The organism is Arthrobacter globiformis NBRC 12137, from assembly GCF_000238915.1.
Lineage (GTDB): Bacteria > Actinomycetota > Actinomycetes > Actinomycetales > Micrococcaceae > Arthrobacter > Arthrobacter globiformis.
In genome coordinates, this window is sequence record NZ_BAEG01000096.1 from 1 (window position 1) to 49,031 (window position 49,031).

Here is a 49,031-nt window from a genome sequence, read left to right on the forward strand (position 1 = left end):
ACCCTCACCGGACTGCACGGCGTCGAACGCGAAAAGGTTGTGCATGCCCAGGATCCAGCCGCAGAACCCCACGGCCATGAACAGCCCGATCTTGGTCCTGGTCACCGGCACACCCACCGCGCGGGCGGCGTTCGCGTCGCCGCCGGCCGCGAAGATCCAGTTGCCCATCCGGGTGCGCAGCAGCACCCACGAGGCCACCGCCACCAGCGCGATCCAGATGAACACCGTGATTTTGACCTCCACCCCGCCCAGCGTCACCGAGGAGGCGAAAATGGCCTGGGCCGAAGAGAAGCCGTCCATGTTGGAGATCGACGGCGAGGATACGGACCCGCCGATAAGCCGGGTCAGGCCCAGATTCAGGCCGGTCAGCATCAGGAACGTGGCAAGGGTGACGATGAAGCTGGGCAGCTTGGTCTTGATCAGGATCCAGCCGTTAATGAAGCCGATGCCCAGCGAAACGACCAGGGCCAGGCCGACGCCGACCCACACATTGGTGCTGAAGTACCAGCTGAACAGGGACGCCGTCAGGGCAGAACTGATCACCGCGACACCGGTGGACAGGTCAAACTCGCCGCCGATCATCAGCAGTGACACGCCCACCGCCATGATGCCGATGGTCGAGGAACCATACAGCACCGTGGCGAACGCATTCGGCTGGATGAAAGTCTGGGACACGGATGCGAAAAACACGAACAGCACGATCGCGCCGACAAGGGCGCCCACTTCGGGACGGCCAAGCAGCTTCTGCAGCGGATTGCGCCGGCCGACACGTTCGTCGGTCACCGCCGGCTTGGTAATGGTCGGGGTCATGGTCATTGGAATGCTCCTTGCTGCCCGGTCCGGCGTCTCCGCCGGACCGGGCTGGCGGGCTGCTAGCGGATACCCTGCTGGGCGAAAGTGAGGGCGTTGGCTGCTCCGGCCTTGTCCACGATGGTGGGGCCGGTCAGGACGGGCTGGCCGCCGCCGAGTTTGAAGCCGCCGCGCTTGGCCTGCCACAGCGCGTCCACCGAGCCGTACCCCTGCAGCCATGGCTGCTGGTCGACGGTGAACTCGACGGCGCCGTCGGCAATCTTCTGGGCCAGCTCGGCGTTCATGTCAAAGGAGGCCACCTTGGCCTTGCTGCCGGCCGTGGTCACCGCCTTGAGGATGGTCAGGGTGTACGGCGCACCCAGCCCGATGATGACGTCTGCATCGGCGGTGGCCTGCAGTTTGGCCGTCACGGTGGAGGACACCTGGGTCATGTCCGTACCCTGCACGTACAGGATCTCGGTTGCCGGAACCTTCGACTTCACACCTGCGCAGCGGGCTTCAAGACCGACGTGGCCCTGTTCCTGGATGACGCAGACGGGGTGCTTGAGTCCGAGGGAGTTGAGTTTGTCGCCCACCGCTTCACCGGCGAGTTTCTCATTGGAACCAAAGTGCGTGAAGGCGCCCAGCTGCGCGAAGACAGACTCGCCGGCATTGAGGCTCACCACAGGAATGCCGGCATCTGTAGCTTTCCTCAGGGCGTCCTTCAGGGCGTCCGGCTTGGCCAGGGTCACTGCGATGCCGTCCACCTTCTGGTCCACGGCCTGCTGGATCAGCTGGGCCTGACGGCCGCCTTCAGGGTCCGAGGTGTACAGCAGCTCAACGTTATCTTTGGCCGCGGCTTCCTCAGCGCCCTTGCGGACAATGTCCCAGAAGGTGTCTCCGGGAGCGGCGTGCGTGATGAGGGCGACCTTGATACGCGGCGTCGACGCGGCCTGGCCGCCGGCCCCGGCATCTGCGTTCTCCGCTGGCCTGCCTCCGCTGCTTGAGCAAGCGCTGAGAGCCATCATCGGCACGACGGCGGCAACCAGCGCCGCCTTCCGCCATGAAAATTTCTTCACCGAAAATCTCCTTTGATCCGGACTCCGGCCGCGCCACGTCGCAGCGGCCGAAATGTTGATATCTCCGATCATCGTGACTCGGATCACTCTTGTCAATGTTTGTCCTAACATTAGGACGATAATAGTTTTATCCCCTGGCTATCCCACCAGGAAGGCCTCCCGGAACGCCGACAGCGACTGATCCCCCGCCGCCAGTCCCGGCCCACCCGAGGCACCCGCTTCCAGTCCAATGACGCCCGCGTAGCCGACGTCGGCGAGCGCCCCTGCTACGGCGCTGTAGTTGATCTCCCCCGTTCCAGGCTCGAACCGGCCCGGGACGTCGGCTACCTGGATTTCCCCGATCCACGGCAGAGCTGCACGGACCAGCTCAATCAGGTTTCCTTCGCCAATCTGGGCATGATAGAGATCCAGCATCATCCGTACGTGCGGGTGGCCGACGGCGGACACCAGCGCCAGGGTGTCCTTGGCGCGGGCCAGCGGTATGCCCGGGTGATCCAGGGCCGTATTGAGGTTTTCCAGCGCAAAGACGACGCCGTGCCGTTCACCGAGCCGGCCCAGCCTCTCCAGGGTGCGGAGGCCGGTTAGCCACATTTGCCCGGTGGAGCGGTGGAGCGGCCGCACGGCGGCCCCGCCGTCGCCAAGTTCCGCCGGATGCACCACCATTCGCTCGATACCCAGCTCCAGCGCCGCCGGGATGAGGTTCTCCGCCGATTCAACAACCCGGTCCGCGTTGGCCGGATCAATGAGGCTGCCGCCAAAGTAGCCGCTCATGGAGGAAAAACGGGCGCCTGTTGCGGCCAGTGCTGCAATGTCCCGGTTCCGCGTGTCCCAGAGTTCCACCTCGAACCCCTGCTCATGAATGCGCCGCACCCGCTCGATGAGGGGCAACTCGCCGTAGATCATCTCGGCGCATGCTGCCAGCCGGAAGCTCATGCGCCCTGACCCGTGAAGTGCTGTCCCGCCAGCTGCAGCTCCGGCTCGGCCGCCTGCAGATGTGCCACAGCCGAAACGTCCACCGGCAGGCCGGTCTCGTGCGACCGGATGGCCGCTAGAGCCACGGCGAGCGCGTTGCGGGCATCGACGCCGCCCGGAACCGCCTTTCCGCCCGGTGCGCGTCCGGCCCGCCGGGCCGCAATGCCGTCGACGAACCGGGCGAGCTCCGCGGTATATGCGTCATGGAAGAGATCGATGTTCAGCCGCACGGTGTCCGAGGCAATGCCCGCGGCTGTGTAGCTCACGGCGTTTGATGCCCGCGGCCCGCCTGCACTGACCATGCCGGCCGATCCGAAGACTTCGCCCCGCACGTCGTAGCCATACAGGGCATTAAAGTTGGCTTCGGCCACCGCGATGGCCCCGTTGCTGTAGGTGACCGTGACCACCGCCGTATCCAGCAGGCCTCCGGCTTTCGCTTCGGGGGCGACGAGGGCGTCAGCCACTGCATGCACCTTCAGCGGAACCGCGCCCGGGTTCAGCCAGTTCAGGGTGTCGAAATCATGGATCAGCGTTTCCAGGAAGATCGTTCCGGGCGCAATCCGCTCCGGGACGGCGATTCCGGCCGCGGTGCCCGGGTCCCGGGTGAGGGACCGCAGGAGCTGCGGAGTACCTACTGCGCCCTCGTCGATAAGTTTCCTCGCGGCGGCGAAGTCTGCAGCGAAGCGCCGGTTGAAGCCAAACTGGACATTAACCCCGGCGGCCTCTGCAGCGGCCAGCGCCTCGTCCAGTTCTTCAACAGTGCGGCCGCCCGGCTTTTCGCAGAATACGTCTTTCCCGGCCCGGGCCGCAGCCGCGATCAGGCCGGAATGGAATCTTGCCGGCGATGCCACCAGGACCCCATCAATGTCGGGGTCGTTGATCACGTCCGCTGGATCTGCCGTGATTCTGGCGACGCCGAGCTTGCCCGCCAACGCCTTGGCGGCGGGAAGCGCGGGGTCAGCGACGGCATCCAGCCGCGCATGCGGAATTCGGAGGGCCACTGACTCGGCGTGGAAGGCACCGATCCAGCCGGCTCCGATCAGGCCGAGCCGGACGGGGCGGCTGCCGGCGGCGGGCTGCTGAATATAGGTCATGAATCATCCTTCTTCTCAGGCTTCTAGATCGTTCTAGTGAACTGATCGTGGCACAGCTTTTAGCTTCTGTCTAGATCGTTCTATAGACTGCTGGCAGGAGGGAGGAACATGACTGAACAGCAACGGCGCCCCACCCTGATGGACGTCGCCGAAGCGGCCGGCGTTTCACGGGCACTGGTTTCCATCGTGATGCGTGGCGCGCCCGGCGCGGCAGAAGCCACGAGACAGAAAGTGCTCGACGCCGCACGCGAACTCGGCTACCGGCCGGACAGCCGTGCGCGGCTGCTGCGCAGTACCCGGACCAAACTCCTGGGCCTCAGTTTCTCCACAGCCCACGCGTTCCACGCCGAAATTGTGGACGCGGCATACGCTGAGGCCGGCGCTAAAGGCTACGAACTCGCACTGGGCGGCGTCACCAGTGGCAGGCCCGAGGCCCGGACCATCGAGGCCCTGTTGGATTTCGGGTCCGAGGCGCTGATCCTGATCTCGCCAACACTCAGCAGCGACGAACTGGCACGGTATGCCAGTCAGGTGCCGGTGGTGAGCCTCCTCCGGAACGACGTCGGCGACGCCACCGATTCCGTGAGCAGTGATGATTACGCGGGCATCCGGATGGCGGTGGAGCACCTGGTGTCCCTGGGGCACCGGAGGATCGTCCATATCGACGGCGGTTCCGCGGTCTCCGCCGAACCGCGCCGGTCTGCCTTCCGGGCGGAGATGGAACGCCGTGGCCTGGAGCCGGCCATCATTGCCGGGGGCGCGATGGAGGAAGACGGGATGACCGCTGGCAATTCCCTGGGCCCGGTCATGCCGACCGCCGTCATCGCCTTCAACGACAGGTCAGCCCTCGGGGTCATCGAGAGCCTCCGGGCACAGGGGCAACGGGTCCCGGCAGATGTGTCAGTGCTGGGCTACGACGACAGCCAGTTCGCACGGCTCAGCTATGTCCAGCTGTCCTCGATCAGCCAGGACGCGCCACAGCTTGCCGCCGCGGCCGTGGACCGCGCCGTGGCGCGGATTGAAGGAACCCAGTCGGCCGGGCATGTCGTGCGGACCCCGCATCTGGTGGCACGCAGGACCACTGCAGCTCCCCCTGCCGGCGGGTAGCCGCCGATACCGGGAATGGGCCTCGGGCTAGGAATTGGCCTCGACGGCCAGCCCGGTGTCGGCGCTGGCAACGATGGCGTTGGTCTCCGGCGACGCGAAGCGCTTAGCCAGCTCCCGGACCACAGCCTGAAGTTCCTGGCGGAGCAGATCCGGGTCAATGGACGCTGCGGCGAGGACCGACCGTTCCATGTCTGCTGCAGCCATGACGGCTTCAGTGCCCCGCTCCGTGAGCGATACGACGTGGCTGCGCCGGTCCGACGTGCTGCGCTGGCGCACAATATGCCCGTGCGACTCGAGGCGGCTCAGCGTTTTGCCCATGGTCTGGGCCTGCACCCGGACAAGCTGGGCCAGCTGCGCCTGCGTCATGGGGCCACTGTTGTAGAGCACCTCGATGGCGATAACGCCGGCATGGGTCAGGCCGATGGCGCCCAGCTTCTCGTTCCATGAGTGCTCAACAAGGCGGGCCGCCGTGGACAAGAGACGCCCTGTGGGCCAGCGATCCATATCAGGCATAGCACCAAGTATAACTAAGCCTGATTAGTACCCGACACGAAGCCTTACTAAGCTGTCATGTCCCGCACCAAAACAAGGAGACAACGTTGGCTGAAAAACTTACGCCCGGCGACACCGCCCCCGCCTTCACACTGAAGGACGCTACGGGAGCGGACGTGAGCCTCAGCGATTACCGCGGCCGGAACACCATAGTTTATTTCTATCCGGCCGCCGCCACGCCCGGATGCACCAAGCAGGCCTGCGACTTCCGGGACAGCCTGGCATCCCTTCAGGCTGCCGGCTACGAAGTGCTGGGGATTTCGCCTGACCCGGTGGGCAAGCTGGCCAGTTTCGCCGACGCCCAGGGCCTCACCTTCCCGCTCCTGTCGGACGAGGACCATGCAGTTGCCGAGGCCTACGCCGCGTGGGGCGAGAAGAAGAACTATGGCCGGACCTACGAGGGCCTCATCCGTTCCACCGTGGTGGTGGACCCGGACGGCAAAGTTGCCGTAGCCCAGTACAACGTCCGGGCTACCGGGCATGTCGCCAAGCTGCGCAAGGACCTCAAGCTCGAAGAGGTTGGATAACCCTGCGCCTGACAGACTGGCCGCACCTGCCGCAAGGACCGCACAGGTGACGGTACAATTGAGGCTGGCATCCGCCGTCGTACGTTTCCTGCTGCTGACAGCACGCAGGGCGCACCAGGCGGGGCCGGGCGCGAGTGGTGAAATTGGCAGACACGCAGGATTTAGGTTCCTGTGCCTTCGGGCGTGGGGGTTCAAGTCCCCCCTTGCGCACAACAGCAAATGAATGGGGAAATCCCGGGCTACGGCCCGGGATTTCCCCATTTAACCGGCCACTGCCAACGGGCGCCCACGAGGCCGCCGAAAAATCTTTCCAGGTTCACCCATCCGCTGCCGCCGACCAGGCGAATACCCAGTGAGACACCGGCCACCTGTCCAACAACCCGGCCGGTGCCCCACAGTCGGAAAGGATCGCCGGGAGACGCCATACCCCCTGCGGTCCCGTTCATCGGCACAACTAAGGAGAACCGAAATGCAGTCTTTCAAGCGCTCAACCTTCACCGTCGCAGGCGTTGCAGCCGCCGCTCTGCTGAGCCTCACCGCCTGCGGCGGCTCCGCCGGCACGTCCAGCAGTTCGTCGGCCGCCGCCGAGCCGTCCGCCTCCAGCATGGCGCCATCACCGTCTGAGACATCGGCGGCGGCTATGGATCCGGCCGCCAACCTTGCCGGGCCCGGCTGTGCCGACTACGCCAAGCAGGTTCCCAGCGGCAAGGGTTCCGTCGCAGGCATGGCCCTGGATCCCGTGGCCGTCGCCGCCTCGAACAACCCGTTGCTGAAGACGCTGACCGCCGCGGTCTCCGGCAAGCTGAACCCGAAAGTCGATCTCGTTGACACGCTGAACGGCAGCGAGTTCACGGTGTTCGCGCCGGTTGACGACGCTTTCGCCAAGGTCGATGCGGCAACGATCGAGACCCTCAAGAAGGACGACGCCCTGTTGAGCAAGATCCTCACCTACCACGTGGTCCCGGGCCAGGTCACTCCGGACAAGATCGTTGGCACGCACAAGACCGTGCAGGGCGGATCGGTAACCGTGACCGGCACCAAGGATGCCCTCAAGGTGGACGGCGCCAACGTGATCTGCGGCGGCGTCCAGACGGCGAATGCCACCGTTTACCTCGTGGACTCGGTGCTGATGCCGAAGTAGATACTGACCCTGGCCCGGGACCCGTCCCGGGCCAAGACCGCGGTCCGCACCCGAGGGTGCGGACCGCGGTCCTTTGCTGTGCGGGCCTCCTGCGCCGCCCGGTGCCGCCCCGCGCTCCGTCCGGACGCCAACCGCGCCGGCGTGTCCTGGCTCACGCATAAGCCAAGGGTCCGCAATCCGTCAATTAGACTGGGTGGCGGGCAAGCAGCCGCCCACGCGCACCCCAGCAGTCCAGAGGTGGTAATCGAGTGCCCAGCAGCAGTATCCCGCGCCGTACGGCCCTCAAGACCGGCGCCGTCCTTCTGGGCCTGTCCCTCACTTCCTGTACGAGCGAAGCCGAGCCCACGCCGTCGTCCGCTGCGGCGAGCACCACAACGGCCGCCGCAGCCCCTTCCGAGACCTTTACGTTCGGCACGGCCTCGCAGCCTCTGAGCCTGGATCCCGCCCTGGCCAACGACGTCGAGTCGCAGCGGGTCACCCGGCAGGTGCTGGAGGGCCTGGTGGGCGTCGACCAGACAACGGGCGAGCCCACGCCGCTGCTGGCAACGGCATGGGCGGAAGCAGCCGACGGCCTGTCCTACACATTCACCCTTCGCCCCGGCGTCAGGTTTCACGATGGCTCCCCGTTCAACGCCGACGCCGTCTGCACCAATTTCGACCGCTGGTTCAACTTTTCCGAGGCGCTGCGGAAGCAGGCTCCGGGAGCCACCTTCAAGGGAGTGTTCAAGGAACACGCCGACCATGCCGAGCTGTCCGTCTTCAAATCCTGCACCGCCCTGTCGGCCCTGCGGGTGCGGATCCGCCTCACCGAGCGCTTCACAGGCTTCCTCCAGGCCCTGACACTTCCCGCGTTTGCCATGTCCTCCCCCAAGGCACTCGCCGCGGGTAAGGCCGACCAGCTCAGCCTTAGGCGCGGGAGCCAGGCACTTTCCGCCTACGCCACCCACCCTGTGGGCACCGGCCCCTTCCGCTTCTCCGCGTGGAACAGCGCGGGCGTCACCCTTACGGACAACAAGGACTACTGGGGCACCCGGGGACAGATTGCCACCCTCCAGTTCGTGACCTACGACCACCCGCAGACGCGGCTGCAGGCCCTGCTGGACGGCAGGATCGACGGCTATGACGCCGTGACGGTGGGGAACTTCGACCAGCTCGTCAAACGCGGCAAGCAGATCATCCAGCGGGACCCCTTCTCTGTGATGTATCTGGGCATGAACCAGGAAATTCCCGTGCTGAAGGACCTCAAGGTCCGCCAGGCCATCGAACTGGCCATCGACAAAGACACGCTGATCAGGCGCTTCTTCATCGACAACACGGCCCAGGCCTCACAGTTCGTTCCGCCCAAGCTGAGCGGCTTCAACAACAACGCACCCGCGCTGGGCCACGATCCAAGCAAAGCGAAGGAACTCCTGGCAGAGGCCGGCTACAAGGGCCAGGCCCTGAAGTTCTACTACCCCATGAATGTCACGCGGCCCTACCTGCCCACGCCGGAGAAGGTCTACGCGGAGCTCAGCCGCCAGCTCACGGCAGTCGGACTGAACATCCAGCCCGTCCCCGTGGACTGGACGGACGGCTACCTGCAGAAGGTTAAGAACCCCGGCGACCATGCCCTGCACCTGCTCGGCTGGAACGGCTCCTACGCCGACGCGGACAACTTCCTGGCGCCGCTCTTCGGCGAGAAGAACGGCGAGTTCGGCTACCAGGACCCGCAGGTGTTCTCCAAGATCGACCGCGCCCGCGGACTCCCGGACGGCCAGGAGCGCACGCAGCAGTACCAGACAATCAACGCCCAGATCGCGGAGTCGCTGCCCGCCGTGCCCATTGCTTTCCCGATCTCCGCCCTGGCCCTGTCCGACCGGGTGATCAGCTATCCCGCCTCGCCGGTATTAAATGAAGTTTTCACGAAGGTCCAGCTGAGGCCTTGACGCCGGGGCGCAATTTCAGTTAGAGGGCGGTGCAGGGATATTCTGTGACAGCCAGAGCCGCCTACGGGAGACTGATTGTGACCTTCATTTCCAAGACCCAACATGCCGACGTCGTCCTCATTGGCGGCGGCATCATGAGCGCCACGCTGGGTGCTTTCATCAAGCAGCTCGAACCCAACTGGACCATTTCCCTGTTCGAGCGGCTCGACGAGGCCGGCCTGGAGAGCTCAGGACCGTGGAACAACGCCGGCACCGGACACGCCGCGCTGTGTGAGCTTAACTACTCCCCCGCAGCCAAAGACGGCTCGGTCAATCCTGCCAAGGCACTGCACATCAACGAGCAGTACCAGCTGTCCCGCCAGTTCTGGTCCCATCTGGTGGACAACTCCCTGATCGGCTCCCCCAAGGGTTTCATCAACACCGTTCCGCACATGAGCTTCGTCATCGGCGATGACAACTCGAACTTCCTCAAGACCCGGTACAACGCGCTCAAGGAGCACACCCTGTTCCGGAGCATGGAGTACTCCGAGGACTTCGCGCAGATCGCCAAGTGGGCGCCGCTGATCGTCAAGGGCCGCGACACCAAGCAGCGCGTCGCCGCCACCCGCGCCGCCGAAGGTACCGACGTCGACTTCGGTGCCCTGACCCGTGAGCTCACCGGCTACCTGGCCAACAACGGCGTCGAAATCAACTACGGCCACAACGTCACCGATGTCCGCAGGGCGTCCGACGGCGGCTGGGACCTTTCGCTCAAGCACCCCGCTTCCGGTGAGCGCGGCAGCATCCGGGCCAAGTTCGTCTTCGTCGGCGCGGGCGGCGGAGCGCTGCACCTGCTGCAGGCTTCCGGCATCCCGGAGAGCAAGGGCTTCGGCGGGTTCCCGGTCTCCGGCCAGTTCTTCCGCTGCACGGATCCGTCCCTCGCATCCCAGCACAACGCCAAGGTCTACGGCCAGGCTTCCGTCGGCGCGCCGCCCATGTCGGTGCCGCACCTGGACACCCGCTACGTCAACGGCAAGCGCTCCCTGCTGTTCGGCCCGTACGCCGGCTTCTCCACGAACTTCCTGAAGAACGGCAGCTACCTGGATCTCCCGCTGTCCATCCGGCCGAGCAACATCATCCCGATGCTCGCCGTGGCCAAGGACAACATGGACCTGACCGCCTACCTGGTCAAAGAGGTGGCCAAGCGCCACGGTGACAAGGTGGAGGCGCTGCGCGAGTACTACCCCGAGGCCAAGGACGGCGACTGGGAACTCATCACCGCCGGCCAGCGTGTGCAGATCATCAAGAAGGATCCGAAGAAGGGCGGTGTGCTGCAGTTCGGAACCGAGGTGATTGCCGCCCGCGACGGTTCCATCGGCGCGCTCCTCGGCGCTTCACCGGGAGCCTCCACGGCCGTGCCCATCATGATCGAGCTCCTGCAGAAGTCCTTCCCCAAGAACTTCAAGGGCTGGCAGTCCAAGCTCAAGGAAATGATGCCGGGCTACGGCGTCAAGCTCAACGAAAATCCGGAGCTGGCGGCGGAACTCGAGAAGGCCACCGCCAAGAGCCTCCAGCTGGAAGCATCGCCCGCAGTCCAGCGATGACCGTCCAGCGCTGACCCGGCGCGGGTTGCGGCAGGCACCACCGAAGGCACACAGTCCGTCGACCCAGGAGATCAAGCGATGTTCCGGCTGGCCCACCTATCCCTCGGGAACCGCGCACTCATCGCGCTGATCACCATCTTCGCCTCGGTGTTCGGCGTGATCACCATGTCCTCGCTGAAGCAGGAACTCATTCCCTCGATTGAGTTCCCGCGGATCACGGTGATCACGTCGATGCCCGGGGCGTCGCCCGAGGTGGTGGACAAGCAGGTCAGCCGGCCGCTGGAGACCGCGCTGAACGGCGTCGAAGGCCTGGAGTCGACGTCGTCCACGTCCCGCAATGGGGTCTCGCAGATCAGCCTGGTGTTCACCTACGGTTCCAACCTGGACCGGGCCCGGAACCAGATCGACCGGGCGATCTCCAACGCCAAGCGCACGCTGCCCGACGAAGTCCAGCCCCAGGCCATGGCGGGCAGCATCAGCGACTTCCCGATCGTCTTCCTCGCCGTCTCCTCCGACAAGCCGCTCAGTGAGCTGAACACGGACCTCCAGCGCCTGTCGGTACCGAGGCTGCAAAAGCTCGACGGCGTCCGCGGCGCCGACGTGACGGGCGGCGCCAGCCGGCACATCCTCATCCAGCCGAAGGCGGCCAGGATGGCCGCCGGCGGTGCCAGCGTCCAGTCCCTGCGGAACGCCCTGACCAACAACGGTGATCTTGTCCCGGCGGGCACCATCGAGGAAAAGGGCCAGAGCCTCTCCCTGCAGATCGGCAGCCCGGTCGACTCTGTAGCCGCCGTCAAGGCGCTGCCGCTCAGCGGGGCCAACGCCGGCACCACCATCGGCTCCGTGGCCGACGTCAGCATCAAGGATGACGCCCGGACGTCCATCACCAGGACAAACGGCCGCGAAACGCTTGCCATTTCCGTGACGAAGAAGCCCGAGGGCGACACCGTCGCGATCTCGCACGCGGTGAAGGAATTGCTTCCGCAGCTCGAGGCGGAGCTCGGCTCGGACGCCAAGTTCACCGCCGTCTTCGACCAGGCACCCTTCATCGAGAAGTCCATCAAGGACCTCACCACGGAAGGCCTCCTGGGACTCGGTTTCGCGGTGGCCGTCATTCTCCTCTTCCTCATGTCCGTCCGCTCCACCCTGGTCACCGCCGTCTCCATTCCGCTGTCGCTGCTCATCACCTTCATCGGCCTCTCCGGTACGGGATATTCGCTGAACATCCTCACACTCGGGGCGCTGACCATCGCCATCGGCCGGGTGGTGGACGACTCGATCGTGGTGATCGAGAACATCAAGCGGCATCTGAGCTACGGCGAAGCCAAGCTCACCGCCATCCTCACCTCTATCCGTGAAGTTGCGGGTGCCATCACGGCATCCACACTGACCACCGTGGCCGTCTTCCTCCCGATCGCCTTCGTGGGCGAGCTCGCAGGCGAACTGTTCCGTCCGTTCGCCCTGACGGTCACCATTGCGCTGCTCTCCTCGCTCCTGGTGTCCCTGACCATCGTTCCCGTGCTCGCGTACTGGTTCCTGAAGAGCCCCGCAACCGGAGGCGGCGCCGAGGCCCCGCTGTCCGCCGCGGAGGTCCAGGCGCAGGCGCACGAGGCCGAGCAGCGCAGCATCCTCCAGCGCGGCTACCTGCCCGTGCTGAACAAGACCCAGAAGCACCCGGTGCTCACCCTGGTCGCCGCTGTCCTGGTCCTCGGCGGGACCGCCGCCATGACGCCGCTTCTCGCCACCGACCTTCTGGGACGCTCAGGCGAGAACAGCATGACGGTGAAGCAGGAACTTCCGGCCGGCACGAGCCTTGAAGACACCAGCGCCGCGGCCCGGAAGGTCGAGGACGTGCTCCTTGGCATCGACGGAATCAGGGACGTCCAGGTGACCTCCGGCAATGCGCAGGCGGGCTTCACCGCGCTGACGTCCTCCGGTGCCTCCAATTCCTCGTTCACGGTTGTCACCGACGAAAAAACGAACCAGGGCAAGCTGCAGGAGACCGTCCGCAGCGAACTGGCGACGGCAGGTGCTGCGGGCAAAATCTCCGTCGGCTCCCAGCAGGGCGGCTTCGGGACGTCCTCCACGGTGGACATCACCCTGAAGGCAGCGACCTCCGAAGACCTGAGGAAGGCCAGCGACGCCATGGTGAAGGCCATGACGGGAGTTCCCGGAAGCAGCGAGGTGACCACAAACCTCGCCTCCAGCCAGCCTGTGGTGCAGGTCAAGGTGGACCGGGCCGAGGCCGTTGCCGCGGGCCTGACCGAAGAGCAGGTGGCCGGTGTCCTGGCCTCGACCATCAGCCCCGTCCCCGCGGGCACGGTGCGCATCGACACGGACGATTTCCCCGTCCAGATCGGTGAAGGGAAACGCTTCACCAGTATCGCCGCCGTCCGCGACATCCCGCTCCCAACCGCCTCCGGCCCGGTCCCGCTCAGCCGGATTGCCGCCGTCGAACAGGTCGATGTCCCCCTTTCCATCACCTCCAGCAACGGCCAGCGGACCGCGCAGGTGTCCGTCACGCCGTCGGGATCCAACCTGGGCGCCGTCAGCGCCGAGGTGCAGCAGCGCCTCAAAGCCGTGGACCTGCCGGCCGGGGTGACCGCGGAGATCGGCGGTGCCACCACCCAGCAGGCAGAATCGTTCCGGCAGCTCGGCCTTGCACTGCTGGCCGCCATCGCCATCGTCTATGTGATCATGGTGGCGACGTTCAAGTCCCTGGTCCAGCCGCTGATCCTCCTCGTTTCGGTGCCGTTCGCCGCCACCGGAGCGGTTGCCCTGCTTCTGGTCACGCAGGTGCCGCTGGGACTGCCGTCGCTGATCGGCATGCTGATGCTCGTGGGCATTGTGGTCACCAACGCGATCGTGCTGATCGACCTCATCAACCAGTACCGGAAACCGCGCGGCGGCAAACCGGGGATGAGCGTGGCCGACGCCATCACCCACGGTGCCCGGCAGCGGCTCCGCCCCATCCTGATGACCGCACTGGCCACGGTCTTCGCGCTGACCCCCATGGCCCTCGGCATGACGGGCGGCGGCGGGTTCATATCGCAGCCGCTGGCCATCGTGGTGATCGGCGGGCTGGTCTCGTCCACGGCGCTCACGCTGGTGCTCGTCCCGGTGCTGTACCGGCTGGTGGAGGGGCGGAAGGAGAAGAAGGAGCTCATGCGCCAGCTCAAGGAACGGCCCGACTTCTCCGCCGCCGAGGACGACGTCGATGCCGAGTTCGCTGACTGGACCACCGGCATGGTGCCCAAGCTCAGCGGCCGCCGCGCCGCCCCCGGCTCCCCCGACTGACCCCTCCTCATCCCTTCCTCCCCGACTGACCCCGCCTCATCCCTTCCTCCCCACCCAACTAGGTAGCAGCAGGGGGCCTTCCCAGCGCTGGGAACGCCCTCAGCTGCTACCTAGTTGGGGTGACTGCCGGGTTGCCTGTGGATAACTCAATTCCAGGCTCCGGTTTTTGGAACGATGGGGCCATGAAATATCCGAGCGCGTTGCCGGACCATCTCTCGGCCATTCCCTTCACCGTGAAGGAGGCACTCGACGCCGGGGTTGGCCGGGACCGGCTGAAGATCGGCGGCCTCGTGACCCCCAGCCGGGGCATCCGGATGCCTTCGCCCTCCGAAACCCAACCGTCGACGCAGCAGCTGGCGCACCTGGCCCGGCCCCACACGCTGGTCACCGGCCTTTCGGCGGCGTCGCATGCAACCGCCTTCCTGCTGTGGGAGTTTCCCGGTTTCCTCCCCGGCGCTGATCGCCCGGGCATCCACATATCCCGCCCGGACGCGGTTGCCATCGCCCGGCGGCGGAGTGTGGTGGGCCACCGCGGGCAGTTCTTTCCCGATGAGATCGTGGAACTCGGCGGGGTGTTCGTGACCAGCAGGACCAGGACGTGGCTGGACATCGCGCGGCGGATGAGTGTCGATGAGCTGACAGTGGTGGCGGACCATCTCCTGCGCCGTCCGCGTCCTGAGTTCGAGGGGAGGTCCGCAGCCCATGCCACCCGCGACGAACTCGCCGACATGCTGGACAGACACAAGGGAACACCCGGGATCAGGAAAGCGCGTTTGGCGCTGGACCAGGCGCGTGCCGGCGCAGACTCGGCGCCCGAAACACGGCTCCGGCTTGCGCTGGCGCGCCGGGGCTTTCCCGGTGCAGACGTCAACGTGCCGGTGTCGCTGGCCGGTGGCGCCGTGCGCCAGCCCGACCTTTCCTACCCGGAGTTCCGTGTTGCGGTGGAGTACGACGGAGAGGGCCATTCGGATCCGGCGCAGGTGCTAAAGGACATCAGCCGCGACGAGGATTTCGCCGCCGCGGACTGGATCCTGGTGCGGATCGGCAAGACCCACATGGAGAACGACGCGCGGGCGGCTGTCCGCAAGGTCCGCTTGGCGCTTCTGGCGCGCGGATGGTCCCCGTCTGAGTAGCAGTTCAGGGCCTTCCTAGCCGTGGGAAGGCCCTGAGCTGCGACCCAGTTGGGAGGGCGGGAATATCCTGGCGCCGGGGACGTTGAGGGCAGTACATGCAAATGCATGTAAATCGGGTACACTGTCAGTACAGGTCCGAACAACAACTTCGGCGAACGGAAGGCTCATCATGCAGATCGGCGTATTCAGCGTCAGCGACATCACCCAGGACCCCACCACGGGCCGGACCCCCACCGAGCACGAGCGCATCAAGGCATCCGTGGCGATCGCCAAGAAGGTCGAAGAGATCGGCATGGACGTCTACGCCCTCGGTGAGCACCACAACCGGCCGTTCTTCTCCTCCTCCCCCACCACGACGCTCGCGTACATCGCCGCCCAGACCGAGCGCATCACGCTGTCCACCGCGACCACGCTGATCACCACGAACGATCCGGTCAAGATCGCCGAGGACTTCGCCATGCTGCAGCACCTGTCTGACGGCCGCGTGGACCTGGTGCTGGGCCGCGGCAACACGGCCCCGGTCTACCCCTGGTTCGGCAAGAACATCCAGGACGGGATCGAGCTCGCCATCGAGAACTACAGCCTGCTGCGCAAGCTGTGGGACGAGGACACCGTCAACTGGTCCGGAAAGTTCCGCACCCCGCTGCAGAACTTCACCTCCACACCGCGCCCGCTCGACGGCGTGTCCCCCTTTGTGTGGCACGGCTCCATCCGCAGCCCGCAGATCGCGGAAGTGGCGGCCTACTACGGCGACGGGTTCTTCGCGAACAACATCTTCTGGCCCAAGGAGCACTACCAGCAGCTGATCAGCCTGTACCGCGAGCGCTACGAGCACTACGGCCACGGCAAGGCGGACCAGGCCATCGTGGGGCTGGGCGGACAGTTCTTCATGCGGAAAAACTCCCAGGATGCCGTCCGGGAATTCCGGCCGTACTTCGACAACGCCCCCGTCTACGGCCACGGCCCGTCACTGGAGGACTTCACCTCCCAGACTCCGCTGACTGTCGGCAGCCCGCAGGAGGTCATCGAGAAGACCCTCACGTTCCGCGAGTTCTTCGGCGACTACCAGCGCCAGCTGTTCCTGATCGACCACGCCGGCCTGCCGCTGAAGACCGTCCTGGAGCAGCTGGACCTGTTCGGCGAGGAGGTCCTGCCCGTCCTGCGCAAGGAGTACGCCGAACGCACGCCCGCTCACATCCCGGCTCCGCCCACGCACGCCGGACGCGTAGCCGCACGGATCGCCGCCAGCGGCGCTGCAGGTGAGGGCGCTGGTGCCGGGATCGGCCAGGACACGGCAGCCGTTCCCTCCCCGACGGAGGCGTGATGGCACCCCGGAAGGCGCCGGCGACTTCCGCCGTCCGGCTGGCCGCCGAAACCTGGGAGTCGCTGTTCCGCGCGCAGGTGGCCGTGATGCGCAGGCTGCAGTCCGGCCCCGCCTTCCGGAACCTGGCGGTGAACGAGTACGACGTATTGTTCACGCTGTCACGGTGCCCGTCCGGCTGGCTGCGGCTGAACGAACTGAACGACAACGTGCTCCTGAGCCAGTCCAGCCTGAGCAGGCTGGTGGACCGGCTGGAGAAACGCGGTCTGGTGGCGCGCATGCCGGCCCCGGACGACGGCCGGGGCGTCTTGCTCAAACTCACGGAGGAGGGCGCCGCGCTGCAGAAGGAAATCGGCCGGGAGCACGTGCGGGACATCGCCGAACTCGTTGCCCCGGCGCTGACGGCGGCGGAACAGCGGGAACTGCTGCGCCTCACCGAGAAGCTGCGCGCGTCACTGCCGTCCCGTTAGCGGGACGGCACCGGAGGGGCACCGCCGTCGGACGGCCGACGGCGGGACACCGGACCCGTCGTCGCTCGCCTCTCCCGCCCTGCAGTCAGCGGATGACGGCCAGCTTGTCCGGATCCTCCGCAGGCAGGTCCCCGTTCACCGTGGCGAAGACCCTGATCTCCCGCAGGGAGAGGCTTCCGCCCACGGTGGACAGGAAGGCCGTGTCCGAGGAGTCGCGTCCGGCGGTGATGCGCAGCATGGCATCCCTGGGCGCCAGGCCGGTGGGGTCGATCACGTGCCAGGCCCCGTTGATGTGGGCCTCGGCCACAGCATGGAAATCCATCGGGGAAAGGCCCGGCGCATAAACAGCCGCGAGCCGCGCAGGCACGTTCTTGGCACGCAGCAGCGAGATCGCCAGGTGCGCATAGTCGCGGCACACGCCCCGCCGGTTCAGGAGGGTCTCCACGGCGCCGTCCGTCCCCCGGGAGGAGCCGCTGACATAGCGCAGTTCGTTGAACACCCAGTTGCGTACGGCGTGCAGGAGTTCCCCGCCCTGGAGTCCGCCGAACTCGGCATAGGACGTTGGAAGCAGCCGGTCTGACTCGGCATAACGGCTGGGCCGGACATAGCGGATCAGCTCCATCAGAGAGGGCTCCTCAGGTTCCGCAAGGCCCGCAACACTGGCCGAGTAATCCACGATGACCTCAGTGGGGTCAGCAAACTCCATGTAATGGAATCTGCCCCCGTGGTGGTCCGACAGCTCCGTCAGAGGAACCTGTTCCCCACCGGCCGTCACGCTGAGGTTCTCGTCAAACGACGTGTACCCGGCATTCCTCGCCACGGAGATGGCCATCGCCACCTTTGTGTCGGCCACGGTCTTAAATACCAGGCGGGCAGCAACAGTTCGTTCCATTGGTCTCCGGGGTGTGAGGCGGCGTCAGTCAGTCGCGGCTGCGGGCTGGGGTGTGCCGGAGGCAGCGGGACTAGCTCTTGATCTCCAGAGACATTAGCATCCGCTGAACGTTGGCGAATTCGGAGCCCTTGTTGACATAGCCGGCTGCCTGGTCAAGGGTGTCGAAGGCCTTGGCCGGTGCCACTTTTTCATCCGGTGCGAACGACTTCAGCGAGCGCACGTCGCTGAACGAGTAGTTCCCCTTGCCCGCCAGGCCCTGTACCACGTTCTGCAGCTGGCACGCCTTGGAGTCGGCGCCGCCCACCAGATTGGTGATGCCGTAGGAGCCGAAGTAGCGGTAGCCCTGGATCACCCTGAACACCACGTGCGGGTCGATGGTCCCCTGCCCGCCGCTATGCGGCAGCTCCACCGGAACACTGCTGACGACGACGTAGGGCTTGCGGGCGGAAGCGGCGCAACTCGCCGGGCTGGACTCGGGCAGGCCCGTTTGCAGGGTGGCCAGGTAGGCGCCTTCGGCGTCCTTGACCTCGATCTTCACGGCGCCGGGGCGGGTTCCCTTATCGGGGTCAACGGACTGGGCAATCCAATCCTGCGGCAGCTCGAAACTCACGGTCTTGGCAGGGTCGGTGAAGACCTTCCAGGCAGCCGCCGTGGCCCCGGCCGTCGCGGTGGCACTGGCCGAGGCGGTTGCGGAAGGGGCCGCGGAACCCGATGCCGCACCGGTCGCCGGGCCGGTGCCCGGCTCCGCGGTCCAGGCGGGCGCCCCCTTGCCGTCGCTGCTGCAGCCGGCCATCAGTCCCGCCGTCAACAGTACGACGGCGGCGATCCCCTTACGTCCAGAAGCCGTGATCCCTGTCATGGCTCCAGCCTAACCGGGACGCTGGCCCCCATCCGGAGGCTGCGGGCCAGCGTTTCGCGGTCCCCCGGTGCCCTGGGCGGACGGGCACCACAAAGGGTCTAGGCTGAGGTCATGGCCGAACATGAACTGGACGCAGCGGAGCAGACCCTGGCGAACATGTCCGCGCTCGACATTGCAGACTGGCGGCTGCGGACCTTCGCCCTCTACGACACCGTGCGCAAGATCGCCGCCGACAGCCCTGAGGAGGCCCACGCCTACTGGCGCCAGGAGCGCGACCGCATGTTCGGAACCCATCCGGCGTCGGCCCTGACAGATGAAGCCAAGGCGTCCTTTTACGGCCTCAAGACGGCCGACTACGATCCCATCTACCGCTTCTACGTCCCCCTGACCAACCAGGGTGCCGGGCGGGAAATGAACGTCGAAACAGGGACAGACGGTGTGGTCCGGTTTGTCCGGCTGGGAACCTTCGACCTCCCGGAACTGGGACAACTGGCCGTCTGGAAGCTGATGGGCTACGGGGGCGGGATCTTCGTCCCGTTCCGGGACGCCACCGCCGGCCAGCCCGGCGGAAGCTACGGCGCGGGCCGCTACCTCCTGGACACCATCAAGGGCGCATTCCATGGCGTCGTCCGCGGCCCGGGGCCGGAAGTCCAGTATGTGCTCGACTTCAACTTTGCCTACAACCCGTCGTGCGCCTACAACGAGGCCTGGGCCTGCCCGCTCGCCGGCCCGGCCAACCGGCTGGCTGTGGAGATTCCGGTCGGCGAGCTGTACTGACGTCACGCAGTTCCGGACGGCACTGTAGTTCCGGTCAGCTCGCCGGAACCCCCTACGATGGCTGAATGACCCCAGCTCTCCCGCGGCGGATCGCCCGCGTCCGTCCCCTCGCCCCTGCCCCGGCGTATGTCTCGTCCCCAGCCGCGTCCCCGGATGCAGACACAGCACAGCTTCCTGAACAGTTCTTCGTGGCCAATGACGCCGCGGACTTCGCGAGCACCGCGGGGCGGACATGGACGGTGGTGCAGTCCCCGTTCCCCGGTTCGCGCGCCAACGCCGGAAGCGGCCACCGAGGTGGCTGGGAACCCGGCGCCGAGGTCTCCGAGGACAGCTTCGCGTTCCTGGCGCCGAGCGTGCCGGCCAATGTCCTGGGGATGGCCCACAACACCGGGCAGGCCGGCCGGGACCTTCCGGCGCAGGCCTTCCACAAGGCAGCCACCAGCGTGATCGGCCCGGGCGAGGCGATTCAACTGCCGGCCGGAATCGGGCTGGTGGAGCCGGAGGCGGAGCTGGCCGTCGTCGTCGGCAGGACCGTGAAAAACCTGACCCTCGACAATGCACGGAGCGCGGTTCTGGGCTACACCATTGGCAACGACGTCACCGCCCGCAGGCTGCAAAAGTCCGATGAGCTCTGGCTGAGCGCCAAAAGCCAAGACACCTTCACGCCGGCCGGCCCCTGGATCGTCACCGGACTGGACCATACGGACCAGACCATCGGCGTCGTCCACAACGGCGCCGAACTGCCCACGGCAAGTACCGCCAACCTGGGCTGGAAGGTGGACGAGATCCTCGTCTACCTGACCTCGATCATGACCCTGCACCCCGGCGACCTGGTGCTCACCGGGTTCCCGGCGGCGAGCACCGGCATCCAGCCGGGCGACACCGTCACCTGCCGGGTGGGCGGCATCGGAGAGCTCTCCAATCCCGTCACGGCCGCCAGCTGACCGGCACGCTACCCTGCGACCAGGCCCAGGTTCCGGACGCTTCCGACGGCGGCCGTCACCGCCGCGGCGGCAGCCTCCAGGTCGGCGGCGGTCACCGACGAATCAAAGCTGAATCTCACAGCGGTCTGTGCCACCTCCGCTTCGATGCCGAGTGCCACCAGCACCGGTGACGGAGCGTCCGATCCGGCCGCGCACGCCGAGCCGCTCGAGCACACCACGCCCTGGCGCTCGAGTTCCAGGAGGACGGATTCGCCGCTGGTGCCCGGGAAGCAGAAGGACGCTACCGAGGGCAGCCGTTCGGACGGGTGGCCGGTCAGCAGCGCTCCCGGAACGCTGTCCAGCACGGCAGCCACAAAACGGTCGCGAAGGCCCGTGACGCGCGCCGCGAGCGCGGGCCGGTCGGCATGCGCCAGGGTGAGTGCGGTGGCCAGGGCCACGGCCCCCGCAACATTTTCGGTGCCGGATCGCCGGCCGCGTTCCTGCCCGCCGCCATGCAGGAGCGGCTCGGTGCGGGTCCGGCCCCGGACGAACAGGACTCCGTTGCCTTTGGGCGCCCCGAGTTTGTGCCCGGAGATGGTCAGCGCATCCACCCCGAGCGCCTTCACGTCCAGCGGCAGCCAGCCCGCAGCCTGCACGGCGTCGGTGTGGAAGGGGATCCCCCGCCCTTTCGCCAGGGCCGCCAGTTCGGCCACCGGCTGGACGGTGCCCACCTCGTTGTTGGCGTACATGATGCTGACCAGCGCGGTTTCGTCCCGCAAAACCGCAGCGAGCGCCTCCGGTGTCACCGTCCCGTTCCCGTCGACAGGCACGACGTCCACGGTGAAGCCGTGGAAGCGTTCGAGGTACCGCGCCGACTCCTCCACGGCGGGATGCTCGACGGCGCTGATCGCCACCCGGTTCAGGGCCGGGTCCGCGGCCTGCCGCGCCAGGGCAATGCCCTTGACTGCGAGGTTGTCCGCCTCCGTGCCGCCGGACGTGAAGGTGATCTCTCCCGGCCTGCAGCCCAGCACGGCGGCCACAGTCTTGCGGGCATCCGCGAGGGCCCGCGCGGCGGAGTCACCGAGCGAGTGGCGGCTTGACGGGTTGCCGAAGTCGCCGGTGAGGTAGGGCCACATCGCCTCCAGTACTTCGCGGCGGACGGGTGTTGTGGCTGCTGCGTCCAGGAAGATCATGGTGTGTTCACCCCACTGTCAGTTCGACGTCCAGGCCGAGGTCCAGAGCCGTGACGCTGTGCGTCAGGGCACCGACGGAGATGACGTCCACGCCCGCGGCGGCGATGTCCGCCACGGTGCGGAGGTTGACGTTGCCGCTGGCCTCCACCACGGCCCGCCCGGCGACCTGCCGGACGCCGGCGCGGAGTTCTTCAAGGCTGAAGTTGTCCAGCATGATGGTGTCCACCCCGGCGGCCAGGACGGGTTCGATCTGGTCGGCACTGTCCACCTCCACCTCGAAGTGCGTGGTGTGTCCCAGCTGGGCCTTCGCGTCGGCCAGCAGCGCGGTCAGCCGTGCCGGGTCTCCCCCGGTCATGACCGCCAGGTGGTTGTCCTTGGCCAGGACGGCGTCGGAAAGGCTGTAGCGGTGGTTGGCGCCGCCGCCGCAGCGGACGGCGTACCGTTCCAGGACCCGCAGTCCGGGGGTGGTCTTCCGGGTGTCCGTGATGCGTGCCTTGGTGCCGGCGGCCAGGGCCACGAATTCCGCCGTCTTGGTGGCGATGGCGCTCATCCGCTGCGCCAGGTTCAGGCCGACCCGCTCGGCCAGCAGCACGCTGCGCGCCCGGCCGGTGACCCGCGCGAGTTTTGTTCCGGCCGCGAAGGCCTCGCCGTCGGCCACGAGCAGCTCCACCTGCGTGTCCGGGTCCACCATCAGCATGGCGTCACGGAACACGCTGCCGCCGCTGAAGACCCCCGGGACGCGGGCGTTAAGCACAGCGGCGGCGCGGGCCTCGGCCGGGATCAGCAGCTGCGAGGTGATGTCGCCGCTGGGCGCATCCTCCGCGAAGGCCCGCTCCAGGATCTCGCGGACGGGTGCTGCGGGGAGGGTCAGGCTAGTCATGGACAAGGCTCGCTTTCGGGCTCATTCTGAATTCTTCGTCTAGGTCGCGCGCCTGGTCCTCCAGGCTGATGACCGGCACCGGCAGGCCGTCGTCGCGGTAGTGTGCGCCGAGCGGTTCCTGCCGCTCCCTCGCCGCGTGGACCAGCAGCTGCGCGGCGAGCAGCAGGTTGGCGTCCTCATGGGTCCGCGGGTCCGCTGCCTGCGGCACCGCTTCAGGACGGACGACGGCGGCCCACCCGGCAAGCACGGCCCCCGCCTCCCGCAATAGCTCGCCACTGCGAAGCACTCCCGCCTTGGCAGTCATCACCCGCCGCAAGGCGCCACGTGAGAACTCCTCCCCCATTTTTCCCTCGGGGTAGGGCACAAGGGTTCGGTCACCGTCCCCGGAGTCGACTAACGGTGCCCCGGAAGCGTGCGTCAAAGGGAGGCCGTCAGCGGCCGAGCTAGCATGCGGAGGGGTGCCGTTGGGAGACGGAGCCGACGGCTCACCAAGAAACGCCTCAACAGCCCGCCGCCCGAAAACCAATCCTTCGAGGAGCGAGTTGCTGGCCAGGCGGTTGGCGCCCTGGACTCCGGTGCAGGCGACTTCGCCGGCTGCGAAGAGCCCGGGGACGCTGGTGCGGCCGTGCAGGTCGGTGGAAATGCCGCCCATCCAGTAGTGTGCGGCCGGTGCGACGGGGACGGGTTCCCGGGTCCAGTCGAGGCCGGCCTCGCGGGTGCGCCGCGTGATGGTGGGAAAGCGGCGCTCCAGGAATCCTGCTCCCCTGGCGTCCTCGATGACCCGGGCGTCGAGGTAGACGTGACCGTTGGGGTCTCCGAGTGCGGCCAGGTGCAAAGCGATGCTGCGGGACACGACATCGCGCGGGGCGAGTTCGGCGTCGGGGTGGTATCCGTGCAGGAAGCGGCGGCCGTGCGCATCAACAAGGATGGCACCCTCGCCGCGCACTGCCTCGGAGATCAGCAGCGGATCCTGGCCGTCGTCGTTGCCTGCCGACCCGGCTGCCGCTCCCCCGTCCGGGCGCACCAGGCAGGTGGGGTGGAACTGGAAGAACTCCAGGTCCGCGACCGCCGCGCCGGCGCGCCAGGCCAGGGCCAGGCCGTCCGCGGTGGCAACGGAAGGGTTGGTGGTCTGCGCAAACAGCTGCCCCGCCCCGCCGGTGGCCAGCAGCACGGCGTCGGCCTGGATCTTGCCCAGCCGGCCGGCCTGCAGGAACTCAACGCCCGTGACCCGCCGGCCCTCCTGCAATAGAGCCGTGACGCTGGCGTGGCCCAGCAGCCGGATCCTGCCCGAGGCCTGCGCGGCCAGCACGGGGCAGATCAGGGCGTTGGCGATCCCGGCGCCGGTGGCGTCGCCGCCGGCGTGCAGGATCCGCGGCGCGGAGTGGGCGGCTTCGAGCCCCAAGGCGGGGTCGCCGTCGTCGTCCAGGTCGAAGCGGACGCCGAAGCGTCCGAGCCCGGCGATGTCCCGGCGCGCCTCGGTGCAGAGCACCCGGACAGCCGCCGGGTTGCAGTGCCCGGCGCCGGCCTTCAGGGTGTCGGCGATGTGGGCGGCCACGGTGTCGCCGGGCGACGGCTCATCGAGGACGGCGGAAATGCCGCCCTGGGCGAAGTACGTGTTGCTGTCCGCGAGCGCGCCCTTGGTCAGCAGCATGACGTCGGCGCCTGCCTCAGCCGCGAGCAGCGCGGCATAGAGGCCGGCGATGCCGCTGCCGACGACGGCGAGCCGCCGGCGGCCGGCCGTTCCGTTTTCGCTGGTCATGGTGGGCTCCCTATTGGGGCTTGGCGGCGAGCATGCGCTCGAGTGCTGTCCTGGCGTCCTGCTGCACGTCATCGTCCACGGTGATGCGGTTGACCACGCGACCGGCGACGAGCTCTTCGAGAACCCAGGCCAGGTAGCCGGGGTGGATCCGGTACATGGTGCTGCAGGGGCAGATGACCGGGTCCAGGCAGAAGATGGTGTGCTGCGGGTACTGGGCCGCGAGCCGGTTCACCATGTTGATCTCGGTGCCGATGGCGAACACGGTGGGCTCGGTGGCTGCCGCGATGGCCTTCTGGATGAAGTCCGTGGACCCTGCGGAATCGGCTGCGTCCACCACTTCCATGGGGCATTCGGGGTGCACAATGACATTGACGCCCGGGAAGTCGGCGCGTGCCTTCTCGATCTGGGCCACGCTGAAGCGCTTGTGGACCGAGCAGAATCCGTGCCAGAGGATGACGCGGGAGTCCAGCAGGGCCTGTTCGTCGTTGCCGCCGAGTTCCTTGCGCGGGTTCCACATCGGCATCTGCTCGAGCGGAACGCCCAGTGCCTTGGCCGTGTTCCGTCCGAGGTGCTGGTCCGGGAAGAACAGGACGCGCTGGCCGCGCTCGAAGGCCCATTCGAGGACCGTCCTGGCGTTGGAGGACGTGCAGACGATGCCGCCGTTCCGGCCGCAGAACGCCTTCAGCGCCGCGGAGGAATTCATGTAGGTGACGGGGATGACCGGAACCCGGCCCTCGGCGTCGGGCTCGGTGCCGAAAATCTCCTCGAGCTGCTCCCAGCAGTCCTCCACGGAATCGGCGTCGGCCATGTCCGCCATCGAGCATCCGGCGGCGAGGTTGGGCAGGATGACTGCCTGTTCCGGCCGGGAGAGGGTGTCAGCGGTTTCGGCCATGAAGTGCACGCCGCAAAACACGATCGCTTCGGCGTCCGGGCGGGTCAGGGCAGCGTTGGCCAGCTGGAAGGAGTCGCCGACGAAGTCTGCGTACTGGACCACCTCGTCGCGCTGGTAGAAGTGGCCCAGGATGACGGCCCGGTCACCCAGCGCCGCCTTGGCAGCCCGGATCCGGGCATCGAGCTCCGCTTCGCCGGCCAGCTTGTACTCCTCGGGAAGCTGGCCCTGGCGCGGGGTGGAGGCAGGTGCGACGTCCGCGCTGGAGGCTCCGGGACCGTAGGCCGGAACACCGGCGAGCGTTTCCGCGAGGTCATACTCCCAGGGCCCCTTGGCAAGCGCCGGGCTGCAGGTGCCGCCGGTGCCGGCTGCCGTGGCCTTCTCGGCCTGTTCACGCGTGATCAGCTGGATGGCAGTGTTGACGCTGCTCATGGGATGCTCCTGTTATCTGGGTCGAGGCCGGGGCGGCCGGTAAATCGGTAAAGACGCGGCGGGCGGTGCTTTCCGCCCTGGAGGTATTCACCGGTTTCTTCGATTTCCGGCGTCGACTTGATCTGCCGGCGGAAGTTGGCGGGATCCAGCTGCGTGTCCAGCACGGCCTCGTAGACCTCGCGGACCTGGGCGAGGGTGAAGTACTCCCCCAGGAAGTGGTAGGCGATGGAGCCGTAGGCCAGCTTGTTCCGCAGGCGCCAGAGGGCGTAGTCCACAATCGCGTTGTGGTCGAAGGCCAGGCTTCCGAGCTTGTCGGCGCGGAACCACCTGACGTTCTCGGATTCGTCCGCGAGCGCGGCTTCGGTGGGCTGGACCAGCGCCCAGTAGACGATGGACACCACGCGCTGCGTGGGTGAGCGGTGCATGCCGCCGAAGGCGTAGAGCTGTTCGAGGTAGCTGGGTGCCAGCCCCGTGGTTTCCCGCAGGTTCCGCGAAGCGGCGTCCTGCAGGGATTCAGCGTGGGTCAGCGGACCGCCCGGAAGGGCCCACAGGCCTTTGAACGGTTCCCGGATCCGGCGGACCAGCGGGAGCCACAGCGTGGGGCGGCCGGAAGACTCGCTGGGCCGGAGCGCGAAAATCACCGTGGAAATGGCAAGCGACGGCGGCGCGGACTGCCGCTCGGCCACGTTGGCTGAGGTGGTGTACACGGTAATCACCCGCTTCGCTGCGATCGGCCGGCCCGTCCGGGCCGGCCCTGGATTAGTTATGGTCAAGTTGACTCAAACTGATTCTACGGCCGCTGGCCCGGGATGCAAAATGTTTCACCCGATGTTGGGTGTAAATTCGAAAGGTCCCAAAAGGACCAGTCCCCAACCCCAAGAAGGTGCGCAGCATGACGATGAAGTCCACAGCAGAGCGACCCGCGGTTCAGCTCCGCCACAGCATGAAGCCCCGCCAGCTCACCATGATGGGCCTGGGCAGCGCCATCGGCGCCGGGCTCTTCCTGGGTTCCGGCGCGGGCGTCCAGGCAGCAGGTCCCGCCGTCCTGGTTTCCTACCTTGCGGCCGGCACGCTCATCATTCTGGTCATGTGGGCGCTCGGCGAGATGGCGGCAGCGAACCCCAACAGCGGCGCCTTCTCCGTGTACGCCGAGCGCGCCATGGGCAAGACCGCCGGGGCAACCGTGGGCTGGCTCTGGTGGCTGCAGCTGGTAGTGGTCATCGCCGCCGAAGCGCTCGGTGCCGCGGGGCTGCTGTTTTCGGTCTGGCCGGTGGTGCCGGTGTGGGCACTCTCCCTGGTGTTCATGGTGGTGTTCACGGGCATCAACCTCGCCGGTGTGAAGAACTTCGGCGAGTTCGAGTTCTGGTTTGCCATCCTCAAGGTGACCGCCATCGTCCTGTTCCTCGCCATCGGCGCCGCGCTGCTCCTGGGGCTCCTGCCGGACGTGGCATCGCCGGGCCTGGCCAACATCACGGCAGACTTCGCGCCCTCGGGCCTGGGCGGTATCGCCACGGCCCTGTTCGTGGTGATCTTCGCGTTTGGCGGCACGGAGATCGTGAGCGTCGCAGCCGCTGAGACCGAAGACCCCGAGCACAGCGTCACCAAGGCCATCCGCACGGTGGTGTGGCGGATCCTCGTCTTCTACATCGGCTCCGTCTTTGTGATCGCGGCCGTCCTTCCGGCCACCTCGGAGGCCCTGTCCTCGCCGTTCGCGGGCGTCCTGGACGCCGCCCGCATCCCGGGCGCCGCCACCGCCATCACCCTGGTGGCCGTCGTCGCCCTGCTGTCCGCCCTCAACGCCAACCTCTACGGGGCGTCCCGCATGGTGTTCTCGCTCGCAGAGCGCGGCGAGGCTCCCGGCTTCCTGTCCAGGCTCAGCCGCGCAGGCGTGCCGATGGTCGCCGTCGGCGTTTCCGTAGCGTTCGGCTTTATCGCCACGGTCCTGGAACTGCTGTTTCCCGAGCGCATCCTGCCCGCCCTGTTCCAGCTGGTTGGGTCCACCTGCCTCGTGGTCTGGGGTTCGGCGCTGGTCTCCCAGCTCATCCTGCGCCGCCGGGCGGACCGTGACGGCACGCACCTGCCGCTGCGGATGACGGGCTTCCCCGGGCTCACCGTGTTCGGCCTGGTGCTGCTGGGGCTGGTGTTTGCCGTGGGCTTCAGCGCAGAGAGCAGCCGCATCCAGCTGATCAGCACGCTGCTGCTCATTGCCGGAATTGCCGCCGCCTGCTGGGCAGGCGCCCGGTTCGCGGCTTCGCGCCCAACCAGGTAGCAGCACAGGGGGTTCTCACGGCTGGGAACCCCCTGTGCTGCCACCCAGTTGGTAAGCCGTGGATTTCCCCGGTCCGCAGGCAGGTAGAGTGGTGCCCATCCACGGCGGACCGGCGACGAAGCAGTCCCGGCGAGCCCTGCACCTGACAAGGACTGAGACTTGACGAGGACTGAGGCGATGAGCGGCAGACACACCGGCGAACAGCACTCCCACACGGTCGAGGGCACCGACCCGCAGCTATACGTCGAGGTGCACGACCCCGCGAACGACGCCGGCCTCCGCCCCATCCTCCTCATCCACGGTTTCTCTGCATCCAGCAAGCTGAACTGGGAGGACACCGGCTGGATTCCGGCGCTCCTGGAGGCAGGCCGCCGCGTCATCGCCGTCGATCTGCCCGGCCACGGCCGGAGCGGCGCGCCGGAGGACATGGACTCCTACTCCCCCAGCCGGATCAGGGCGGACCTCCTGCAGATCGCGTTCGACTCCGGCGCCCGGCCCTTGCGCGACGGCGACCCCGCCAGCGGGCTGGATGTGATCGGCTATTCCCTCGGTTCCCGGCTCGCCTGGGAGTTTGGCGCCACCCAGGCGGAGCTGGTGCACCGGCTGGTCCTGGGCGGCCCGAACATGGCCGACCCCCTGGCGGACTTCGACCTCGTGGCCGCGCAGCGGTACCTGGCGGACGGCACCCCCATTGCTGACGCGTCCACGGCCGGACTCCTCAGCATGGCCCAGGCGCTGCCGAGCAACAACATCTTCGCCCTGCTGTCCCTGGTTGAGGCGATCAAGGGTGAACCGTACGACCCGGCCGAGGCCGTGCCGCACATGCCCGTGCTGCTGGTGGCCGGTGAAAACGATGAACGCGCCGCGTCCATGCCGCAGCTTGCCGAACTCGCCCGGAAGGCCGGCTCCGCGGCCGAGCAGCTCATCCTGCCCGGGCGCACGCACACCAACGCCATCACCAGCCGCGCCTTCAAGCAGGCGGCCATCGCGTTCCTCGGCAGCTAGGGGCTCCCGCCGGGGCCCACGGGCGTAGGCTGGACCTTGGGGGCGGAAACACCGGAAAAGGAACCCATGGCCATGGTTTTTGAAGACCGGGAAGATGCAGGACGGCAACTTGCGGCCGCCCTTCCGCAATTCCGCGAGCGCCCGGACACCCTGGTGCTGGGCCTGGCCAGGGGCGGTATCCCGGTGGCCGCCGCCACAGCCGAGGTCCTCCACCTTCCCTTCGGGGCCCTGCTGGTCCGCAAGCTTGGCATCCCGGGCCATGACGAGACCGCATTCGGCGCGCTCGCCTACTCAGGCGGACGGATCGTCCGTCTTCTCAACAGGCCGCTCGTGGAGCGGCTTCTTGACGACGGCGTACGGCAGCAGTGGCTCGACCAAGTGGAGCACCGGGAGCGCTCCGAACTGATGCGCCGCGCCGACAGCTATCCGGCAGTGGACCCCGATGTGCATGGCAAGACGGCCCTGCTCGTGGACGACGGCCTGGCGACGGGGGCCACCATGCGGGCAGCGGTCGAGGCGGTCCGGATGGCCGGCGCTGCAGCGGTAGTGGCCGCAGCGCCGGTCGGCTCGCTCGAGGCAGAGAAGTCACTGTCCCGGGTCTGCAACGTCCTGTGCCTCCACCTGCCAGGAAGATTCCGGGCCGTGGGAGCCTTTTACCGGCACTTTGATCAGCTGAGCGATGAGGACGCCATTGCCCTGCTGCACGGGGCCCGCATCTAGTGCCGGCTGACGGCAGAGTCAGTGCCGGCTGACGCCGAGCGGCCGGCCCCTCGTCTCCTTGGCCAGGATCACGCCGATGCCGGAGATAACGCACAGAATCATGATGTAGATGCCGATGGAGCCCGTCCATTTGGTGCTCTGCAGGAGTGACTCGGCGATGGTGGCGGCGAACGCACCGCCCAGAATGGCACCGAAGGCGTAACCGATCGAGATGCCCGAGTACCGGACGTTGGCCGGGAACATCTCCGCGTACATGGCGGACATGGGGCCGTAGGACAGGCCCAGGCCCACCGTGAGGACGAACAGCGCCACGCCATAGAGCCAGATGTTCTTTGTGTCGATGAGGGCGAACATGGGGATCATCCACGCGAAGATGATCGCGTAGCCGGTCAGGAAGGTCTTGACCCGGCCGATCCGGTCCGAGAGCCAGCCGCCCACCAGGGTGAAGATCAGCCAGCCAAAGGATGCCAGCGTGGTGGCCAGCAGAATCTGCGGCGTGGGCATCTTCAGCGTCCTGGTGGCATAGGCAATGAAGAAGGCAATCAGGAGGTAGCCGGCGGCGTTGTTGCCGATGAAGATCATGGTCGAGTAAAGGACGGCCTTCTTGTGGCTCCGGATGAGTTCACCGAGCGGGGCTTTACTTTCTTCCTTGCGCGCAGCCATCTCCTTGAAGACGGGGCTTTCGCCGACTGCCCGCCGGATCACGTAGCCCACCACGATCAGGACGATGGAGAGCAGGAACGGAACCCGCCAGCCCCAGGCGGCGAAGTCTTCCTTCGGCATCCCGGAGGTGAGGAAGAACAGCAACCCGGTGGCCAGGATCATGCCCACCGGAACGCCGATTTGCGGGTACGCACCGAACAGGCCGCGCTTGCTCTTCGGGGCGTGTTCCACTGCCATCAGGGCCGCGCCGCCCCATTCGCCGCCGGCGGAGAAGCCCTGCAGGACGCGGAGGAGGATGAGCAGGATCGGAGCCCAGGCACCGATCTGGCCGTACGTGGGGAGCATGCCGATCAGCGCGGTTGCGGCACCCATCATGATGAGGGTGAACACCAGCATGGCCTTGCGGCCAAGGCGGTCACCCAGGTGTCCGGCAACGATGGCGCCGAGCGGGCGGAAGAGGAAGCTGATGCCGATCAGTGCGAAGGAGAGAATCTGCGCCAGGCCCGGGTTGGATTCGTTCAGCGGGGCCAAAAACAGCGGGGACAGCAGCGTTGCCGTCAGCTGGGCAAAGATGAAGAAGTCGTACCACTCGATGGTGGTGCCCACCAGCGTGCCGGCAAGGACTTTGCGTTCCTCGCGCTTGCTGCTCGGTCCTGCCTCTGAATCTACGGGTGAAGTTGCGGTCATTGAAACTCCGTGGCTGGGGGCAGTGCTACTGCCGGAGGTGGTGAAGGGCTGTCCGATTTACTGATCGAACGGTCAGTTAGTGTGAAGGATACTACGAAAGTGTGATCTGGCGCACCATTTCAGTCGGACCTGTGCAGGAACTCCCGCAGCCGTGCCCTGGCCGGTTCGCGGTCGTAGGTGTTGACGAGTGCCCCGGCCATCCGGACCGGATCGCCGAAGAAGAAGTACTCGTAGAGGGACTGCCGGCCGGAGAAACCCGAGATCGAGGCGTCGAACGCAAGCTTGAACAGCCGGACCCGCTCGGGCCCGGTCAGCGTCTTCCCCTGCAGGTACAGGTCGATGTCCGCCCTGGCATCACTGTTGACGTCCGCTTCGCCGGGCAGGGCCATCAGCCCCGACGCGGAGAACTTCCGGATAATCTGCGGGAAGCGCTGTGCCACCTTCGGATACCAGTTGCGGGCGGCGTTGAGGGTGGTCCACTTGGGCAGCATCATGCCGGCCTCGTTGAGCTCGGCGTCGGCCTCCGACGCGCGGACCAGCGCCTTGCCGATTTCGACGTCGATGATCAGTTCGGCGATGTCCTCCTGGATGTGCTGGAATCCGTCGATGCCGATCGAATCGGCGAGTTCGGAGGCCAGGCCGAGGAAGAACTCGCTCTTGGCGATGGTCCGGGTGACCACCTGGTGGGTCATGAGGGCACCGGCACCGGTCTCGGCGTAGAACGAGTTGCAGAGCTGCGGATTGCCGAGCATGAAGATGCGGTCGCTGGGAACAAAGACGTCGTCAAAGACGGCCACCGCGTCCATTTCCTCATAGCGGGACGCCAGCGGTTCATCATGGATGCTGCCGCCGTTGTACAGCGAGGTCCTGCAGAGGTACCGGAGCCCCGGCGTGTCGTTGGGAATGGCAAAGGCGAAGGAATAAGGGGCATCCTCCGGAGTGCCGCGCAGCACCGTGGACGGGAAGACCAGCAGCTCATCGGCGATGGGTGCGATCGTGGCGAGCATGCGCGCGCCGCGGACCACGATGCCGTCGTCGCGCTCCTCCACGATATGGGCCGTAAGCTGTCCGCCCAGCTGCTCCGAACCGGACACCGACCGGTTCACCTGCGGCGGGATCAGCGTATGGGTTGCCAGCATGTCGTTTTCGCGGGCCCACTCGTAGTAGTTGCCGACGTTCTCGGCAAACTTGGGATCCGCCTGGGCGAACCACTTCCCGGCCGTGCCCAGGGCGGTGAGCGCGGAGTTCATGTAGTCACCCGTGCGGCCGAGGAATCCGTTGGTCGCCTCCGCCCACGTGGAGGTCGCCTGGCGCCGGTGCTGCAGGTCCCCGATGGTCCGGGGCACCAGGAAGGACGCGTTGACGAGGTCCCCCGTGGTCGGCGAGGCATAGGTCAGCGCCCCCTGGTGCCGGGGATCGTGCTGCATGTCGAACAGCTTTGCGTACTGCCGGGCAACGCTGCGGAAGGACGGGTGCTCGGCAACTTTTTCGCTGACCATTTCACCGTCGATCACGATGTGCGGGGTCATCGCATTGAGTTTGTCCAGGTACTGCTGGCCGGTTCTGATGCCCATGGCTGCCTCCATTCGTCGTTGAACTGTCCATTGGTGGTGAAATAGTGCCGCCTACAGCAGGTCCTCTATCCCCAGCTGGCTCTCCGGGATGGTGGTGAAGGCGCTGTTGGCGAACGCAAGTGCATCGCCGCTGCGGTGGTTGAAGTCCACCACCTCACCGAGATAGAGGGTGTGGTCGCCGCCGTCGTAGGCCGCCCAGGGCCGGCACTCGAAATAGGCGAGAACGCCGGAGAGCCGGGGCGCCGTCGCCCCTTCCACCCATTTGGGTTCCGGACCCGGACGCCCCGCAAAGTGCATGGCCAGCTGCCGCTGCTCCGCCCCCAGGATATTGACGGTGAAGGGCCTGCCGGCCAGCTCGTCGTGGGCCTTGGCGGTGCGGGCGATGCTGGCGAGAACCAGGGGCGGGTCCATGGAGACAGACGTGAAGGAATTGACGGTGATGCCGTGCCGCTTGGTGGCGCCGTCGAAAGTGACGATGGCGACACCGGTGGCGAACCGGCCCAGGCTGCCGCGGAAGCGGTGGGCACGCGGCACCGAGGTCCTGCCCGGAATACCGGGGCCCGCTGCTGGATTGGCCATCTTCATTGATCCTCTGGCTGCGCATTTCCTGTCTCTGGCGCACCGTGCCGCAGTCGCTCTAAACTGTTCCGTAGATAGACTGTTCTATAGTTGAACAGGCAATTCCTATATGGAACGGTAGCCCAACGTGACGGGCCACACAAGCCCTTGCCGCTACCCGGCCCGCATATCTGCCTAGGATGGACAGCATGACTCCCAACGCCGGTGCCGCAGCGCAGGTTGCGCCCGCCCAGGCCTCCCCGTCGCAGACCCTCTCCCGGGGCATCCGGGCACTGGAAATCCTTGCCGAAGCGGACCGCCCGCTGACCATTGCCGAGCTTTCGGAGGCCATGGGCGTCCACCGCTCCGTCGCCTACCGGATTCTGCGGACCCTCGAGGACCATTCCCTGCTGGTACGCGACGACGCCGGCCGGGTCCAGCCCGGCCCCGGCCTCGCGGTGCTGGCGCGCGGCGTTTCGCGGAACCTGCAGACCGCTGCCCTTCCGGAACTGACCCAGCTGGCCAATACACTCAACATGACGGCTTTCGTGGCCGTGTGGGACCACCAGGACTGCGTGACGCTGGTGACCGTGGAACCCCGGCATTCGGCCGCGACAGTGGTCCAGCATCCGGGGTCACGCCATCCGATCAGCTCTGGTGCACCCGGCATCGCCATCCAGTCCGCCCTGACGGAGCATGAGTGGAGCCAGCTGGCTCCCGCTGTGCCCTACCGCCCCGAAGCTGCCGAGGCGCGCAAGCGCGGATACGCGGCAAGCCATGACGAGGTTATCGCCGGGGTTTCCTCGCTTGCCGCACCGGTCCGGGTGCCCGGCGGACGACCGGCGGCGGTCGCCGTCGTCTACATCCGCTCCTCGCAGGATCCGTCCGAGGTGGCCGCGGCCCTGACCGCCAGCGCGGCCCGGATCGAAGGTCAGCTCGCCTGAGCTGACCTCTTCCGGGAACGGACGACGACGGCGGCCGCCGCTCCGAGAGCGAACAGCGCCGCCGCGGCGGCTGCCGAGACGAGGAAGGCGGCGTGGTGGCCCCCTTCCTGCGCCAGCTGGCCGCCGATGGACGAACCAAGGGCGGTGCCCGCGACGATGCCGCTGGCGAGCGCCGTCATCACGGTGGCCAGCCGGCCCGCCGGTGCCACGAGCCCGCCGATGGCAAAGACCGTGACCATGACCGGCCCCACCGGCAGGCCCAGTGCGAGCAGTACCAGCACCATGCCCCAGCCGTCGGTTGGAAGGAACAGCAGGGCCGACAACCCGGCCATGGCTGCCGCCCCGGTCACCCAGCGCGCGGTCACCGGGAAGCCGGCCGGCCAGTAGGCCACCGAGATCGCGGCCGCGGCCGAGCTGATGCCCATGACGGCGTACAGGAGTCCGGCCGCCTCCGATGTTGCGAAGCCCGCGGCAAACGCGCTCAATGCTGCCTGTGTGGAGCCGAAGAACGTGCCCATGCAGACCATGGCCAGGACCGGAAGTGCCACCCGGCTTGGGCCGGCAATCCGGCTGCCGGGCCGGGTTTCAGCACTCCCGCGGCCCGTCTTTCCTGTGCCCGTACTGCCAGCGCCCGCTCGGGTACCGACGGCGGGCCGCCGCGGAACAGCCGTGTGGGTACGGTGGACGGCGAAGGCTGGAACGCACGTGAGCGTGAGCGCCGCGGCCAGGGCAAGCGGCAGCCATGGTGCGACGAGGCTGGCCAGGACGCCCACGAGGGCCGGACCGAGTACGAAGGTCAGTTCGTCGGCCGTGCTCTCATAGGACAGCGCGACGTCCAGATCGGTGCTGTCCCCTGCCCGCCGGCGTTCGGCTGTGAGGGCCATCCACCGGACGCGGGCCAGCGGGCCCACCTGGGGGCAGCTGAGGCCCGCCGCCAACGCGGCTGCGATGACGCTCCACGCGGCGCCGACGTCGTGCACCCCGGGAATCAAATATGCGGTGGCGATGACGGCCAGCACGGCCGCAACGTTCAGGACGGCCGAGATCAGCAGGACCGGGCGCTGGCCGAGCCGGTCGGCCAGCCAGCCGAGGATCGGCGCGCCGACGGCCGAGCCGATACCGACGGCACCGGCAGCGGCTCCGCCAACGGCATACGAGCCGGTGACGGACGTGGCAAGGGTCAGGGTTCCCAGCGTCAGCATCGCGAGGGGCAGGCGGGCCAACAGGCCCACAGGCAGGAATCCCCTGCCCGCCAGCGCGGGCAGGCGCGCGAAACGGCCGCCGAACCGCGGTGTGGGCGCTTTGGTGTTGGTGGCCGGGTCGATGGGACGGGGGTCGGCGGGGGGTTGGGGCGCCGTTGAAGTGCTCATGTATGCGGGCTCGTTCAGTCGTGCGCATCGTCCCTCCTCCCGATGCGCCGAACCCGGTAACAGTCCCATGATAGTGGACACGGAAGGCCGGACCCGGAAGTCCTGGCGGCGGGATGCTCCCTGTTCAGACCGTCACGGGTGCATCAACGATGTGGACCGTGGAGCCGTTGCGCTGCTTCACCACCTGGAGCTGGCTGCCGATGCGCTGCTTCATCTCCGCGACGTGGCTCACCAGGCCGACCACGCGGCCGCCGTCACGGAGGCCCTCCAGTGCGTCCATGACCTGCTCAAGTGCCTGCTCGTCGAGGCTGCCGAAGCCCTCGTCGACGAACAGCGTTTCAATGTCTACACCGCCGGCCTCCTGCTGCACCACGTCCGCGAGTCCCAGGGCAAGCGACAGCGAGGCCATGAAGGATTCCCCGCCGGAGAGCGTCGAGGTGTCGCGGCGGCGCCCGGTCCACTCGTCCACGACTTCCAGCCCCAGCCCGGATTTGGCGTTCCGGGCTGCCCTCGCGTCCGAGTGCTGCAGCGTGTAGCGGCCGTCGCTCATGGCGACGAGCCTTTCCGATGCGGCAATGGCAACCTGCTCGAGCCGTGCCGCAAGGACGTACGCGTTCAGGCTCATGCGGTAGCTGTTGTCGCCGGAGCCGCGGGCTGCTTCGGCGAGGCCTTTCAGGACTTCAGCGCGTTCCCGGGGCGCCCGGCCGGATTCGGCGAGTTCCTCATACTCCACGCGGAGGCGTCCCATTGTTCTGGCAGCCTGCCGCGCCATGCCCGCCGCCAATTCGACGTCCTTTGCTGCCAGGGCGGCCTGCTCGGCTTCGGTGCGCAGCAGGTCCAGGTCCGCTGCGGCAGCCGCGGAGCCGTTGTGGTGTTCCCTGGCTGCCTGTTCCTGTGCTGCGGCAACGAGCTCTTCACTGGCGAACAGTTCCTCCAGCCGTACCTCCTCGTCCCGCCCGGCCTTGACAGCCGACTCCAGCCTCGCCGCCTCCGCCCCGGGCAGCAGGGCCTGGCGGGCCTCGGCGTCCGATCCAAATCCGGCCTCGGGAAGGGCGCGGTCCAGCTCGCTCCGTGCCTCAGCCAGGCGGGCCGCAGCCTGGTCCAGCTGCGACTGGGCGGCGTCGGCCTGTTCGAGAATGCTGACCACCTGGCCGATGGCGTCGCTGCGCAGACCGAGGCTGGCGTGGCCGGCACGAAGGTCTTCGAGCGACGATTCCAGGGCGGCGGACTGCCCTTCGATCTCGGTCAGGGCGGATTCCGTCTGCGCCAACTGCGACAGCATGTCCACGCGCACCTGCTCCGTGGCGTCGATGCGTTCGGCCAGTTCCTCCTGCCGGCTCCTGCTGGCCGCAAGGTCGGCTACGGCCGCGGCCGCCTCGGCAGCTGTTTCCCTGGCGGCCTGGGCGGCTTCCTCCGCTTCGGCGGGATCGGTGTCGCCGCCCTGGCTGGCGAGAACGGCTACCAGCTGCCTGGCCTCCGAGAGCTCGGTTTCCAGTGCAGACAGCGCCCTCTCGGCCGCCTCACTCCGCTCCTTGGCTCGTTCCTCTTTCTCGGCGAGCCCCAGGACGGAGTCCCCGGCGGGAACCGGCTCGGGGTGCTCCGGGCTGCCGCAGACGGGACAGGGCGCCCCGTCTGCCAGGCGCGACGCCAGTTCGGCCGCCGCATTGGACAGGCGTTCCTCGCGGACGTCCAGCCATTGCCGGCGCAGTTCCTGGTGGTGTTCCCTGCCTTTGAGGTGCCGCTCGGTGACGGCGGCGCACCCTGCCGCAGCAATTCCATGGCGCCGAACAACGTCCACCAGCTCGTCGGCGGCTGCCGCCTCCTTGGTGCGCAGCACGGATTCCCCTGCCAGCTGCTCCAGCGGCTGCAGGGCAGCCCGCAGCTTCTCCATCTCGGTGCGGAGGGAAAGCAGCCGGACGGCGTGGTCATCGCCGGCACGGATGAGTTCCTGCCGCCGCTGCGCTAGCCCTGCGGCCCGTGCCTGCAGACCACCCAGCCGGTCCTCATCGGCAAGCCGTTCGCCGATGACGGCGGCAAGTGCCCGCAGGCGTGAAAGCTCCGCGGCCACGTCGACGACAGCATGTTCCACGGCAGCGCCGTGTTCCATACTGGCCAGCTCGGAACTGTGGCCCGCGGCCTCCCGCACGCCAGCAGAGGCGAGGTGCATGGCCCCTTCCGCCCGGGCAAACAAGGACTCGGCGGCAGTCACGGCCTTCAGCTGGCCGCCGAGGAGCTCGGCTTTCCGGTGCAGGTCAAGCGCTGCCCCCGCGCTGGCCAGTCCTGGGGCGGCGGCCTCGGCGTCTGCGCGCCGGCGCAGGGCTGCAGCAAGCTTCACGCGCCGCCCTTCCCTGGCCAGCTCCGCCTCGAGCCGCTCCGCGCACCCGCGGCGCTGCGCCTCGCAGGATTCTGCAACCCCGTCCAGTGCCGCGGCACGTTCCAGGGCTGCAGCCTCCAGCCACGACAGGAGGCCGGGACCGGCGGCCGATTCCGGTGCTGCGTCGGGATCGACGTCGAGAGCCGTGGCCTCCGTCTTGGCCCTCGCCACCAGCAGGCCCAGCCTGCCCTCAAGGTCGGCTACTTCCCGCACGGCCCCGGCGGCCTGCACCGCGAGTTCCCGCTCCACTGCCTCGAAACGTTCGGTTCCGAAGAGCTTCTGCAGCAGTTCGAGGCGGTCAGAAGCCTTGGACCGGAGGAACGCGGCGAAGTCCCCCTGGGGAAGCAGCACCACGCGGGTGAACTGCTCCCGGTCCATGCCAAGGAGCGCGGTGATTTCCGCCCCGGCTTCGTCGTTCCGGCCGGACTTTTCCACCCACGCGCCTGCCACACGTTCGCGCAGGAGGGTCTTGGCCTGCTGCGTGGTGAACCCGTTCCGGCCGCGGGCGCTGGGCTTGTCCCAGGCCGGCGTCCGGGAAACCTCAAAACGCCTGCCCCGGGCTGTAAATTCGCAGGTCACGCGGGGTTCGGCGGCCAGGTCCGCGTGGTCGCTGCGCAGCCGCTTGCCGTCCTGCCGCGCCCCGGGAACGGACCCGTAGAGGGCATAGCAGATGGCGTCCAGCACGCTGGTCTTGCCGGCGCCGGTGGGGCCGTTGAGCAGGAACAGCCCGTGGGCGCTCAGCCGGTCAAAATCGATTTCCTCGGTTCCGGCAAACGGCCCGAATGCGGAGATTTCCAGACGGTGGATCCTCACAGTGATGCCTCCTGCAGACGCACGTTCTCCAAAGCTGCGGTGAGGGCGGCCTGTTCCGCGGTGTCCGGTTCCCGGCCGCGGACGTGTTCCAGGAAACCGCAGCACACGGCAAGGTCATCCTCTGCCTTCGCGAGCCGGCTGCTGTAGCTCGCGCCGGAGGCGACGGCTGCCCCTTCCGGCTCGAAACCCAGAACGAGCGTGTCCGGAAACCTGGCACGGAGCCGCTCCATGGCCTGGGCCGGCCGCTGGGCGTCCGTCAGCGTCACCTGGCAGTACGCTTGCTCAGCCCAGGCGTGCTCAGATGACTCCAGCAGCCCGTCGAGCGTCCCCCGGAGGACGGCAAGTTTCCGCGGGGCGTCCCAGAGGATCTCCTCGACGGCGGTGACCCCGGACTCGTCGACGTCCACGAGCCAGCCGCCCTTCTGGTGCTTCGCTTCCGAGAAGGAGTAAGCCAGCGGCGAACCCGAGTACCGCACCTGCGTGGACAGGGACTGCCGGCCGTGCAGGTGGCCGAGGGCCGTGTAGCTGAAGCCGTCGAACAGGTCCAGCGGCACGGCCCCCACTCCCCCGATGCTCAGGTCGCGTTCGCTGTCCGAGCTGATGCCCCCGCTGGCGAAGGTATGTGCCAGCACAACCGAATGGACCGTCCGGGACTCGGCCCGCGCGGCGACGTCGGCCCTGATGCGTTCCGTGGCGGCACGCGTGACTTCGAAGTGGCTCGCAGTGTCCACCCCCAGCTGCTCGGCCACCAGCCGGGGTTCGAGCCAGGGGATGCCGTAGATCGCCAGTACCGGGCCATCCTCGCCGTGCTGGTCAGTCCTTGCCCCGCGGAGCGGCAGAATCACGGGGACGTCCAGCTCCTGGAGGCGGGTGCGCAGATGAACGCCGCCCTTCTCCAGAAGCCGGGAAGCGAAGCCCAGCCGGATGGCGGAGTCGTGGTTTCCGCTGGTCAGCACCACCTGGGCGCCAGCCCCGGTCAGCCGGACCAGGGCGTCATCCAGGAGGTTGACGACATCGACGCCGGGCAGTGCCCTGTCGTAGACGTCGCCGGCGATCAGCACGACGTCGACGGAGAGTTCCCTGACCCGGACAACCAGCTGGTCGACAAAGGCGCGCTGGGCGTCCAGCATGCCGACGCCGTGGAAAGACCGGCCCAGATGCCAGTCGGATGTGTGCAATAACCGCATATTCATAAGCTAGACGCGGGCACTGACAAAATAGCCGACCCCGCGCTTCGGCGCGTCAGGACTCCTTGCTGCGCGGCCCGTCGAAGAAGTCGCGCGCCTCGTCGCTGCCGGCATCAGCCGGTGCGGCCGCGGGCTGCTCGTCCGGGTCGTCGTCGAAGTCGTCCGTGAGGTCAGACCCATGATCCGCCTCGACCGCGGCGAGGTCCGCATCCGCGGCGGTAGCGGCCCTCGGGTCCCGGGCGTCGGCAAACCCCCGGAAAACAAGGCCGGCAATACCGGCACCGACGATCGGGGCCACCCAGAACAGCCACAGCTGCCCCAGCGCCCAGCTGCTGCTGAAAAGCGCAGAGGCGGTGGCGCGGGCCGGGTTGAAGGGCGCGTTGCCCAGGGCCTGGCCCAGCTGCAGGAGTACGGCAAATGCAAGCCCGACGGCGAAGGGGGCTGCGGCCGCGTTGTTGTTGCGGCGGGCCGTCATGCCAAGGAACACGGCGACCAGGATGGCTGATCCCATCACCTCGGCGAGCAGCACGCCGGCCATCGACGTCTGGATCACGGAGTGCTCGCCGAATCCGGCGGTGACGGTATCGAACGCGGTGCGGGCGTCGGCGATGTTGGGCACTGTGCGGAGGATGCCAAACAGGGCGAGCCCGCCCGCCGCTGCGCCGACCAGCTGCGCGCCGACGTAGGCCGCTGCGGCAGCGATGCCGATGCGGCCCGCCACCAGGTTGCCCAGGGTGATGGCCGGGTTGAAGTGCCCGCCCGAGATGTACGCAAAGGCCAGCATCGCCGCTGTCACGGCAAGGCCTCCGGCGAGGGCGCCGGGCAGCGGGTTGGACTGCGGGAGGGTGAAGAGGGGCACGCCCAGCCCGGCGACCACCAGAAAGAGCGTTCCGAACGCCTCCGCTCCGAGCCTGGACAGGAGTCCCGGCCGGAATCCGTCGTCACCGGCAGAAGGCCTCCGGTTTTCGGTCGGGGGGACGGACACAGGGGTGCTCATGGCAGGGGATTCCTTTGTTTCGGTCAGCGGGGAATGCCGCTCGCTTCGGGAGCCGGCCCCAGCAGTCTGGCAGCAAAGTCTGGACGGTTGCTGAATCCGAGCTTATCGTCCGGTGGCCGGACACCCGGCACGCAGAGTGGAATGTCCCGGTTTAGTGCGACTGGAATCACAGAGTCGGGGCAAGGCCGGCGGGCAGGTAAATTTGCCTGCATGAGCAATGATCCCGGCACCAGTGTTTTTCCCGGCACAGCGCCGTCCCCCGAGTCCCGTATCCACGGCTGCCTGCTCGGCGGCGCCCTGGGAGACTCGCTCGGCTACGTCGTCGAGTTCGATCCGATAGAGGAGATCCGGCGCCGTTTCGGCGCCGCCGGTCTCCGGGATTTCTCCGCGCTCGACGGCGGGACCCACTTCTCGGACGACACCCAGATGACGCTGTACACGGTCGACGGTATCGTCGAGGCGCTGGAATGGGCCAACTCGGGTGTCGGCGCCGATGCCAACGCCTGCGTATGGCTTGCATACCTGCGATGGCTCGGTACACAGGGCGTTCCGGTCCCCGAATCGGCGCCGCGGCCCCAGCCCCGCTGGATTGACGCACAGGACGTGCTGCGGCACCGGCGGGCTCCCGGCAATGCGTGCCTGAGCGGGCTGGCCACCGGCGAAATGGGAACGCTCTTCCGCCCGGTCAACCCTGATTCGAAGGGCTGCGGAACCGTGATGCGCTCGGCGCCATTCGGACTGGTTCCGCACATCCCGGCGGAGGCCGTGTACAAGTTGAGCGCCGATGCGGCCTCGCTCACCCACGGACATCCCTCCGCCAGGCAGAGCGCGGGCGTTTTCAGCCTGCTCATCTATTCGTTGGTGCAGGGCAGCGGCCTCGCCGAAGCAGCGCAGGCTGCGCTGGCCCGTGTGCTGGCCGATGACGAGGCGGCGCCCGAACTCCGCGAGCGGCTGGAGGCCGCAATCCGGCTCTCCGGCCAAGCCGGACCCGGCACGGTGCTCAGCCCTGAGGAGCTGGTCCGTGAACTCGGTGAGGGCTGGGTGGCAGAGGAGGCTCTCGCCGTCGGGCTCTATGCGGTGCTGGCCACTGCCATTGCGCCAGGGGGAGATGGCGCGCCTGATCCGGTGGCCCATTTCAAGGCCGCCATCGCCGTGGCCATCAACCACAGCGGCGACAGCGATTCCACGGGGTCCATCGCGGGCAACATCCTGGGCGCGTATTACGGCACGGCGTGCCTGCCCGCGGACTGGCTGGAGGCACTCGAGGCCCCCGAGGTGATCCGTGGCATGGCCGGGCAGCTGGTTTCCGTCACATCTGCCTGAGCGGAATGTTGTTGCAGGCCTCGCAGATATTCTCGGGGATGAAGCCGCGGCGCTGCAGCAGGCCGAAAATGGCACAGCCGAGGCAGAACCCGGCGAAGGACTCCAGCGAGGCGGCAACGATCAGCACGGCCAGCAAGAGCCACGCGGCGGGCGCCAGGCCGGCGGCCAGCAGGAGGGCGGCCGCCGTGGACATTGCGGCGCCGATGCCCTGGGCGAAACGCTTGGGCGGCCCGGGCACCAGCTTGACCCGTCCCAGCCGCGGGGCGAGGACCCTGACCGAAAGCAGGGCCAGTGGGGAAATCCTCGGTCCGAACAGCACCCGGAGCCAGAAGCCCAACGCGATGGCCCCGAGTCCCCAGCCGAGTCCGGTGAGCAGGGTCGTGACGGCCAGCAGGACCACCAGCCCGGCGGTGATGCGGGCTGCGTATTCATTGACCGGGTTGGGAAAGGCGAACGCAGCACCCAGTCCGCCCGGTCTGCGCGGTTCGTCCAGCTTGCGTGGTTTGGCCATGCGGCAAGGCTAGGAGAGGGACGGCGGCGGGGGAAGCTTTATTGCGCCACGTGTACCGGCACGCCGCCGACCATCTGCAGGAACTCCCCCTCGGAAATCACCTCGATGGCCTGGCCGCGGTCGTGCAGCTCCAGGACACGTTTTGCCTTGCCGGTGAGCCGGCCGGAACGCAGGTCGCCGGCCACGAAGCCGTCCCCCACCACCAGGACGCTGGTCCGCGCCGTGACCCGGCTTTCGGGGCGCGCCCCCAGTTCTGCGGACCGCATCTTCGCTTCCGGCCGCGGCATCGCGAGTGAGCCGGTGAACACGACGGTCTGGCCGAACAGCGGATTCCCGGGTTCGGCGTCGGGATTGGGCTCAGGGTTGGGCCCTTCCTCGGGCCACTCGCTGCGGAACGGCCGGGCCGCACTGCCGCCGGACGCTGCGGCGAGTGCTGCGGCGGTCGCTTTGGACAGCCCACCGCTGGAAGGGTCGAACGCCGGCTGCTGCGGTATGGACAGCCCCAGCGAAAGGTAGAGCTCGGCGATGCTGTTGGCCCGGTTGCGCCCCGCGATGTCGATGAGGATGCCGGCGCATGCCCGGGCGTCCTCGGCCGCGTCGTGGTGGTTCACGAGGGGCACGCCCGCCTCCTCGGCGGCGAAGGGCAGGGAATTGGAAACCAGGGAGTAGCAGCGCCGGGACAGCATCACAGTGCACACGTAGTCGTAGGCGGGGCCGGGAAGCCCGGAGACCTCAAGCCCGGAGCGGATCACTCCGAGGTCGAAGGCGGCGTTGTGCGCCGCAAGGATGTCGCCGCCGATGAACGCGCCGATCTCCGGGAAGAGCTCCCCGAAACGGGGCCTGCCTGCCACCTGTTCGGGCTTGATGCCGTGGACGCGGACGTTGTGGTAGTCAAAGGTGTCGTGGTTTTCCGGCGGCCGCATCAGCCACGAGGCCTCCTCGACGATGACGCCGCCACGGACCTTGGTGAGGCCAACGGCGCACGGCGAACCGCGGAAGCCGTTGGCAGTCTCGAAGTCGATCGCCGTAAAGTCCAAACCCACGGGGACAACTGTAGCCCGGCGGTGGCGCGGAACCCGTCAAGTACCCTTGAAACGTGAACTTTAATGCATTGAGCGACTTTGCCGTGCCCGCGCTGGGTGGCGCCGGCCCCGTCCAGCCGCATCTGGCATCATTCCTGCCCGATTGGCTCAACCCCCAGGTCTTCCTCGCCGACCCGGCCCTTGCCCCGTGGGTTGTCCTGCTGGTCTGCGGGATCATCTTCGCCGAAACCGGGCTGCTGATCGGATTCTTCCTGCCCGGCGATTCCATGCTGTTTACGGCGGGCCTGCTCGTGGCCACGGACACGATCAAATTCAACATCTGGCTCTTTGCCGCGCTGATCATCGTGTCCGCCATCATCGGCAACCAGACCGGCTATCTCATCGGGTCCAAGGCCGGCCCTGCCATCTTCAACAAGCCGGACTCAAGGCTTTTCAAGCATGAGAATGTCGAAAGTGCGCACAAGTTCTTCGAAAAGCACGGCGGCAAGGCCCTGATCCTTGCACGCTTTGTACCCATCATCCGCACGTTCGTTCCCGTCATCGTGGGCGTCGCCGCGATGGACAAGCGGAAGTTCTTCCTGTTCAACGTCATCGGCGCTGTCCTGTGGGGCGGCGGTGTGACGCTTCTCGGCTATCTGCTGGGCGACAGGGTCCCGTGGGTGCGGGACAACCTCGACATCATCTTCATCGTCATCGTCCTCCTCTCGGTGATCCCGGTGGGGGTTGAAGTCCTCCGCGGCATGGCCGCCAAGCGCGAGGCCGCGGCCTTCGGGACAGATCCGGTGGAGGAGTTCATCGAGGAGCACGAGCCCGAGGCTGAGCGCAAAACAAACCTCGACTGACCGGCGGGCGTCACCACGGAGACAGGCACCCCCATTGCGGAAAGGCACCTCAGAACTGAGGTGCCTTTCCTGTTTGTGGCTATCGGCTGTCCGCAGCCAGCGCCTGTCTGCGGCTACTAACTGTCTGCGGAAACTACCGCAGGGCCTCAACAATCGAGGGGAGCAGCGCACGGAACGCCAGGCCTCGGTGGCTGATGGCGTTTTTCTCCTCGGGGCTGAGCTCAGCACAGCTGCGGTCCAGGCCCAGGGGCTCCAGGACGGGGTCGTAGCCGAACCCGCCTTCGCCCCGCGGTTCACGCAGCAGCGTGCCGGCAAGCTGCCCGTACTCCACCACTTCCCGGGCCCCGTCCCCGGATGCCGACGCCGGCACGGCAAGGGCCGCCGCGCACACGAAGGCGGCGCCGCGGTGGCCGTCCGGCACGTCCGCCAGCTGGGCCAGCAGCAGATGCAGGTTGGCGTCGTCGTCACCGTGGCGGCCGGCCCAGCGCGCGGAGAATATCCCCGGCGCGCCGCCGAGGACGTCCACGGACAGCCCGGAGTCATCGGCGATGGCCACCAGCCCGGTGGCCTCGGCCACCGCCCGCGCCTTCAGCAGCGCGTTTTCGGCAAAGGTCACCCCGGTTTCGGCGACGTCGGGGGCTCCGACGGCGGCCGCGTCCACCACCTGCGTGTCGACGTCGAGCCCCGGGATCTGCCCGCGCAGCAGCTCACGCAGCTCACGCAGTTTGCCGGCGTTGCGTGTCGCCAGCACCAGCCGGGGTGCCGGTCCGCCGCTCACAGCGTTGTCCCCGCTCACGGCGCTTCGGCCAGCGTCTCGCGCTGGATGGCCGCCAGCTGCTCCGTCCCCAGCAGGGCCAGGTCCAGCAGCTTGTTGAGTTCGTCGCGGTCAAAGGGTGCCCCTTCGGCCGTGCCCTGGACCTCCACGAACTTGCCGGAGCCGGTCACCACGACGTTCATGTCGGTTTCGGCCCGCACGTCCTCAATGTAGGGCAGGTCCAGCATGGGGATACCGTCGATGATCCCCACGGACACAGCGGCAATGGTGTCGATCAGGGGCTGGGCGTTGCGCGCGATCATCTTGTTCTCGCGGGCAAAGCGGATGGCCTCGGCGAGCGCAACGTAGGCGCCGGTGATGGCGGCCGTCCGGGTGCCGCCGTCGGCCTGCAGGACATCGCAGTCCAGCACGATGGTGTTCTCGCCCAGGGCCTTGGTGTCGATGATCGAACGCAGCGAGCGCCCGATCAGGCGGGAGATCTCGTGCGTGCGGCCGCCGATCTTCCCCTTGACGGACTCGCGGTCGGACCGGGTGTTCGTGGCACGCGGGAGCATGGCGTATTCGGCGGTCACCCAGCCACGGCCTTCCCCCTTGAGCCAGCGCGGAACGCCTTCGGTGAGGGAAGCGGTGCACAGGACCCGGGTGTTGCCGAACTCGATGAGGGCCGACCCCTCGGCCTGCTTGGACCAGCCGCGGGTGATGCTGATGGGCCGGAGCTGGTCCGGGGTGCGGCCGTCGGCACGGATGACGGGGGCAGTGGTTGCTTCGGAAGTCATGCCTTTAGCTTATCGAGGCCGCAGGCGGGACGGAGCCACGTCATGTCGGCGCCACATCAGTCAGTGCCACATCAGACTCTGCCGGGTCAGACGCTGTAGTGCACGCCCGCCACGGCCACGGCCACGTCACCGGCAAAGGCGGGACGCGCCTCGGCCATGACCTTGGTCTGTGACGTCCACACCGGAATATGGGTCAGGAGGAGGCGGCGGGCACCGGCGGCGGTGGCTGCCTCCCCGGCCCGCTTGCCGGTCAGGTGGACGTCCTTGATGCCGTCGTCGCGGCCTTCCTCGAAGGCCGCCTCGCAGAGGAAGAGGTCGGCGTCCTTGGCCGCCTCTTCCAGCCCGCGGCACGAATCGGTGTCGCCCGAATAGGTCAGCACGCGGGTCACGGCATTCCCGGCGGCATCCGGCTCGGCCACCTCCACGCGCAGCGCGTAGGCCTCCTCCACGGGGTGGTTCACGGCGAACGGCGTCACCGTGAAAGGGCCGACGGAGACGGCCTGGCGCTCGGTCCAGTTGGTGAAGTCGAACTCCTCGTGCATCCCCGGATCAAGGTCCAGCCCGTAGGCGGTTGCCATCCTGTCGGCGGTGGCGGCGGGGCCCCAGACGGGGATCCTTCCCCGGTCCCAGCCGCCCGGCTTCCAGCGCACCGCCACGTGCAGGCCGCACAGGTCCATGCAGTGGTCGGGGTGCAGATGCGTGAGGAAAATCGCGTCGATGTCCTCGAGGTCGGTGTACCGCTGGATGGCGCCCAGGGCCCCGCTGCCGAGGTCCATGACGACCTTCCAGACCCGTTCGCCGTCGTTGGCGGTCAGCAGATAGCAGGAGGCGGGTGATCCGGGGCCGGGGAATGAGCCGGTGCAGCCGACGATGGTGAGCCTCACAGGAAAGACCCCCCGGGCGCTGCTCCGCTGCCGGCGGCCTGCCCGACGAAGTTGGAGATGCGCGGGCGTGCTGCCGCGTTCCGCGCGGCGGCAATCATTTCAGGGGTTATCCGTGCCAGGCTGCCCGTGGGGTACTGCGCCGCAACGTGGTCCACGTGCTTGACGCTGAGCACCTCGGGCCCGAGGAACCTGCGGGCCAGGGCTTCGAACTGGCCCGGGTCCCCGGTGGCGATGAAGCTGTGCTCCGGCGGTGCTGGGTCCGTCCGTTCGAGGCCGTTGCTGGCCAGGGCACGGTAGACGTCCTTGGCGGTTTCCTCGGCACTGGAGACCAGGGTGACGTCCTCGCCCATGACGTAGGAGATCACACCGGTCAGTAGCGGATAGTGCGTGCAGCCCAGCACCACGGTGTCCACGCCCGCTGCTTTCAGCGGCTCCAGGTATTCGCGGGCGATGTCAAGCAGTTCCGGCCCCGTGGTGATGCCGGCCTCCACATACGGCACGAACGCCGGACAGGCCACGGACGTGATGTGCAGGTCGGGCGCCGCGGCGAACGTGTCCTCGTAGGCCCGGGATCCCACGGTGGCGGAGGTGCCGATCACGCCTACCCTGCCGGTGCGGGTCGCCGCGACGGCGCGGCGCACGGCCGGCTGGATCACTTCGATGACGGGAATGCCGTAACGCGCCGTGTAGCGTTCGCGGGCGTCCCGGAGCACCGCGGCCGACGCCGAGTTGCAGGCGATGGTGAGCAGCTTGACGCCGGAGTCCACGAGTTCGTCCATGACGCCGAGGGCGTTGGCGCGCACCTCCGCGATGGGCAGCGGCCCGTACGGGCCGTGGGCGGTGTCGCCGACGTAGAGGATGGATTCGTTCGGCAGCTGGTCGATGATCGACCGCGCCACCGTGAGGCCGCCGACCCCGGAGTCGAAGACGCCGATCGGCAGCGATCCCACATTAACGCCGTCGGCCGGTGCGGACTCCGCTGCAGCTCCTGCTGCCGGATCCATGCTCGATGCTGAAGTCATGATTATTTGAGGATAGGTCTTCCCGTGAGGTGCGGCCATCACTTGTGGCGAGCGACTCATGTCGAATTTGTCACATCCGGCGGCCGGAATCCCCGCCGCCGGAAGCCCGTGGAGCCGGAGCGCAGTGGGCGGAACCGCTCAGGGCCGCGCGTCCAGCGACTGCAGCATCGCCTGCACAAGCGACTCCTGCAGCCACGTGGTGAAGTTGTAGACGAGGGCAAGGTAGCTTTCCACGTCCTCGGCCTGGGACCAGTCCTGCATCTGGTGGACGTGGTCGGCGTCCGCCTCGTCCCGGATGTCGAGCCGCTCGGCGAGCACCAGCCGCACATCGTTGAGCGCCGTGGACCAGTGCCGTGCATCCGACGGGGTCAGGAGGAGCTCGTCCTTGTCCAGGCCGAGCGCGGCGGCGCGCAGCGCGCCGATCTTGCTTTCCCGCAGCGAGCGTTCGGTGAGCTGGCGGAACTCAAGGGCGGCCGCGGCGTCGTCCTTCACTGCGTTGGGCAGCAGCCGGCGGAGAGCACGGTCCGACGGTTCCCGGACTTCCATGTCCAGTCCGATCATCGCGGCGAGCGGATCCTCGGAGCCGCGGTCGGCCGGCTCCAGCATGGAGATGACGTCGGCGAACAGGCTGCGCAGCAGCTCCCTTTCGGCCGGTTCCAGGAAACCGGTGATGCCCTTGAGTCCGTATTTGAAAGCCTTAGCCACGTTTTCCCTTGCCCTTGCCCGGGCCGCCGCTTTTGCCGCCCCCGCTGTCTCCGCCGGTGGCCTTCTCCACGGTGGCCCACAGGCCGAACCCGTGCATCGCGACCGCGTGCTGCTCCACCTGTTCCTTGCTGCCGTGGGCAACGATGGACCGGCCCTTCCTGTGCACCTCGAGCATCAGCTTGTTGGCCTTGGTCTCCGAGTAGCCGAAGTAGCTCTGGAAGACGTAGCTGACGTAGCTCATGAGATTGACGGGGTCATTCCAGATGACAAGGTTCCAAGGGACGTCCGGGGCGGTCAGGGCGTCGGTGGACACCGCCGTTCCGGTCTGGATGCTCTCCTGGGTGTCAGGGCCGAGCGCAACGCTTGAGGTCATCTGTCCATTCTATGGCGATGCC

44 protein-coding genes and 1 tRNA gene are annotated in these 49,031 nt (G+C 67.6%); 18 read left to right on the top strand and 27 right to left on the bottom strand.

The window, feature by feature from the left end; all coding sequences use genetic code 11:
* From ARGLB_RS19720 to ARGLB_RS19735, 4 genes are all read right to left on the bottom strand, one after another.
* Positions 1 to 816 (bottom strand): ABC transporter permease (locus ARGLB_RS19720; RefSeq protein WP_003805827.1); only part of this gene is annotated, 816 nt, incomplete at its 3' end.
* Positions 817 to 872: 56 nt separating this feature from the next.
* Positions 873 to 1,868: a substrate-binding domain-containing protein gene (locus tag ARGLB_RS19725; RefSeq protein ID WP_003805828.1), complete on the bottom strand. Its 996-nt coding sequence runs from the start codon at positions 1,866 to 1,868 to the stop codon at positions 873 to 875.
* Positions 1,869 to 2,006: 138 nt separating this feature from the next.
* Positions 2,007 to 2,801 carry a TIM barrel protein gene (locus ARGLB_RS19730; RefSeq protein WP_003805829.1) on the bottom strand — a complete coding sequence of 265 codons (795 nt, stop codon included), beginning with the start codon at positions 2,799 to 2,801 and terminating at the stop codon, positions 2,007 to 2,009.
* Positions 2,798 to 3,934: a Gfo/Idh/MocA family oxidoreductase gene (locus ARGLB_RS19735; protein WP_003805830.1), complete on the bottom strand. Its 1,137-nt coding sequence runs from the start codon at positions 3,932 to 3,934 to the stop codon at positions 2,798 to 2,800. The genes ARGLB_RS19730 and ARGLB_RS19735 overlap by 4 nt, the downstream gene beginning before the upstream one ends.
* A gap of 108 nt (positions 3,935 to 4,042) precedes the next feature.
* Here ARGLB_RS19735 and ARGLB_RS19740 point away from each other — a divergent pair, with 108 nt between their 5' ends.
* A complete protein-coding gene (locus ARGLB_RS19740) occupies positions 4,043 to 5,041 on the top strand; it encodes a LacI family DNA-binding transcriptional regulator (RefSeq protein WP_003805832.1) in 999 nt (332 codons plus the stop codon).
* A 27-nt stretch (positions 5,042 to 5,068) separates the two neighbouring features.
* Here the strand turns inward: ARGLB_RS19740 and ARGLB_RS19745 are convergent, their stop codons facing one another.
* Positions 5,069 to 5,545 (bottom strand): MarR family winged helix-turn-helix transcriptional regulator, encoded by a 477-nt coding sequence (locus ARGLB_RS19745; protein ID WP_043419948.1) that lies wholly within the window; start codon positions 5,543 to 5,545, stop codon positions 5,069 to 5,071.
* A gap of 95 nt (positions 5,546 to 5,640) precedes the next feature.
* Here ARGLB_RS19745 and bcp point away from each other — a divergent pair, with 95 nt between their 5' ends.
* From bcp to ARGLB_RS19790, 9 genes are all read left to right on the top strand, one after another.
* Positions 5,641 to 6,120: a thioredoxin-dependent thiol peroxidase gene (bcp, locus tag ARGLB_RS19750; protein WP_003805835.1), complete on the top strand. Its 480-nt coding sequence runs from the start codon at positions 5,641 to 5,643 to the stop codon at positions 6,118 to 6,120.
* Between the two features lie 128 nt (positions 6,121 to 6,248).
* A tRNA-Leu gene (locus ARGLB_RS19755) sits at positions 6,249 to 6,330 on the top strand.
* A 259-nt stretch (positions 6,331 to 6,589) separates the two neighbouring features.
* Complete coding sequence (locus ARGLB_RS19760) at positions 6,590 to 7,261, top strand: fasciclin domain-containing protein (RefSeq protein WP_003805836.1); 672 nt, start codon at positions 6,590 to 6,592, stop codon at positions 7,259 to 7,261.
* 248 nt (positions 7,262 to 7,509) lie between these two features.
* The gene (locus tag ARGLB_RS19765) at positions 7,510 to 9,186 is read left to right on the top strand and encodes an ABC transporter substrate-binding protein (protein WP_003805837.1); all 1,677 of its coding nucleotides are present in this window, start codon (positions 7,510 to 7,512) and stop codon (positions 9,184 to 9,186) included.
* A 77-nt stretch (positions 9,187 to 9,263) separates the two neighbouring features.
* Positions 9,264 to 10,769: a malate:quinone oxidoreductase gene (locus tag ARGLB_RS19770; RefSeq protein WP_043419951.1), complete on the top strand. Its 1,506-nt coding sequence runs from the start codon at positions 9,264 to 9,266 to the stop codon at positions 10,767 to 10,769.
* Between the two features lie 78 nt (positions 10,770 to 10,847).
* Positions 10,848 to 14,066: an efflux RND transporter permease subunit gene (locus ARGLB_RS19775; protein ID WP_003805839.1), complete on the top strand. Its 3,219-nt coding sequence runs from the start codon at positions 10,848 to 10,850 to the stop codon at positions 14,064 to 14,066.
* A gap of 182 nt (positions 14,067 to 14,248) precedes the next feature.
* The gene (locus ARGLB_RS19780) at positions 14,249 to 15,199 is read left to right on the top strand and encodes an endonuclease domain-containing protein (protein ID WP_003805840.1); all 951 of its coding nucleotides are present in this window, start codon (positions 14,249 to 14,251) and stop codon (positions 15,197 to 15,199) included.
* A gap of 169 nt (positions 15,200 to 15,368) precedes the next feature.
* Positions 15,369 to 16,523, top strand: coding sequence for an LLM class flavin-dependent oxidoreductase (locus ARGLB_RS19785; protein ID WP_003805843.1), 1,155 nt, complete (start codon positions 15,369 to 15,371; stop codon positions 16,521 to 16,523).
* On the top strand, positions 16,523 to 16,990 hold the full coding sequence (locus ARGLB_RS19790; RefSeq protein WP_003805844.1) for a MarR family winged helix-turn-helix transcriptional regulator: 468 nt from the start codon (positions 16,523 to 16,525) through the stop codon (positions 16,988 to 16,990). The genes ARGLB_RS19785 and ARGLB_RS19790 overlap by 1 nt, the downstream gene beginning before the upstream one ends.
* An 85-nt stretch (positions 16,991 to 17,075) precedes the next feature.
* Here the strand turns inward: ARGLB_RS19790 and ARGLB_RS19795 are convergent, their stop codons facing one another.
* A complete protein-coding gene (locus ARGLB_RS19795) occupies positions 17,076 to 17,882 on the bottom strand; it encodes a transglutaminase-like domain-containing protein (RefSeq protein WP_003805845.1) in 807 nt (268 codons plus the stop codon).
* Positions 17,883 to 17,952: 70 nt separating this feature from the next.
* On the bottom strand, positions 17,953 to 18,741 hold the full coding sequence (locus ARGLB_RS19800) for a hypothetical protein (RefSeq protein ID WP_003805846.1): 789 nt from the start codon (positions 18,739 to 18,741) through the stop codon (positions 17,953 to 17,955).
* A 111-nt stretch (positions 18,742 to 18,852) separates the two neighbouring features.
* Here ARGLB_RS19800 and ARGLB_RS19805 point away from each other — a divergent pair, with 111 nt between their 5' ends.
* Both ARGLB_RS19805 and ARGLB_RS19810 read left to right on the top strand, forming a co-directional pair.
* The gene (locus ARGLB_RS19805) at positions 18,853 to 19,518 is read left to right on the top strand and encodes a DUF1684 domain-containing protein (RefSeq protein WP_003805847.1); all 666 of its coding nucleotides are present in this window, start codon (positions 18,853 to 18,855) and stop codon (positions 19,516 to 19,518) included.
* A gap of 65 nt (positions 19,519 to 19,583) precedes the next feature.
* Entirely contained in the window at positions 19,584 to 20,462 is an 879-nt protein-coding gene (locus tag ARGLB_RS19810) for a fumarylacetoacetate hydrolase family protein (protein ID WP_003805848.1), read from the top strand.
* A gap of 8 nt (positions 20,463 to 20,470) precedes the next feature.
* Here ARGLB_RS19810 and ARGLB_RS19815 read toward each other — a convergent pair whose 3' ends face one another.
* From ARGLB_RS19815 to ARGLB_RS19835, 5 genes are read right to left on the bottom strand one after another with little or no spacing between them, the layout of a single operon-like run.
* A complete protein-coding gene (locus ARGLB_RS19815) occupies positions 20,471 to 21,634 on the bottom strand; it encodes a cysteine desulfurase family protein (RefSeq protein WP_003805850.1) in 1,164 nt (387 codons plus the stop codon).
* A 7-nt stretch (positions 21,635 to 21,641) separates the two neighbouring features.
* Complete coding sequence (nadC, locus tag ARGLB_RS19820; RefSeq protein ID WP_003805852.1) at positions 21,642 to 22,514, bottom strand: carboxylating nicotinate-nucleotide diphosphorylase; 873 nt, start codon at positions 22,512 to 22,514, stop codon at positions 21,642 to 21,644.
* On the bottom strand, positions 22,507 to 24,273 hold the full coding sequence (gene nadB, locus ARGLB_RS19825) for an L-aspartate oxidase (RefSeq protein ID WP_003805854.1): 1,767 nt from the start codon (positions 24,271 to 24,273) through the stop codon (positions 22,507 to 22,509). Before nadB ends, nadC begins: the two co-directional genes overlap by 8 nt.
* Before the next feature lie 10 nt (positions 24,274 to 24,283).
* Positions 24,284 to 25,594 (bottom strand): quinolinate synthase NadA, encoded by a 1,311-nt coding sequence (nadA, locus tag ARGLB_RS19830; protein WP_003805856.1) that lies wholly within the window; start codon positions 25,592 to 25,594, stop codon positions 24,284 to 24,286.
* Positions 25,591 to 26,301, bottom strand: a complete 711-nt coding sequence (locus ARGLB_RS19835) for an NUDIX hydrolase (RefSeq protein ID WP_003805857.1) — start codon at positions 26,299 to 26,301, stop codon at positions 25,591 to 25,593. Before ARGLB_RS19835 ends, nadA begins: the two co-directional genes overlap by 4 nt.
* 185 nt (positions 26,302 to 26,486) lie before the next feature.
* On the opposite strand from ARGLB_RS19835, the gene ARGLB_RS19840 reads away from it, so the two are divergent.
* The 3 genes from ARGLB_RS19840 (at position 26,487) to ARGLB_RS19850 (ending at position 29,588) form a co-directional block, all read left to right on the top strand.
* Complete coding sequence (locus tag ARGLB_RS19840) at positions 26,487 to 27,863, top strand: amino acid permease (protein WP_003805858.1); 1,377 nt, start codon at positions 26,487 to 26,489, stop codon at positions 27,861 to 27,863.
* A gap of 177 nt (positions 27,864 to 28,040) precedes the next feature.
* Positions 28,041 to 28,868 carry an alpha/beta fold hydrolase gene (locus ARGLB_RS19845; RefSeq protein WP_003805859.1) on the top strand — a complete coding sequence of 276 codons (828 nt, stop codon included), beginning with the start codon at positions 28,041 to 28,043 and terminating at the stop codon, positions 28,866 to 28,868.
* Positions 28,869 to 28,934: 66 nt separating this feature from the next.
* Positions 28,935 to 29,588, top strand: coding sequence for a phosphoribosyltransferase (locus ARGLB_RS19850; RefSeq protein ID WP_003805860.1), 654 nt, complete (start codon positions 28,935 to 28,937; stop codon positions 29,586 to 29,588).
* An 18-nt stretch (positions 29,589 to 29,606) separates the two neighbouring features.
* Here ARGLB_RS19850 and ARGLB_RS19855 read toward each other — a convergent pair whose 3' ends face one another.
* The 3 genes from ARGLB_RS19855 to ARGLB_RS19865 all read right to left on the bottom strand — a co-directional run bounded on the left by ARGLB_RS19855 (position 29,607) and on the right by ARGLB_RS19865 (position 33,091).
* Positions 29,607 to 30,938: an MFS transporter gene (locus ARGLB_RS19855; protein ID WP_003805861.1), complete on the bottom strand. Its 1,332-nt coding sequence runs from the start codon at positions 30,936 to 30,938 to the stop codon at positions 29,607 to 29,609.
* Between the two features lie 119 nt (positions 30,939 to 31,057).
* Positions 31,058 to 32,512 carry a 4-hydroxyphenylacetate 3-monooxygenase, oxygenase component gene (gene hpaB, locus ARGLB_RS19860; RefSeq protein WP_003805862.1) on the bottom strand — a complete coding sequence of 485 codons (1,455 nt, stop codon included), beginning with the start codon at positions 32,510 to 32,512 and terminating at the stop codon, positions 31,058 to 31,060.
* Positions 32,513 to 32,563: 51 nt separating this feature from the next.
* On the bottom strand, positions 32,564 to 33,091 hold the full coding sequence (locus ARGLB_RS19865) for a flavin reductase family protein (protein WP_003805863.1): 528 nt from the start codon (positions 33,089 to 33,091) through the stop codon (positions 32,564 to 32,566).
* Positions 33,092 to 33,279: 188 nt separating this feature from the next.
* Between ARGLB_RS19865 and ARGLB_RS19870 the strand changes: the two genes are divergently transcribed.
* The gene (locus ARGLB_RS19870; RefSeq protein WP_003805864.1) at positions 33,280 to 34,014 is read left to right on the top strand and encodes an IclR family transcriptional regulator; all 735 of its coding nucleotides are present in this window, start codon (positions 33,280 to 33,282) and stop codon (positions 34,012 to 34,014) included.
* Here the strand turns inward: ARGLB_RS19870 and ARGLB_RS19875 are convergent.
* From ARGLB_RS19875 to ARGLB_RS19890, 4 genes are all read right to left on the bottom strand, one after another.
* Positions 34,002 to 35,384, bottom strand: a complete 1,383-nt coding sequence (locus ARGLB_RS19875) for an MFS transporter (protein WP_003805866.1) — start codon at positions 35,382 to 35,384, stop codon at positions 34,002 to 34,004. The two genes, ARGLB_RS19870 and ARGLB_RS19875, sit on opposite strands and share 13 nt — an antisense overlap.
* Positions 35,385 to 35,508: 124 nt before the next feature.
* Positions 35,509 to 38,571 carry an AAA family ATPase gene (locus ARGLB_RS19880; protein WP_003805867.1) on the bottom strand — a complete coding sequence of 1,021 codons (3,063 nt, stop codon included), beginning with the start codon at positions 38,569 to 38,571 and terminating at the stop codon, positions 35,509 to 35,511.
* Positions 38,568 to 39,758, bottom strand: coding sequence for an exonuclease SbcCD subunit D (locus ARGLB_RS19885; protein WP_003805868.1), 1,191 nt, complete (start codon positions 39,756 to 39,758; stop codon positions 38,568 to 38,570). The genes ARGLB_RS19880 and ARGLB_RS19885 overlap by 4 nt, the downstream gene beginning before the upstream one ends.
* A 55-nt stretch (positions 39,759 to 39,813) precedes the next feature.
* On the bottom strand, positions 39,814 to 40,755 hold the full coding sequence (locus tag ARGLB_RS19890; RefSeq protein WP_003805869.1) for an MIP/aquaporin family protein: 942 nt from the start codon (positions 40,753 to 40,755) through the stop codon (positions 39,814 to 39,816).
* 210 nt (positions 40,756 to 40,965) lie between these two features.
* Between ARGLB_RS19890 and ARGLB_RS19895 the strand changes: the two genes are divergently transcribed.
* On the top strand, positions 40,966 to 42,078 hold the full coding sequence (locus ARGLB_RS19895; protein WP_003805870.1) for an ADP-ribosylglycohydrolase family protein: 1,113 nt from the start codon (positions 40,966 to 40,968) through the stop codon (positions 42,076 to 42,078).
* Here the strand turns inward: ARGLB_RS19895 and ARGLB_RS19900 are convergent.
* Positions 42,065 to 42,589 carry a DUF4395 domain-containing protein gene (locus ARGLB_RS19900; RefSeq protein WP_003805871.1) on the bottom strand — a complete coding sequence of 175 codons (525 nt, stop codon included), beginning with the start codon at positions 42,587 to 42,589 and terminating at the stop codon, positions 42,065 to 42,067. The two genes, ARGLB_RS19895 and ARGLB_RS19900, sit on opposite strands and share 14 nt — an antisense overlap.
* Before the next feature lie 38 nt (positions 42,590 to 42,627).
* Entirely contained in the window at positions 42,628 to 43,632 is a 1,005-nt protein-coding gene (locus ARGLB_RS19905) for a 3'-5' exonuclease (protein ID WP_003805872.1), read from the bottom strand.
* 68 nt (positions 43,633 to 43,700) lie between these two features.
* On the opposite strand from ARGLB_RS19905, the gene ARGLB_RS19910 reads away from it, so the two are divergent.
* Positions 43,701 to 44,474, top strand: coding sequence for a DedA family protein (locus ARGLB_RS19910; RefSeq protein WP_043419955.1), 774 nt, complete (start codon positions 43,701 to 43,703; stop codon positions 44,472 to 44,474).
* A gap of 133 nt (positions 44,475 to 44,607) precedes the next feature.
* On the opposite strand, the gene rdgB is transcribed toward ARGLB_RS19910, so the two are convergent.
* The 6 genes from rdgB to clpS form a co-directional block, all read right to left on the bottom strand.
* Positions 44,608 to 45,252, bottom strand: coding sequence for an RdgB/HAM1 family non-canonical purine NTP pyrophosphatase (gene rdgB, locus ARGLB_RS19915; protein ID WP_043419964.1), 645 nt, complete (start codon positions 45,250 to 45,252; stop codon positions 44,608 to 44,610).
* 14 nt (positions 45,253 to 45,266) lie between these two features.
* Positions 45,267 to 46,025: a ribonuclease PH gene (rph, locus tag ARGLB_RS19920; protein ID WP_003805875.1), complete on the bottom strand. Its 759-nt coding sequence runs from the start codon at positions 46,023 to 46,025 to the stop codon at positions 45,267 to 45,269.
* An 86-nt stretch (positions 46,026 to 46,111) separates the two neighbouring features.
* Positions 46,112 to 46,909 (bottom strand): MBL fold metallo-hydrolase, encoded by a 798-nt coding sequence (locus ARGLB_RS19925; RefSeq protein ID WP_003805877.1) that lies wholly within the window; start codon positions 46,907 to 46,909, stop codon positions 46,112 to 46,114.
* Positions 46,906 to 47,931, bottom strand: coding sequence for a glutamate racemase (gene murI / locus ARGLB_RS19930; protein ID WP_373279141.1), 1,026 nt, complete (start codon positions 47,929 to 47,931; stop codon positions 46,906 to 46,908). The genes ARGLB_RS19925 and murI overlap by 4 nt, the downstream gene beginning before the upstream one ends.
* Positions 47,932 to 48,069: 138 nt before the next feature.
* The gene (locus ARGLB_RS19935; RefSeq protein ID WP_003805879.1) at positions 48,070 to 48,636 is read right to left on the bottom strand and encodes a DUF2017 domain-containing protein; all 567 of its coding nucleotides are present in this window, start codon (positions 48,634 to 48,636) and stop codon (positions 48,070 to 48,072) included.
* Complete coding sequence (gene clpS / locus ARGLB_RS19940) at positions 48,629 to 49,009, bottom strand: ATP-dependent Clp protease adapter ClpS (protein WP_003805880.1); 381 nt, start codon at positions 49,007 to 49,009, stop codon at positions 48,629 to 48,631. Before clpS ends, ARGLB_RS19935 begins: the two co-directional genes overlap by 8 nt.
* Positions 49,010 to 49,031 lie beyond the last annotated feature (22 nt).

Excerpts from the sequence above, each read along its gene's own strand:
- ARGLB_RS19745 (WP_043419948.1), bottom strand. The coding sequence starts at position 5,545 with ATGGATCGCTGGCCCACAGGGCGTCTCTTGTCCACGGCGGCCCGCCTT.
- rph (WP_003805875.1), bottom strand. The coding sequence starts at position 46,025 with ATGACTTCCGAAGCAACCACTGCCCCCGTCATCCGTGCCGACGGCCGC.
- hpaB (WP_003805862.1), bottom strand. The coding sequence starts at position 32,512 with ATGGGCATCAGAACCGGCCAGCAGTACCTGGACAAACTCAATGCGATG.
- ARGLB_RS19845 (WP_003805859.1), top strand. The coding sequence starts at position 28,041 with ATGAGCGGCAGACACACCGGCGAACAGCACTCCCACACGGTCGAGGGC.
- ARGLB_RS19740 (WP_003805832.1), top strand. The coding sequence starts at position 4,043 with ATGACTGAACAGCAACGGCGCCCCACCCTGATGGACGTCGCCGAAGCG.
- ARGLB_RS19900 (WP_003805871.1), bottom strand. The coding sequence starts at position 42,589 with ATGGCCAAACCACGCAAGCTGGACGAACCGCGCAGACCGGGCGGACTG.
- ARGLB_RS19885 (WP_003805868.1), bottom strand. The coding sequence starts at position 39,758 with ATGCGGTTATTGCACACATCCGACTGGCATCTGGGCCGGTCTTTCCAC.
- ARGLB_RS19840 (WP_003805858.1), top strand. The coding sequence starts at position 26,487 with ATGACGATGAAGTCCACAGCAGAGCGACCCGCGGTTCAGCTCCGCCAC.
- ARGLB_RS19850 (WP_003805860.1), top strand. The coding sequence starts at position 28,935 with ATGGCCATGGTTTTTGAAGACCGGGAAGATGCAGGACGGCAACTTGCG.
- ARGLB_RS19855 (WP_003805861.1), bottom strand. The coding sequence starts at position 30,938 with ATGACCGCAACTTCACCCGTAGATTCAGAGGCAGGACCGAGCAGCAAG.
- clpS (WP_003805880.1), bottom strand. The coding sequence starts at position 49,009 with ATGACCTCAAGCGTTGCGCTCGGCCCTGACACCCAGGAGAGCATCCAG.
- ARGLB_RS19870 (WP_003805864.1), top strand. The coding sequence starts at position 33,280 with ATGACTCCCAACGCCGGTGCCGCAGCGCAGGTTGCGCCCGCCCAGGCC.
- ARGLB_RS19805 (WP_003805847.1), top strand. The coding sequence starts at position 18,853 with ATGGCCGAACATGAACTGGACGCAGCGGAGCAGACCCTGGCGAACATG.
- ARGLB_RS19730 (WP_003805829.1), bottom strand. The coding sequence starts at position 2,801 with ATGAGCTTCCGGCTGGCAGCATGCGCCGAGATGATCTACGGCGAGTTG.
- murI (WP_373279141.1), bottom strand. The coding sequence starts at position 47,931 with ATGACTTCAGCATCGAGCATGGATCCGGCAGCAGGAGCTGCAGCGGAG.
- nadC (WP_003805852.1), bottom strand. The coding sequence starts at position 22,514 with ATGACTAGCCTGACCCTCCCCGCAGCACCCGTCCGCGAGATCCTGGAG.
- ARGLB_RS19760 (WP_003805836.1), top strand. The coding sequence starts at position 6,590 with ATGCAGTCTTTCAAGCGCTCAACCTTCACCGTCGCAGGCGTTGCAGCC.
- nadB (WP_003805854.1), bottom strand. The coding sequence starts at position 24,273 with ATGACCAGCGAAAACGGAACGGCCGGCCGCCGGCGGCTCGCCGTCGTC.
- ARGLB_RS19785 (WP_003805843.1), top strand. The coding sequence starts at position 15,369 with ATGCAGATCGGCGTATTCAGCGTCAGCGACATCACCCAGGACCCCACC.
- ARGLB_RS19800 (WP_003805846.1), bottom strand. The coding sequence starts at position 18,741 with ATGACAGGGATCACGGCTTCTGGACGTAAGGGGATCGCCGCCGTCGTA.
- ARGLB_RS19775 (WP_003805839.1), top strand. The coding sequence starts at position 10,848 with ATGTTCCGGCTGGCCCACCTATCCCTCGGGAACCGCGCACTCATCGCG.
- ARGLB_RS19865 (WP_003805863.1), bottom strand. The coding sequence starts at position 33,091 with ATGGCCAATCCAGCAGCGGGCCCCGGTATTCCGGGCAGGACCTCGGTG.
- ARGLB_RS19875 (WP_003805866.1), bottom strand. The coding sequence starts at position 35,384 with ATGAGCACTTCAACGGCGCCCCAACCCCCCGCCGACCCCCGTCCCATC.
- ARGLB_RS19815 (WP_003805850.1), bottom strand. The coding sequence starts at position 21,634 with ATGATCTTCCTGGACGCAGCAGCCACAACACCCGTCCGCCGCGAAGTA.
- ARGLB_RS19810 (WP_003805848.1), top strand. The coding sequence starts at position 19,584 with ATGACCCCAGCTCTCCCGCGGCGGATCGCCCGCGTCCGTCCCCTCGCC.
- ARGLB_RS19895 (WP_003805870.1), top strand. The coding sequence starts at position 40,966 with ATGAGCAATGATCCCGGCACCAGTGTTTTTCCCGGCACAGCGCCGTCC.
- ARGLB_RS19790 (WP_003805844.1), top strand. The coding sequence starts at position 16,523 with ATGGCACCCCGGAAGGCGCCGGCGACTTCCGCCGTCCGGCTGGCCGCC.
- ARGLB_RS19780 (WP_003805840.1), top strand. The coding sequence starts at position 14,249 with ATGAAATATCCGAGCGCGTTGCCGGACCATCTCTCGGCCATTCCCTTC.
- ARGLB_RS19735 (WP_003805830.1), bottom strand. The coding sequence starts at position 3,934 with ATGACCTATATTCAGCAGCCCGCCGCCGGCAGCCGCCCCGTCCGGCTC.
- ARGLB_RS19890 (WP_003805869.1), bottom strand. The coding sequence starts at position 40,755 with ATGAGCACCCCTGTGTCCGTCCCCCCGACCGAAAACCGGAGGCCTTCT.
- ARGLB_RS19795 (WP_003805845.1), bottom strand. The coding sequence starts at position 17,882 with ATGGAACGAACTGTTGCTGCCCGCCTGGTATTTAAGACCGTGGCCGAC.
- nadA (WP_003805856.1), bottom strand. The coding sequence starts at position 25,594 with ATGAGCAGCGTCAACACTGCCATCCAGCTGATCACGCGTGAACAGGCC.